The following is a 57671-nucleotide window of genomic DNA, read 5'->3' on the forward strand; positions in this document are numbered from 1 at the left end:
TAATTTTGAACAACTTCGAGTTTAAATGCTTGAGAATATTTAGCCATAAAAAGCACCCTCCAAATTAGACTAAAAGTGTCCAACTTTCGGGGTGCAGTTCACGAATGCAGGTTTTTTTATTCGATATGATTATTTAATCTTTGCATGTGCTTTTAAGTATTGCACATAATCTTCTGACTCTTGCTGACCGCGAAGCTGTTGATATAGCTTAGAAAGCTCCGCCAACTGTTCATCCGTCAACGCATTAGACGTCGTCTTGTTTACATTTGATACTGCGACTACGACCATTTCAGTCGGCAATAATGCTGTTGTTACAGACCATTGCCCAGCTTTTGGCGTCGCCTGGCTAAATGCTGCACGCTCAACTACACGAGGAAGACCTTGCGAACGAATAAACACTTGCGGCGCAGTAAACGTTAAACCACTCTTCGCAACAACTGATGCCGCTGGTTGAGTTTTAAAGTCTTTTAAACTTTGCGCAATCTTCGCTTTCGCCGCTTCATATGCTTTTTGTTGAACTAATTTTGCTTTCACGCGTGGAGTTGCTTCTTGAAGCGTTTGCACACCTGCCGCATGGTAATCACGTACTTTGACCCAGACAACATCACCATTTGTAAGTTGAATACTACTGGTCGCGTTACGGTCACCGTTTTTAACGTCATCGTTAAACAGTTTCACTTTTACTGCTGCATTGCTTAATACAGGATGCTGTGTAGAAAGCGTCATACCTTTGACAGTTTGAACTTGCACGCCTTTCACTTCTTGTGAAACCACATCCAAAGCATCAGAATCTACAACTTGCTCATTTAAACTATTTACAGTGTCTGAAAACGCATTGGCTGTTTTACTTTTTTGAACTTCAGCAGTAAGTCGTGCTTTTTCAGTTTCAAAAGATGGCAACTTCACAGCAGGTGTGTCAGTTTCAATGACATGATAACCAAATTCAGTTTTAACAGGTGCAGACACTTGACCGGATTTAAGTGATGTTACAGCTTGATCAAAAGCATCACCAAATGTACCTTTGTTATAGACTGCCAGTACACCACCATTAGACTTAGATGCCGTATCTTCAGAGTATTGAGCCGCTGCGGCTGTAAAGCTTGTGCCTGCTTTAATTTTTGCAACAACTTCTTCTGCACGCTTCTTCGCTTCAGCATCTGTACGCGTATCTACAGTAATTAAGATATGTTTCACCAAAGGTGCAACATTTTGCTTCTGTGCTTCAACAAACTGAGTATAAGCTTGTTGTAACTCAGTATCAGTGACTGGTGATGTCGTAGCAGGAACATTTGCAGGTGTTAACAACACATAGTCTACATCTACACTTGCTACTTGTTTAAATGCTGATGGATGTTGCTTGTAGTAGTTAGCAATTTCTTGAGCTGAAACACTGATGTTCTTTTTGTATTCATCAAGATTTACATTAGCAAACTGTACGGTACGCTGTTCTGTTTGCAAATTCGCAATCTGCTGAATATCTAATTTACTCACCAAAGCATAATCAGCAAAAGTAGAACGCATCATTTTTAATGCATGATCTTGGCGCAGATTTGCAACCAAAGCATCACTACTCATTCCAACAGATTGTAAATAGCTAGAATACCGTGTTTCAGAAAATTTTCCATTTTCTTGAAAACTTGGTTGCTGAGCGATCATCTGTTCAATTTGAGTATCACTAAGTGAAATGCCTAGCTTTTCCGCCTGTTGCAACAACAAGGTATTAGAGATCAGTTGATCCATTGCTTTATCTTTGATAAAGCTTTGATTCAATAAAGTTTCATCACCATTGGCATAAGCCAAGAACTGTTCTTTAAAAGACGCTGTTAGTGTTTCTAGTTCCTTTTCAGAAATATCTTGACCATTGACTGATTTTACAGCGTCTTTTGATCCGCTACTAAAATATCCTTCAATACCTACAAGTGCTAAAGGGGTCAAAAACAAAATGAGTAAGGCTTTGCCCAACCAACCCTTAATAACTTTACGAAAAGATTCCATAAGTATTCCAATATTTTATTTGCACGAGATTTTAACTGAAAAGTAGCAATGAATGAATGTGTTATCGTCACATTTTCTAATGTTTAATAAAAAACGCGCCGAAATGGCGCGTTTAGGATTTATTTAAAAGATTATGCAACAGAATCTTTTAAACCTTTTCCTGCTTTAAAGCTTGGTACTTTGCTTGCTTTAATTTCTAAAGTAGCACCAGTTTGTGGGTTACGGCCAGTACGTGCAGCACGTTCTTTCACATTGAAAGTACCAAAACCAACAAGTGTAACTGTATCACCAGACTTAAGCGCTTCAGTGATTGAAGCAATTGTAGCGTCTAAGGCCTTACCAGCATCAGTCTTAGACAAACCCCCTTTTTCTGCAATTGCATCAATTAATTCTGATTTATTCATGTGGATCGCGTCCTCTTAATATCGTTTATTTAAGGTCCAAGAGTTTAGTATAAATTACCGTAACGCCTTTATAGCAATGCTTTAGGTGAAAACGCAATACTCTGTATAGGCTTTTTTGGAAAATAAATCACAAAAAAACCTTGAAATTGCTACAAAAGCACAACCAGATCACTTTTTATTCACTTTTTCGTTTAACTTCTTATTTTCTTCAATCAAAACATCTATTTTTTCGTTAAGCTGAAGAATTAAGTTTTCCAAGTACTGGATATCTTTGACCGTAACTAAACCAATACGGTTCAAAGAATGATTTACACTCCGGTCTACGATCTTCTCAACCTTATCTTTAGTATCCGTAACCGATTCACGTGCCTTTTCAGATACTTTTTCAACTGTTTGATCTGCAATTTCAGTGGTTTTTGATTCTAGCTCCTCGCCTACTTGGACGAGTGAGTCAAACAATTTATTGCCTTCCTCTTCCGCACGTGAGAAAGCACCTAAACCAGCCAACCAAATTTGCTTAGTGTACTTTCTAAAATCTAAACTACTTTTACGGTGAAAATGATGCTTAGTTCTTGTTTTTTTTAATGTTTCATCTTCTTGCAAAATATCATCCAACGCTCTATCTGCTTTTTCCATTAGCACCATCTCCTGCATGATTTATGTGCAAAAACTTCCAAAAAATCTTATAGATTGCACTATACTAGCAAATATTGGACTTGATCGTTTTGCAAAACTGTTCTACAAAGCATCTTTATTACATTTTTTATTTTAAGTCTGAAGTTTTTGCGAGCAGGATGCTCATTTCAGGTCAGGATTTAGGTTACTACTTATGAGTGATTCTCAAAAAGAACACAATCAAACACATATGCTACTCACTATGCTAATGATTGTTCTTGAGACGATCTTTTCTCTTATTTTAAAACATGACCGTGTGGTTGCTCTACATTCAAAAAAGTTTGTTGAGCAAAATATTGCGATTAAAATTAACAGCTATTTACCTTACTTCGACATCTATATTACCTTTAGTGAACAAGGTATTTTATTTGATGCGAAAGCACCTGAAAAACCTGTCGATCTCGATGTGCGCACTACCCTAATGGATTTAATTAAAATTTTCGTTTTTGGAAATCGTCGCAGTATTAAAACCATGCGTATTGATGGCGACATCATACTCAAAGATGAGTTCAGAGATTTAATTTTACACTTTAGTGCCCCTAAAGTTTTAGCCGACTGGAAAAATTGGTTAACTGAACCAACTGATCCACAAAATGTGGTTGCATCAAAAAAACGTATTGCGCCACTTTTAGAAAAAATTGATGAGCAACGCTCTAAAATCAACACCCTACAAGTTGAAGTGAAACAATACAAAAACCGTATTCGTCGCATGGAGCAACGCCAAAAACGTATAAATGTCACATTTTTACTGTTTTCTATACTTTTGATTAGCTTATTGGTATATAATATTTGGCTTGCATAACTACATAATATTTCAAGCAAATTAAATACGCATAATCATTATTAAAAAAACTTGACTATTTTAGTCAGGATTCTTAAAATCGGCACATCTAGTCTAATCATGTGTATCGAATCATGCGCTTAACAACTCGCGGACGCTACGCAGTGACTGCTCTACTTGATTTAGCTTTGCAGCCAACTGAACAAACGATCACGCTTGCTGAAATTGCAGCTCGTCAAACTATCTCTGTTGCTTATCTTGAGCAGTTATTTGCGAAATTAAAGCGCCACGGCTTAGTTTCTAGCATTCGTGGTGCCAATGGTGGCTACCATTTAGCTCGTCGCGCTGATGAAATTACAGTATTAGCAGTTATTGAAGCTGTAAACGAAACAGTTGATGCCACTCGCTGTGACCATAAAGGCAACTGCCAAAATGGTGCAATGTGCTTAACTCACGATTTATGGCAAGAACTCTCCCATCACATTGCCGACTATCTCGCTAAAATCACTCTTGCTGACCTTGTAGCACGTGACAACGTCCAAAAAGTTGCCATTCGCCAAAACACAGCACCTTCAGATTCAGCCCTTTTATCGGTAACAGGTATTTGACATGAAACGTCCAATTTATCTTGATTATGCAGCAACAACTCCTGTAGACCCTCAAGTCGCTGAACGCATGATGGAATGTCTGACATTTGACGGCACATTTGGCAACCCAGCATCTCGCTCGCATGCTTACGGTTGGCAGGCAGAAGAAAAAGTAGAATATGCACGTGAACAAGTTGCGAACTTGATCAAAGCAGATCCACGCGAAATCGTTTGGACTTCTGGTGCTACTGAATCTGATAACCTTGCACTTAAAGGCGTAGCACAATTCTATGCGTCTAAAGGCAAGCACATTATTACCAGTAAAATTGAACACAAAGCTATTTTAGATACTTGCCGTGAGCTTGAGTCTGAAGGTTTTGAAATCACTTACCTTGAGCCACTACCAAACACGGGTTTAATTACCCCTGAAATGGTTGAAGCAGCTATTCGTCCAGATACCATTCTTGTTTCCCTAATGATGGTGAACAACGAAATTGGTACTGTGACTGATGTTGCAGCAATTGGTGAAATCACTCGTGCACACAAGATCTTCTTCCATGTCGATGCAGCTCAAGCCGCAGGTAAAGTTGAAATTGACCTTTCAACTATGAAAGTAGACCTAATGAGCTTCTCGGCTCACAAAATTTATGGCCCTAAAGGTATTGGCGCACTCTATGTACGTCGTACTCCACGCGTTCGCTTAAAAGCACAAATGCATGGTGGCGGTCATGAACGCGGTATGCGTTCTGGTACACTTGCAACACACCAAATCGTTGGTATGGGTGAAGCATTTGAACTTGCAGGTAAGAACTTAGCTTCGGAACAAGCACGCATTCGCGTACTTCGTGACAAGCTTTGGAATGGCTTACAAGACTTAGAACAAATTTTCTTAAACGGCCATCCAACACAAAACGTTGCAAACTACTTAAATGTCAGTTTCAACTTTGTTGAGGGTGAATCGTTAATGATGTCGTTGAAAGACGCTGCTGTATCTTCTGGTTCAGCATGTACTTCAGCAACATTAGAACCTTCTTATGTATTACGTGCATTAGGTTTGTCCGACGAACTTGCGCACAGCTCAATTCGTTTCAGTTTTGGTAAATACACCACTGAAGCAGACATTGACCACGTACTTACAGTAACACGCTCTGCGGTTGAGAAACTCCGTGAACTTTCTCCACTTTGGGACATGTACAAAGAAGGTATCGACCTTTCTACAGTTGAGTGGGCTGAACACTAATTTTATCCTTTGAAGTCATTCACATACTGGATGACTTCATTGAAAAATCAAGTTTTAACCCCATATTAAATATTAACGCTGACCCCGAGGTTTGGAGACGCATCATGGCTTATAGCGAAAAAGTAATTGATCATTACGAAAACCCTCGTAATGTTGGTGTATTAGATAAAAATGCGGAAAACGTTGGTACCGGTATGGTCGGTGCACCTGCATGTGGTGACGTAATGCGCTTACAGATCCAAGTGGATGACAACGGTGTGATTGAAGAAGCACGTTTCAAAACTTATGGATGTGGTTCTGCTATTGCATCAAGCTCTTTAGTGACTGAATGGCTAAAAGGCAAAACCTTAGATGAAGCTCAAGCGATCAAAAATATTGATATCGCAACTGAGCTTGCTCTTCCTCCAGTAAAAGTACACTGCTCTGTGCTGGCTGAAGACGCGATTAAAGCAGCGGTTGAAGACTACCGCAGCAAAAAATCTAAAGCTTAATTGCTTTGCATTTTAAAGAACGATTAACGGAGTTTTCATGATCCATTTAACTGAAAATGCTGCAACTCATATCAGCAATTATTTAAAAAATCGCGGTAAGGGTGAAGGTATTCGCGTTGGCGTGAAAACTTCAGGCTGTTCTGGTTTAGCTTATGTGCTCGAATTTGTTGATTCAATTGATGCACATGACACCACTTTTGAGCAGTTTGGGGTAAAGGTTTTTGTCGATCCAAAAAGCTTGGTTTATCTCGATGGTATGGAGATGGACTATGTGAAAAACGGTTTAAACGAAGGCTTTGAGTTTAATAACCCAAACAAAAAAGGTGAATGTGGTTGTGGTGAATCTTTCACTGTATAAATCAAACCACAGGTTTGCCTTTTAGACATTAAAACAGTGTGTATTACACTGTTTTAATTGCATTTACATAGCGTGTTTTTGCTTTTGCAAGCACTCCAAATTTAGCGCGGAACCCCCTTCCTATGAATCATTTTGAGTTGTTTAACCTCCCAGTAGCACTCGATATTGATTTAGCAGCTTTAAAAGCAGAGTTTTTAAAGTTGCAGCAACAATATCACCCAGATAAAGCCCTCGATAAAGATCAAGCCCTGATTAAATCAAGCGAGATCAATCAAGCATTTAAAGTTTTATCTCAGGTCGATAGCCGCGCAGGATATTTATTAGGTTTAAAAAAACAAGACTACCATCTTGATCAATCCATCAACGACTTTGAATTTCTTCAATCCGCATTAGAAATTCGCGAACAACTCGATGAAGCACGTTCAGCAGATGAATTACAATCACTCAAAATTGACGTTCAACAATGGATTGATGGTTTAGTTCGTGAATTCAAAATTGATTTTGAAGCTGAAGATTGGGCCGAAGCACGTGATGATGTCCGCAAACTTCGTTTCTTTGTCAAAGTCATGCATGATATAGACAAAGCTGAAGATCGTTTTGAAGATGACGATAACTTTGATTTAGATGATGAATTTTAACCTATTTTTAATTTTTGACGCTCAAAGGATGTAACTCATGGCTCTCTTGCAAATTGCAGAACCTGGACAATCAAGTGCGCCACATGAACACCGTATTGCCATTGGTATCGACTTAGGTACAACTCACTCTCTTGTTGCCACTGTCCTTTCAGGCAAAGCCAAAGTTTTACACGACGAACAAGGTCGTGTCTTGCTCCCTTCGATCGCACATTATGGTACAAACCAAATTCAGTATGGCGATGAAGCAAAACCCTTTTTGACTTCCGATCCTAAAAATACCATTGTTTCGGTCAAACGTTTTATGGGCCGTTCTAAAGCCGACATTAAGTTTCAACACCCCTACACTTTAGTGGGTGAAGATAATCAAATGCCCGCTTTTGAAACCTCACAGGGCCGCAAAACCCCTGTCGAAGTGTCCGCTGAAATTTTAAAGCAATTGAAAGATCGTGCTGAAGCAAGCTTAAAAAATGAAGTCAATGGTGCAGTGATTACCGTTCCGGCATACTTCGATGAAGCTCAGCGTCAAGCAACACGTGATGCCGCACAACTTGCAGGTTTAAACGTATTGCGTCTTTTAAATGAGCCTACTGCTGCTGCAGTTGCGTATGGTCTCGACCAAGACACCAATCTTGCACATGATCATAACTATGTAATTTATGACTTAGGTGGCGGTACGTTTGATGTTTCCATTCTACGCTTTTCACAAGGCGTGTTTGAGGTCTTAGCAACAGGTGGCCATACCGCATTAGGTGGTGATGATCTTGATCGTTTAATCGTAAAATGGGCGAAAAAAGAACTCAACATTGAGCAGTTCGATGATACTGAAAATGCACATGTTTTAGTTGCTGCGCGTAAAGCCAAAGAAGCTTTAACAAACGCAGAAAGCGTACATTTGCAGGTGCTAGAGCATAGCCTGACTCTTGATCGTACGACATTTGAAAGCATTATCAAAGTTGCTTTAGATAAGACGATTAGCGTGTGCAAACGCGTGCTCCGCGATGCCAAGCTTGAACTCAGTGACATTCAAAACGTAGTCTTGGTTGGTGGTTCAACACGTTCTTACGCTGTACAAAATGCTGTTCGTGAAGTGTTTGCTCAAGAACCATTGTGTACGATCAATCCAGATGAAGTTGTCGCAATTGGTGCATCAATTACTGCTAACCAGTTGATTGGCAATACAGCAGATGGGGCATTACTACTTGATGTCACCCCACTATCTCTCGGTCTTGAAACCATGGGGGGCTTGGTTGAGCGTCTTATTTCACGTAATACAGCCATTCCCGTTGCACGTCGTCAAGAGTTCACGACTTACCAAGATGGTCAGACTGCGATGCTGATCCACGTGGTTCAAGGCGAACGTGATTTGGTTGAACATTGTCGCAGCTTAGGTCGCTTCGTTCTTCGTGGTATTCCACCTATGACTGCAGGTCAAGCACGTATTGAAGTGACCTTCCAAGTAGATGCCGATGGCTTACTGACGGTTTCAGCTAAAGAAACAACCTCTGGCGTACATGCACAAATTGACATTAAGCCATCATATGGTTTGGCTGATAGCGATATGGAACGCTTACTGCTTGATGGTTACAAGTTTGCTGAAGAAGATAAAAACCTTCGCCACTTACAAGAAACCAAAGTGGAAGCCAAACGTGAACTTGAAGCTTTAGAACAAGCACTAAAAGTAGATGCACACCTACTCTCAAGTGAGCAGCAAGTTGCATTAAATGCAGCCAAAATTTCACTAGAGGCAACGCTTGAAACAACAGAAATCAAGGCCATTGAATCTGCTGTTGAACAGCTTAAAATACACAGTGATGCTTTTGCAGCAGCACGCATGAATCAGCATATCGATGCTGCGCTGAAAGGCACAAAACTCGACGACTGGTCAAACTCAAACTAATTTATAGGTAAAGACTATGCCACGTATTAAAGTTCTTCCACATGCGCAAATCTGCCCAGAAGGTGCTGAGTTTGAAGTCGAGCAAAATGCAAATCTTTGTGAAAGCTTACTCAAAAATGGAATCAAAATTGAACACGCATGTGATATGTCTGCTGCATGTACAACGTGTCATGTGGTGGTGCGAAAAGGTTTTGACAGCTTAGAAGAAATGAATGACATTGAAGCTGATTTACTAGATCGTGCTTGGGGCTTAGAGCCTGATTCTCGCTTATCTTGCCAAGTGAAGTTAGTAGATGAAGACTTAGAAGTTGAAATCCCGAAATACACCATTAACCATGCGTCTGAAAATCACTGATTTTTCAAGCATTAAAAAAGCCACTCATTTGTAGTGGCTTTTTTAATGCCTTTTGTTTTTACAAGCGTATCATCATTAATGGTATTCGTTTCTTTTAACGGTTTCAACGACCTCATCTTCAAGATTTAATTTCACAATACCTTGAGAATTCGTCATTTTTTGCTGCGTTTGAATACGTTGAATCATTTTTTCTAAAACTTGAATCAACTGCGGGTATTCAAAATTCTGCACCTCATCCAAATTCAGCAGTAAATGAAACCCTTTATATTCATAATCAAACCAGCGTTGGTAGTCTGATTTCTGAGATGTATATTTTTCAACTACTTGCCAAGTCTTCACAGCCCCTTTTATCCCTTTAAGGAAAATTGGTGCTTTCGGTGCACAAAGATAGTCATTTTTTACTAAATTATGCGTATCATCTGAAATTAAGATTTCATCCACTTGAGCTGCACTCTGTAAACGCGCTGCAAGGTTTGCATCACGCCCAACAATGGTATAAGCCATCCGATGTGATGCACCATAGTTTCCAACGTGACAATAACCCGTAGAAATACCCATACGAATGTGCAAAGGCGGATAACCCATTTTCACCCAACGCTCACGCAAAATTTTCATTTGCTGGCGCATTGCCATTGCCATTTCTAAGCAATTCTGCGCATCCCGCTCTACACCCTCAGAATTCGGATCACCAAAAAAGACTAAAATGGCATCCCCCATGAATTTATCAACAGTACCCTCGTATTGCTTCGCAATCTCGGTCATGTGTCTTAAATAGTCATTAAGCAGGAATGCCAAATCATCAGGAATTAAGCTTTCAGACAACTCTGTAAAACCTTGAATATCTGAAAAGAAAACCGTAAGTTTTTTACGTTTATATTCAATTTTCGCTTCAGACTCACCTTTCATAATTGACTGCCACAGTTGCACTGGAGCATAGCGGCTCAACTGATTCGCAAATTCCATGTAGCGATTCATTTGATCGTAATAGTGATTCTTGCGACGATATATATCCTGCATTTGGTTGCGCTGATAATAACTACCCACACCAAAATAAGTAATCAGACACAAAAAACCCAATACGGTCAGCTCGGTACTGGTCGCTTCAAAATATTCACCAAAACCAAAGATAAAGATCAGAGATAAATAAAAAACAACAACACCAATCAGACTCGCCAAAGAAATCATGAGAAATGAAACTTTGTTGCTAATGGCGGTATAAAGCAGTGCAAAAATAGACAAAAAAGTGAGTACGATATTCAGATGAATTGCTGCCAAAATAATTGAAGTGACAACAATATCAATCACAAACATCACACTACGTCGTACATCAGTGTCAAAGCGATAGCCTAACCACCGTGAAAATGGTGGTGTAAACAACAATACAACCAATAACAATAATGGGACATAAATTTGATAATGCGTATCCGCCATCGTGTAGTGATAAACGATAGTCAATAGCGACAACATGCTATACCCCATCACTCGATGGAAGTATTCAAATTGTTTGGGTTCTTTAGATATCCAATCGTCTAATGGCACTGATTGTTCCCCATGATGCGCACGATCAAATCATCCCTGATTTGATTTCCACGTGAATTAGTCCATACGCCAATCAAACGGCATATCACCTTGTCCACGTAATGCAAGCATTAAAGTCTGGCGCATATGTGCAAGGACTTCATTGCTATAAGGAACAGCTGGAGTACCCCAAACTGGTTTTGGCCATGCAACATCGTTTTGATAACGAACCACATGGTGGAAATGAAGCTGTGGCACCATGTTACCCAAAGCAGCAACATTCATTTTATCAGCTCGAAATACGCGAGCTAATTGGCTTGACAACCAACTTGACTCACGTAAAAACTGTTCTTGGTCGGCTTGGCTGAGTTCATATAACTCAGTGATACCTGGCACGCGTGGAATTAAAATTAGCCACGGAAATTGCATATCATTCATTAAGCGACATGTTGAAAGTGGAAAGTCGCCTACAAAAAACGTATCTTGAGCAAGTTGTGGATGCAAACTAAACATATCTTTATAAATGATGCAAATTAGAATAATGGCTAATACTATCACATCCAATCGGAGGTGAATATTATAAGCAATGTGTTTCAATACAAATAAAATACGTTTTACTTTGAACTACATCACATTTATCACTTTAATAAATTTCATCAAAAAATCAAGTATTTCTTTTTGTCGTGCAAACACCTACGAAATACCTGATATCTGTATGAAATAACAGCAAATTAGAGCTACTAATTAATGCAATTCTTTAAGTAAATTTGCTAATAAGTCATTGATAAACTGAATTCGCTTTTCATACTCTTCCAACATCACCATAACCTTTAAGCGCTGACCGCCCTCCATTCTAAAAAAGGTCGGGTGTTTTTGCATCATTTGAATAATACTGATGGCCTGTACAGGTGTATCAGGTGAGAATTCAATAGCTCCTCCATTGCCCGAAATATCGACTTTCGTGATCCCTAATGTTTCAGCTTTTAGGCGAATCTGATGAACAGCAAAGAGTTGCTTCACAGGCTGCGGCGGTATACCAAAACGATCAATCAGCTCCATGCGAATATTATCAAGCTTTTCCTGACTATCTGTATTACTAATCCGCTTATAGAACAATAAACGCTGATGCACATCTCCTAAATATTCATCTGGAATCAAGGCTGGCATATGTAAATTGATTTCTGCGGTCAGTGATAGTGGCGCATCGAAATTTGGCGTTTTCCCTTTTTGAATAGCTTTAGTCGCCTTCTCAAGCATTTCCATATACAAGCTATAACCAATGGCTTGCATTGATCCACTTTGTTGCTCACCGAGTAACTCACCAGCCCCACGAATTTCTAAATCTTCCGTCGCCAACATGAAACCTGCTCCAAGGGTTGAGGCCCGCTGAATGGCATCTAAACGCTTTTCAGCATCGCCTTTCAATCCTTTAATGGATGGCACCAGTAAATATGCATAGGCTTGATGGTGCGAACGCCCAACACGTCCACGCAGTTGATGCAACTGTGCAAGCCCCAGTTTATCAGCACGTTCAATCAAGATAGTATTGGCATTTGGGACATCAATCCCTGTTTCAATAATGGTTGAGCAAACCAATACATTATATTCTTTATGATAGAACTGCTGCATGACTTGCTCTAACTCGCGTTCGCGCATTTGCCCATGTGCAACAGCAACACGTGCTTCAGGAACCAACTCTCGGAGACTTTCAGCCGCGCGCTCAATGGTTTCTACTTCATTGTGCAAGAAGTAAACCTGCCCACCACGTAGTAATTCACGCAAGATAGCTTCTTTGACAGCATCACCCGTATGCTCTTGTACAAAGGTTTTGACCGCTAAACGTCGTGCAGGTGGCGTTGCAATAATTGAAAGATCTCGCATACCACTAAACGCCATGTTTAAAGTACGCGGAATTGGTGTTGCGGTAAGGGTTAACATATCCACATCGGCACGCATCGCCTTGATCCGTTCTTTATCACGCACCCCAAACCGATGCTCTTCATCCACAATCATAAGACCTAAATCTTTAAACTGGACGCTTTCTTGCAAGATTTTATGCGTACCAATCACAATATCAACTTTGCCTTCTGCCAGATCTTCGATCGTTTTAGTATGGCTCTTACTACTACCAAAACGAGATAAAACTTCTATACGAATAGGCCAATCCGCAAAACGGTCTTTAAACGACTCATAATGCTGTTGAGCCAACAAAGTTGTTGGAACCAAAACCGCAACTTGCTTATTGTTTTGTACTGCTAAAAAAGCAGCCCGCATTGCCACTTCAGTTTTACCAAAGCCCACATCACCACAGACCAAACGATCCATTGGTTTCGCCTGTTGCATGTCATATAAAGTCGCCTCAATCGCATTAGCCTGATCTAGCGTTTCTTCATAGGCAAAGCCACTGGAAAACTGCATATATTGGCCATGATCAAGCTCAAAGCCAAAACCAGGTTTGGCTTGACGACGTGCTTGAATGTGTAACAATTCTGCCGCCACATCATGAATTTGCTCGAGTGCTTTACGCTTCGCTTTGCTCCAAGCATCTGTACCCAACTTATGTAAGGGTGCCAAGTCTGGGTCACCACCACTATAGCGACTAATCAAATGCAGATTAGTCACAGGAACATAAACTTTGGCAGCATCGGCATAGTCAAGCTGCAAGAACTCATAGTCCTGATCATCAATACTTAAAGTGACTAAACCTGCATAACGTCCTACACCATAGTCAATATGTACAACTGGCGCACCCATACTCAACTCAGTCAAACTGCGAATGAGAAACTCTTCAGAAACCTCTTGTTGACGCTTACGCCGACGTTGCACCACACGGTGTTCATACAACTGGTTTTCTGAGATAACACTCAGCGTATTTTTTAAGACCAAACCACGTTCTAATGGTGCATTGGTAATGGCAATAGCATGTAAAGACTTTTGAAACTCAGCAAAATTTTCGACATTAGGAATTTCTCCCAATGTTGCGCGCAATGCATCTTTTAAAGTTTCACGACGCCCTGCGCTTTCAGCAACCAGTAATACGGGATGATTTGCTGTATCAATATACTGTTTCACCGCATGAAAAGGTTTTTCACTTTTTGGGTCGACGGGTAAACGAGGTGGAAGTTCAGTCTTTAAATTCACCACCCCCGCTTTTAAGTCGAAAATATCGCCTGAGGCAATAATGCGTGGAAAGGTATTGAGCTGTTCTAAAATTTGATTGGTTGAAATAAAAAGTTGTTCAGGTGGCAAAATGGGCTGATCAATATTGTGTCTACGGTCCTGATAGCGACGATCAACCTCTTTCCAAAAACTATCTAAACCATCATCAACCTGTTTATCTGTAATGACAATGGAATGACTAGGTAAGTATGAAAGTAGTGTACTTTGAGCTTGCATCTGCTCCGCACTAAAAAAAAGTGGGAAATAGAACTCAATCCCTGGTGATGCAATCCCTTCTAACACATCTTGATAAATTGGGTTCTTCTTAGGGTTCGCCGTTGGAAACATCTCCGCATAACGATCACGGAATACACTACGCGCTTCTTTCAGCGGAAACTCTTTCGCAGGTAAGACAGAGAATTGTTTTAAGTTTTCCGTGGTGCGCTGTGTTTCCGGATCAAAAAATTTAAGAGTTTCAATTTCATCATCAAATAAATCTATGCGAATTGGTGCCGCTTGACCTGAGGCATAGATATCCATAATGCTACCGCGAACTGCAAATTCACCATGGTCGTATACTGTGTCGACCAAATGATAGCCTGCTTGAATCAAACGTTTCTTTTGCTGTTCCAATTCAAACTTTTGACCGACACGGATATCAAAATGCTCACCTAAAACCCACGAAGTCGGTGCCACACGTTGTGCCAAGGTCGAAGCCGAAATCAATAAGACACCCGTTAGTGGCATATTGGATAAAATCGCGAGACGCTCAGACACGATATCTTGATGAGGAGATAACCGGTCATAAGGCAGAATTTCCCAATCAGGAAAAATCGTCGGTCGGATGCCGTAAAACTCAAACTCACTTTCGAGTTGCGCCAAATGTTGGTTATTTTTTGCAACAACCACAAAAAGTTTTTTATTCTGTGTATTGAGCGTTTGAATAAATAGCGCAACAGATGAGCCGAGCAGATTTCCGAGCCATCTTTTTTCGCCCGCTTTTAGTTGTTGCACATTCAGTTGGGAGATTTCTTCTTGGAACATGGGCATTGCTTAAGCACCTAAAAACATGCGTCATATACTAGCACGATGTCCTAAAGCCGCACGTTATTTTTCGCTACAAAACACCCTCTTACACGTAGCCAAGCCCCTTTCATCACTCAATTTTATGCCATTTAAATGTTCTATTTTTTATCGCGAATAAACTGATAATAATAGTCGCTCAGGAGTTTAATGATGTGCTTTAACTCGGTTAAGTTTTCAAGATTATTACCCAAGCGAGCAACAAAGCGCCCACTGGCTATTTCCAAATCAATTTTTTCATTCATCAACATCGCACTATAAAAAAGTGCATTGAGGTCATCAAACTGACTGATTCGACGATTTGAGAAATACGCTAAGCGTTCAGCATGTATATCATTGATCACAACACCCTCAATAATAAATCCATTCTGTTCATCATATTCAATCTGATGCTGCTGCAAAAACAGTTGTTCTGGTGCATCTTTCTTTCGTTTCAACAAATTGGTTAGTTTAGTGAGCATATCAATCTAATCATCTTTCTCTCTGCATATTGTAGTTCTAACCAGGCTAGATTGTTAGCCAGTCTTAGCTTAAATGTATAAAAGCAACCGATTGGCTGCTTTTATACATTTCTAAGGCTATAAATGTTTAACTGACTTGTGCCAAAGGAACGACTGTAGGCGTCACTTCAGTCACCAAGTTTTCAAATGAGAAGATTTGATCCAACTGATCTTGTGTCAGTAGCTCTTGCTCCAATACCACCTGTTGAATGGTTTTATTTTCAGCAATACACTGTTTCCCAATTTCGTCACATTTCGCATGACCTAAAATTGGATCAAGTAAAGTCACAATGCCAACACTACGCATAACTGCGTCATAGCATACTTGTTCATTGGCTTGAATGCCTTGAATACATTTAGTGTCTAATGCAGCAATACCATTTCTAAGCAATTCAATTGACTCATGAATACTCTGCGAAATAACAGGCTCCATTACATTCAACTGTAACTGACCTGCTTCTGCCGCCATGGTCACAGTTAAATCATTACCAATTACTTTAAACGCGATTTGGTTCACCACTTCAGGAATCACAGGATTGACTTTTGCAGGCATGATAGATGAACCAGCCTGTAGTTCTGGTAAACGAATTTCAGCCAAACCGGTACGTGGACCAGAACTGAGTAAGCGTAAGTCATTACAGATTTTCGAGAGCTTCACCGCCAAACGTTTTAAGGTGCTCGATAAGATAATAAACACACCACAGTCACTGGTTGCTTCAACATAATCTTCCGCACCAATTAAGTTAAGACCCGTCAGCTCTTTCAAGGCCTGAACCACTTCAACTGCATAACCCTGTGGTGTATTCACCCCGGTACCAATTGCAGTTGCACCCAAGTTCACTTCTAATAAAAGCTCACGTGTACGTTCAATTAAACGTAAGTCTTCCTTTAATAAAGTTGCAAAGGCACGAAACTCTTGCCCCAAAGTCATCGGCACAGCATCTTGCAACTGGGTACGCCCCATCTTTAAGACATATTGAAACTCAACTGCTTTGCCTTGCAAAGAATGAATTAAATTTTGGATCTGTATAAATAAGTCATCCAAACTGTAATACGTTGCTAAACGTAGCGCCGTTGGGTACACATCATTGGTCGATTGTGATTTATTTACATGGTCATTTGGATGAATAACGTCGTATTTACCTTTAGGAAGTGATAAGTGCTCCAATGCAAGATTGGCCAACACTTCGTTGGTATTCATATTAATCGACGTGCCTGCTCCACCTTGATAAACATCTAAAGGAAAAGCATGCGTCCAGCTTTCAGGAGTTTGGATTAATTGATCACATGCAATATCAATAGCCTGAGCAATTTCGGGAGAGATTTTGCCAAATTTACAGTTGCTTTGCGCTGAGGCTTTTTTAACTTGCGCCAAAGCACGGATAAAATGAAGTTGAGTTCCTACTTTCTGATTAGAAATTTGAAAGTTTTCTAAAGCACGTAAAGTATGAATGCCATAGTAGCAATCCATTGGAACTTCCTTCGCTCCCAATAAATCACGTTCTATTCTTGTTTGATCGACTTGAACCGTAGTCACTGCCTAGTACTCACTTAGATGCACAGAATTAGTGCAATAATGAAATACTAGTCTTTTCGATATGTTTCATTGCTGTAAATATATTTCATAAATGAAATATTTTATATTTGAATGTTTGCTTTATGTATTAATTGTAACATCTCGTAATTAAAATAAGCTTTAAATGATAATTAAGCCAATGATTTCATAAAATGAAAAATATAATTTTTGTACAACTTGCACAAACTAAAACTAAGCAACAAACAAATAAAATATTTTCAATAAGTTATAAGACAATTTTAAAAAACAATTAATATTTACATAAAATACACAAAAATATCTCACAACTGTTACAGAGTGTAATTTTATTTTCATGATTGAATCGCCCTCTCAAACAAAGCGATTAAAAAATCTCCCATCTCGGATTTTTTGCCAAGGAATGCCTATGAGTCAAATTAACCCCACCCTCGTCACGTTTTTAGTTTATATCTTTGCCATGGTTGCTATTGGCCTCTATGCATACAAATCTACCAGCAACTTTGATGACTACATCTTAGGTGGTCGTAGTTTAGGAAGTGTCGTTACTGCCCTTTCTGCTGGTGCATCAGACATGAGTGGTTGGTTACTCATGGGCTTACCAGGTGCAATTTATCTATCAGGTTTATCTGAGGCATGGATTGCAGTCGGTCTGATTATTGGTGCCTGGCTGAACTGGTTATTGGTTGCAGGACGTTTACGTGTGCACACTGAAATCCAGAATAATGCACTTACACTACCCGATTACTTTACTGGTCGTTTTGCAGACCGTAAACGTATCTTACGTATGATTTCTGCGGTTGTAATTTTAGTTTTCTTCGCCATTTACTGTGCTTCAGGTATGGTTGCTGGCTCTCGCCTGTTTGAAAGTATCTTTGGTTGGGATTACACCACTGCACTTTGGATTAGCGCGATCGCGACTATCAGTTATGTTTGTATTGGTGGCTTCCTCGCAATCAGCTGGACAGACACATTCCAAGCAGGTTTAATGATTTTTGCGTTACTATTGACCCCAATCATGACTTACCTTGCGATTGATGGTAATGCAGCTGAATTCACGATTTTACTCGAAACTGCTCGTCCACAAGCGATGCATATTTTCTCTGAGTTGAGTACGGTTGCCGTTCTATCATCCTTAGCTTGGGGCTTAGGCTATTTCGGTCAGCCACACATTCTTGTCCGCTTCATGGCAGCAGATTCTGTGAAAACAATTCCAGCTGCACGTCGTATTGGTATGACGTGGATGATTTTATGTCTAGGTGGTGCGGTAGGAGCAGGTTTTATTGCCATTGCGTACTTCCAACAGCACCCTGAACTCGCCGCAGTGGTTTCTCAAAACCCTGAAACTGTGTTCATGGAACTAACTAAAATCTTATTCAATCCATGGGTTGCAGGTATTGTTCTGGCCGCAATTTTAGCCGCAGTAATGAGTACGTTAAGCTGTCAGTTACTGGTATGTTCTACCACATTGACTGAAGATTTATACAAAGCATTTATCCGCAAAACAGCATCTCAAAAGGAGCTGGTTTGGGTGGGTCGTTTCATGGTGCTTGCTGTTGCAGTTCTTGCAATTTGTTTAGCAAGCAACCCTGACAGTAAAGTTCTAGGCCTTGTGGCTTATGCATGGGCAGGTTTTGGCGCGGCATTTGGTCCACTCATTATCTTGTCTTTGTTCTGGAAGCGTATGACCTTGAATGGTGCTATTGCAGGTATTCTTGTAGGTGCCGTGACTGTTATTCTGTGGAAAAATACTATGGGGCATCTTGGCCTATATGAAATCATACCAGGCTTCATCTTCTCTTGGATCAGTATTGTGGTTGTAAGCTTGTTGGGCAAAGCGCCTGAAGCTGAAATGGTTCAACGCTTTGAAAAAGCAGATGCACTCTATAAACAAGCAATGGCTGAAATGAAAGAAGAGTCTGCACAACGTTAATGTAACGCTTGGAATGGCAAAAATTAAGGGGCTTTTAAGCCCCTTATTTACATTTCGTACACTCAATCATTTCGACTGCGGTTTATATTTCAGCTGAATACGTGAACTTTCTTTGATGACTTCCATGACTGGATAACTGCGCGTTTCTTTCACACCCGGCAACTGCCATAACACTTGACCTGATATTTTACGAAATTCGTCCATACTGGCACAGCGAATCTTCACCACAAAGTCAAAACCGCCACTGGTCATGTGACATTCCACAATTTCATCGTGTTGTAATACCGCATGGCGAAAATCATCTAAAACATTCGGTGTCGTCTTATCCAAAAGAATTTCAACAAACACCACAAAACTGGCATTCAGCATGTTTGGATTTAAACGCGCTTCATAACTTAAAATAAAACCTTCCTTAGTTAATTTTTGCACCCGAGCCAAAGCCGCCGTGGCAGATAGGTTCACCTCCTCGGCGAGTTTAATGTTCGATATCTTTCCATCTCTCTGAAGAATATCCAATATTTTGATATCTGTTCGGTCCAAACCAATAATTGGGCTCGTCATCTGAATTAATCTCTAAATAGCATACAAATTATAGTGAGTTATTCGGCATTCTTTCTGTAATCATAAATTAATTACTATAGATCTCTCAACACATTATTGTATGCACAGGATGTAGGCATGAATATGATGGAAAGCAACGCGCATTTCAACGAATCTCAAACACCATTTGAATATATTACCGAATTCAAAGAAAAAAATGAGTTTGAGGTTGAAATCAACACCGCTTGGCGACGTGCCGAAACTGAGTGTGTTCAAAACTTATTAGACCACAGCAAAATTTCTGATGAAATGAATCAACGCATTCACGAACTTGCGTTTGATTTGGCTCATACTTTACGTGAACGTAAAAGCGGCAGCGGTAAAGCGGGTATTGTACAAGGACTCTTACAAGAATTTGCACTGTCTTCTCAAGAAGGCATCGCACTGATGTGTTTAGCTGAAGCATTACTTCGTATTCCAGACATGGCAACACGTGACTTGTTGATTAAGGACAAAATCAACCAAGGCAACTGGAAAGAGCACGTTGGTCAAAGTAACTTAATGTTTGTCAATGCAGCAGCATGGGGCTTGATGCTCACTGGCAAGTTGATGGAAACACCAAAGCAAAATAGCCTATCAGGCACTTTAACAGGCTTATTGGCACGTAGTGGTCGTGGCATCATCCGTAAAGCAGTTGATGTGGCAATGCGCATGATGGGCGAACAGTTTGTCACTGGCGAAACCATTGGTGAAGCATTGCAACATGCTGAACGTCTTGAAGAAAAAGGTTTTCGCTATTCATACGACATGCTGGGTGAAGCGGCACTGACCGACCACGATGCTGATCGTTATATGAAAGACTATACCGATGCCATTCATGCCATTGGTCAAGCGTCAAAAGACAAAGATGTCTATGACGGCCCAGGTATTTCAATTAAATTATCTGCTCTACACCCGCGTTACCAACGTGCCCAAATTGCACGTGTGCATGACGAACTTTATGGCAAAGTCTTTACTCTTGCTAAATTGGCACGCGGTTATAACATCGGTTTAAATATTGATGCAGAGGAGTCTGAGCGTTTAGAAATTTCTTTAGAAATGCTCGAACGCCTATGCTTTGAACCAGAACTCAAAGACTGGAAAGGCATTGGTTTCGTTATCCAAGCCTACCAAAAACGTTGTTTCTACGTGGTTGACTACATCGTAGATTTGGCTAAACGTAGCGAAAAACGCTTAATGATCCGTTTAGTGAAAGGCGCGTACTGGGATAGCGAAATTAAGAAAGCGCAAATCGAAGGCATGACCGACTATCCCGTATTTACCCGTAAAGTACATACAGACTTATCTTACATTGCCTGCGCAAAGAAATTATTGGCTGCGCCAGAACAAATCTACCCACAGTTTGCAACGCATAATGCTCAGACTTTAGCAACCATTTATGAAATGGCGAATCCTGAGCAATATTATGTAGGTCAGTATGAGTTCCAATGCTTACATGGCATGGGTGAACCCCTTTATGAACAAGTCGTCGGTGAAAAGCTAGATAAAAAACTGGGTGTCCCATGTCGTATTTATGCACCTGTCGGCAACCATGAAACACTATTGGCTTATCTTGTCCGTCGTTTACTTGAGAATGGTGCAAACACCTCTTTTGTAAATCGTATTGCAGACAAGTCACTCGCGATTGATGATTTGATTGAAAATCCAACGCAAACCATTCTAAGCAGTGCAAAACGTGAAAATGTTGTCGGTCAAAAACACCTTTCCATTCCACTGCCTGCTGAGCTTTATGGTCAACTGCGTGCAAACTCTAAAGGTTTAGACCTTGCAAATGACACGGAGTTAACCCAGCTCAATCAAACAGCTCAACAGTTTTCACAACAGCAATGGTTTGCTGCACCTATGGGTGAGCAAATCCAGACAGATGAAACAGTTGTAAAGCAAAGTATTGTTAACCCAGCACGTCACTCAGATGTTGTCGGTTATGTACAAGAAGCAACAACTGAACAAGTTGAGCAAGCATTAAATAATGCACAGGCTGTTCAAGACATTTGGGCACGTACGGCTAAAGACACCCGTGCAAGTTACCTACTTCGTGCTGCTGACTTAATGGAAGCTCGCCTAGAAGAACTGATGATTTTACTGTGCCGTGAAAGTGGTAAAACCTATGCCAATGCCATTGCAGAAGTTCGTGAAGCTGTAGATTTCTTACGCTACTACGCAACGCAAATGATTGATCTAGATGCGAATGCAGAGGTTGAGCCTTTAGGCACGATGCTGTGTATTAGCCCATGGAACTTCCCATTGGCCATCTTCACAGGTCAAGTCGCTGCCGCATTGGTTACGGGGAATACCGTGATTGCTAAACCAGCTGAACAAACACCATTGATTGCAGCTCAAGCGATTCAAATCTTATGGCAAGCAGGTGTGCCTCAAGCTGCTGTACAACTGATGCCGGGTCGTGGTGAAACTGTAGGTGCACAGCTCAGTGCATCAGAACAGGTTCAAGGCATCATGTTCACAGGCTCGACTGAAGTTGCCAAAATTTTGCAAAAAACTGTGGCGAAGCGTCTGAGCAAAAATGGTGAAAGCATTCCACTGATTGCTGAAACAGGCGGTCAAAATGCTATGATCGTTGACTCATCAGCACTGACTGAGCAAGTTGTACTTGATGTCGTTAGCTCAGCTTATGACAGCGCAGGTCAACGTTGTTCTGCCCTTCGCGTACTGTGTGTACAAGAAGACAATGCCGATACTGTGATTCAAATGCTTAAAGGCGCAATGCAGCAACTTCAAGTAGGCAACCCATATCTACTCAAAACTGATATTGGTCCTGTGATTGATGCTGAAGCGCAAGAAAATATCCAAAAGCACATCGAAAAAATGCGTCAAAAAGGTCATCGCGTACACCAGTTGATGCGTAATGATACTCAAGACTCTGAACTAGATGCAGGCACGTTCATTACACCAACACTCATTGAGCTGCCAAATCTCAATGATTTAGAGCGCGAAGTGTTTGGTCCTGTGCTGCACGTGATTCGCTTTAACCAAGGTTCACTCAAACAGTTACTTGAGCACATCAACAGCAAAGGCTATGGCCTGACGATGGGTCTACATACCCGTATTGATGAAACCATTCAAACTGTGATGACGCATGCTGAAGTAGGTAACCTCTACATCAACCGTAACATCGTAGGAGCAGTTGTTGGTGTACAACCGTTTGGTGGTGAAGGTTTATCGGGTACAGGCCCTAAAGCGGGTGGTCCAATTTATCTATATCGCCTAATGCAAAACTGTTCTGCGAAAAAGTTGAATAAGCCATTTGCAACAGGTGCTGATTTGAACCCTCAGGTCGAGTTCAGCAACTCTGCATTATTCCTTGAGTGGGCAGCTAAAACATTCCCTGCAGTAAAATTGGCAAAAATTGAGAACTTCTGTTCAGGCCATCATTACGAGTTGCAAGGCCCAACAGGTGAAAGTAACCAATACATGGTGATCCCACGTCATGCAGTCTTGTCATTAGCTGAACAAGAAGCGGATCAACTACAACAGTTGAATGCGATTTTTGTAGTTGGTAGCCGTCCTGCAGTACTCGCAGATAACAACTTTGTGTTAAAGCACATGCCAAGCATGCCTAAAGCATTGGCTCAAGCGTTCCATGTCATCAAAGACATCAAAACTGGTGCATTTGATGCGGTATTGCACCATGGTACGACAGCACAACTTTTAGCTCTGCAACAGCAAATAGCTGAACGTCAAGGTGCGATTGTCGGTATTACCCACCTTAGCCCATCACAAACTGCGATTCCTTTGGAACGTTTTGTGATTGAGCGCGCGATCAGTGTCAACACTGCAGCTGCTGGTGGAAATGCAAGTCTGATGACTTTGAACTAAACCCAATTTAAACCTGTAGTCCGCATTCGGGTTACAGGTTTTTACCGTGTTTCCTCTATTGCCAAGTCAACATCTCCTAGTCTGTTTACTTGGCATTTTTTATGCGACTTCGTTTGACTCAATCTGTTCGAAAATTTCCGATATAACAATACATCAATCCACCTGTAGCATGAATAAACTCCACGCTTTTGCTGAATATCTTTAGGCTAATTCGGCAAACTTTGTTACCATCTCTTTTTTCAATATGTTTGCGATTTTTACTGCATATGACTTCTTCTTATCAACAACAACTTGACGCCAAAATTGAACGAATTACAGCTCAATTTGCTGAATTCACCCCACCTTCGCTTGAAGTTTTTCAATCTTCTGAAAAAAACTTTCGCATGCGTGCAGAATTCCGTATTTGGCATACCGAAGATGATATGTTTTATGCCATGTTTGAACGCGATGAAGACAATCAGAAAAAAGTCATTCGTATTGATGACTTCCCAATCGCGGATGCCAGTATTAATCAGCTCATGCCTGTTTTATTGGCAGAATTAAAAAGCAATGATCTCCTCTCAAAACGCTTATTTGAAGTGCATTTTTTAGCGACCTTAAAAGGTGAAATGCTGGTTTCGCTGATTTATCGCTGCCCACTCAATGAACAATGGCAGGTTTTAGCTAAGCAACTCGCAGAAAAATTAAATATTAAGTTGATTGGTCGTAGCCGTGGTCAAAAAGTGGTACTTACTGATGAATTTGTGGTGGAAGAACTGCAAGTTTTTGAGCGTAAATATCAGTACAAACAAATTGAAAGCAGTTTTACTCAGCCCAATGCGCAAGTCTGCCAAAAAATGCTCGAATGGGCCTGTAATGCTGCACAACAGTCGCACAAAGATTTGTTAGAACTTTACTGTGGCAATGGTAACTTCACCCTACCGCTTTCAACCCGTTTCAACCGTGTCTTAGCCACTGAACTGGCTAAGTCCTCAGTGTATGCCGCACAGTGGAATATCGAACAAAATAAAATCGACAATATCCAAGTCGCACGCTTGTCAGCAGAAGACTTCACCCAAGCTTATAACGGTGAACGTGAATTCCGTCGCTTACAAGAAGCAAATATCGACATGAGTAGTTATGAGTTCGATACTGTGTTTGTTGACCCACCGCGTGCGGGTATTGATGATGAAACATTAAAGTTGATTCAACGTTTTGAGCGCATCATTTATATTTCGTGTAACCCTGACACCTTGTATGACAACTTAAAAACACTCAGCCAAACCCATAAAATTTCAAAGTTTGCGATGTTTGACCAGTTCCCGTATACGCATCATGTTGAAGCAGGAATTCTGCTCGAAAAAATCTAAACAATTTGTTGCAAAATATGCAACTTCAAAAATGAAGCTGTCACAGGCTTCATTTTTATTTATTCTTAGAAAATAGTAATTTACATAAAATACAAGAGTTTTCCCTGTCATAATAACGTTAACTTATGAAACTATAATCGGAATTTTTGGATACTGATTGTTGCTTTTATCTCTTTGCCCATCTTGCATTATTCTCTAGATTGGTTATATTTCACCCTATGTTAGGTTGTTAATGAAGTGTCTATGAGTTTTTGGCAAAAGCTGTTTTCAGATGAACAGCAAAACGAGCATAAAAATCAAATTGCTTGTGTTGAAAATGACTGCTCTTGTAAAACCAACGAACAACTTCTCGAAAAGCTGAAAGTAGCAACGGATGAAGATGTGATTGTTGGTATTAAAAAAGTTTTGGCTTCGCGTGGCTATAGCCGTAGGGAGTTAAATGAACTTCAGCATCGACCTCTACAATAGTAGAGTTTCTGAATATTCACCAAGAAGGCATTTAGATTAATCTGAATGCCTTTTTTAATGCCGACACATATAACTCCCCCCCTAAGAAGATTGAACAAGTGCAAAACAATTCACTTTTGCGACTAAAAATCACACAAAGCCTTAAATTTTTGCTACCTTACAGGCTCAATATAAAAATCAATAATGTTTCAAAATTAAAGGTTTAAGCAATGAAAAAATTACTCATGATTAGTGCAAGTATCATCCTTTTGTCTTTGACCGCGTGCAGCAAAATGCCGAAGGCCTGTATTGAGTCATGGGAAAAGATGGAAAAACTTGGAAAACAAATGGGTTTAGCTGAAGAACAACTCAAAGAACAAAAGAAGAAATTTGAAGAGGAAATCAAAACAATGAACGAAGAAGAAGCAACGCGGATGTGTAGTACTCAAAATTCACTTTTAGGCTTGGTTGGTCAGTAATCCGCTCTATTGCTAAAAAGAAAATGACATAGAAAAAAAGCCGTATTATTTGAATACGGCTTTTTGATTCATTATTTAAATACCTTGAAGCGCACCGCATCGTCCACAAAGCCTTTTTCTTTAGCTTCACCCTCAACTGAACCAAAGACTAATTGTGCGCGTAATTTCCAACTGGCAGGCACACTCCATTCAGCATGGACTTCTTCATCCACAATTGGATTATAATGTTGTAAAGATGCACCTAGACCCAAGGTATGTAACGCAGTCCACGTTGAAAACTGAGCCATAGCTGTAGAGTGCTCTGCCCAAATAGGAAAGTTCTCAGCATAAGATGGAAATTGCTCTTGTAAGCTCTGAATGACATCTAGATCTTCAAAAAATAAAACTGTTCCCACACCTGCTGCAAAACTAGCCATTTTAGCGGTTGTTTTAGCTGCACTTTCTTCGTCTTTAGCATAAGACTTCAGTTTTTCAGCCACAAAAGTCCAGAATTTTTCATGCTCCGCATTGAACAAAATCACAGCTCGAGATGACTGCGAGTTAAAAGATGATGGGCTTTGTTTAATAGCTGTTTGGATCAAATCAGTTAAAAATTCAGAACTGTGCTCAACTTTTTTACCAATAGCATAAATAGTACGACGTTTTGTAATTAAGTCGATGAACTGATTTGACATGTATTAAAATCCTTGTGGTTCTATTCAAAAAAAATTCATAGCAAATTTAAACATTAGTCTGCCATGAATGATGACCTAATGTATCAAGCAAAATTAATTCCAATATTTGACCAAATAATAAAATTTAATGCTTTAGATGTAGTTTAAATGCTTTGTGTTTACCACAAATACATAGTTCTGCTATCCATATAAAAAATCCTCCAAATGGAGGATTTTAAATTTGTTTAGAATTTGGCTTCTAAGACTTGAGTGGGAATTTTATTTTTCCATAAGTCCCGTAGCACAGGTAAATAGAATTTTTCACCCAATTCAACTAGTTCTGCATCAATTAACGCATGTATTTCATGCATAAATAAATAATCAAGTTCAACCGTTTTCAACTGTTGCTGTGTTTTGGCAAAGTCTTTGCGCTTTTGTTGTGCACGTTTCACTAGAGCATCTGCAAAATCTTTATCTTTAAACTGCTTAATCGCGTTTAAGCGTAACTCAATCACGCCCCAACCACTCAATAACAGTTTGAAAAGTTCAAAGTCAGCCGTGGTTGATTCCCATGTCATTTCTTCAAGATTTTCATTTTCAGGTAGAACAGGAAGCAATAATTCCATAACACTTGGGAAAATCTTTTTGAAATTTAAAACAAATTTAACAGGATGCTCACCCGGATAATCGTTAAATTGCACGTTTTTCTGAACATCTGTCAAATAAATATCAAGCATGGTAACTCATCAGCAGTTTATCTTTAGTCGACCATTGTACCGACTTCGCCCAAAGATAAAAACTGCTGATGTTCATTTGCTCTTTCATTGAGCAATTGAAGAAAATTTATTTTACATTTGGTGAAATCATTTGTTCTGGACGGACCACTTCATCAAACTGCTCAGCAGTGACTAAGTTCAACTCTACAGCCACTTGTTTTAGTGTTTTGCCTTCTTTATAAGCTGTTTTGGCAACTTTCGCTGCATTTTCATAGCCAATCACTGGATTTAAAGCCGTAACTAACATCAATGAGTCATGTAAGAAGTGGTCAATTTTTTCACGGTTCGGCTCAATGCCCACTGCACAGTGATCATTGAAGCTATTACATGCGTCACCCAAAAGCTGAATCGACTGCAACAAATTAAACGCAATCACAGGCATGAACACATTCAATTCAAAGTTACCCGATGCGCCCGCAACATTAATCGTGGTGTCATTGCCCAAGACTTGAGCCACCACCATAGTCATCGCTTCACTTTGAGTCGGGTTCACTTTCCCCGGCATAATACTTGAACCTGGTTCATTTTCTGGAATACGTAATTCACCAAAACCACAACGCGGGCCACTAGCCAACCAGCGAATGTCATTGGCAATCTTATTCAAGCTTACCGCAAGCGTTTTTAATGCACCTGAGGCAAACACGGCTGCATCGCGCCCAGCCAATGCTTCAAATTTATTTGGCGCAGTCACAAAAGGTAGTCCGGTCAACTGTGCCAGTTGCTCCGCCGATTTTTCCGCATAATCAGGATGTGCATTCAGCCCTGTACCCACAGCCGTTCCACCTAAAGGCAGCTCATACAAACCTGAGAGTGCCTGTTGTAAACGCTTCAAGCCATGATCGAGCTGAGAAACATAACCGCTAAACTCTTGGCCCAACGTTAATGGTGTTGCATCTTGTAAATGAGTTCGCCCAATTTTGACGATGTCAGCAAATGCTTGAGACTTTGCATCTAAAGTATCTCGAAGCTGGGTAACCGCAGGAATCAGTAATTCATTGATCTGAATACTTGCTGCAACATGAATCGCCGTTGGAAATGAGTCATTGGTTGACTGAGCACGGTTCACGTGATCGTTCGGGTGTACAGGTTTTTGTGCGCCTAAAGGATTGCCGAGTTTCTGATTGGCGATATTCGCAATTACTTCATTACAGTTCATGTTACTTTGCGTGCCTGAACCAGTTTGCCATACTACCAAAGGAAACTGACTATCCCACTGCCCTGCAATCACTTCATCCGCAGCGCCAACGATGTATTGCGCCAATTCTTGTGGAATTTGGTTAAGTTCAGCATTGGTCTGCGCTGCTGCTTTTTTCACTAAGCCCATAGCACGAATCATTGGTCGCGGTAGACGTTCACTGCCAATTTTAAAGTTTTGCAAACTACGCTGAGTTTGGGCACCCCAAAGTGCTTCGCTCGGTACTTCAACTTCGCCCATCGTGTCGTGTTCAATACGTGTTTGCATTTTAACCTCTTCCTTTTTAAGTGAATTGCAAAATGATTATTTTGCGCTTGTTTTCCTTATCTTAATGATTAAGTAAAAGCATGTAAATGATAATTGTTATCAGTAAATTAATTAAAGACCCTCTAAACTTTGTCGATAGAAACGCCATCCATCCTCAAGGGTTTGTTGTAAACTGCGCTTCGCTTCCCAATGTAAAACATTTTTTGCTTTACTACATTCGGATGCGACCTGATCTAATTCCACGATGTTCGAATCAACTATATCGACTGTAGCAATATCACTTTGCGTCACACTTTCCACTGTTTCAACCAACTGCTGTATCGACACACTTTGGCCTGCGATATTAAACGCTTCACAAGCAAACTGTTGATTGCTTAACCATTGTAACGAAGCAGCAATCGCATCACACGCATCCAAAATATGTAAAAAACTACGTTCAACCGTATGGTCTGCTGTTTGTGCTTTTTTTCTCAGTTCAATATGATCACGCTGTTTTGCAGCGACTTGCATCAACAGTGGGATAATATTTTTCGGTAAAGGCGGAAACAGCTCTCCGAGCATTGCATTTTCAAATGCGCCTGCGACATTGCCCATTCTTAAAATGGCAATTTTCCATTCATTATCTGTTTTTGCTGTATCTCGAATAATTTCTTCGACCATTTGTTGCGACTTGATATACGGGTTTGGGTAGCCGAAATTCAGTTCCAAGTCTTCTTCTAGATGTAGACTCGACTCACCATAAACTGCAAGACTGGAAAGATGCACCAAAGTTCGAACACCTGTGCGTTGCATAGCACGCAGTAAACTCATAATACAACTAACATTGTCATTATAATATTCCAAAGGCTTCAACACAGACTCTTCAAGCGATTTAAAGCTTGCGGCATGTACCACTGCATCAATGGAATACTGCTCAAAAACTTTGTTCAAAGCAGGCGTATTTCGGATATCAATTTTGACAAAAGGCACGTACATGCCACTAATAAATTCTAATCGTTCAAGAGTTTGTAAATTCGCATTGGATAAATTGTCTACAATAATGACCTCTTGCCCATGCGCCATAAAGCTCAAAGCAATATGTGAGCCTATAAAGCCTAAACCACCAGTCACTAAAATCATTGTATAGATACTCCCTTTAATAATCAGAAGCTTGCACTTTATTGGTGTATTTTTGGTGTTTCTAATGACTTATCCACAGATACTAAAAATCAAAAAACCGACTCAAAAAGTCTCCTGAGTCGGCTAATCTTCAAGAGCACTATACCACCATATTATAGGTTCGGAATATTGCGTGTGTTACAGTTGTGGCTATGAACTGTATATTGTTTATGAAAAAGAAAATGCTGATTGAAGGAATTGTGTAGCTCCAAATATTACTACATGATTTTTTCAAAGACTCTGCAATTGAATTGACAATATTTTTCTCTTTTTATATAGTTAGTTAACTTACTATATTGCAACTAATCAAATGAACCTTGATCAAAAATACAAAGCACTTTTGGGTGAAGCAAAAAAGCGAAAATTACCTGATATCGACGGAATACAACTTTGTTTTATGACTCTTTCACTTGCATCCAGTATAGATCGTGATTGCGCAAATCAACTATCTATTCATGGTCTATCCGAAGGAAGGTTTATTCTTCTATTTTTACTTGAAGCAGCTGGTGAAGGAATAGCCCCTAAAATTCTTGCAGAACAAGCTGGAATCACCCGCGCAACAGTAACAGGCTTGCTTGATGGCCTAGAACGTGAAGGGTTAATAGAGCGACAAGCGGACACAGAGGATCGTCGGGCTTTAAAAATACAACTCACATCAAAAGGAAAGATAGTAGCTAAAGCGGTTTTTGATCAACATAGTCGCTGGATCTCTGGCTTATTCGGCAATCTTTCTTTTGAAGAACGCGAACAATTTACCCAGTTATTAAAAAAAGTCTCAAACAACCTCACCAATAAGGAATAACCATGAATTACTACCTTGTCGAGCTTTATACCCCAAATTCAGCTTGGAAAGCCTTATCATTTGATGAGCGCAAAAATTATTTAAATAATGTTGGGGCTGCAATGGCTGGACTGTCTGATGCTGGAGTTAAAGCGCTAACACTCACTCAAATTGACTCTAAAATTGATCAAAGCAGCGACCATCAATTTTTAGCTGTTTGGCACTTTCCAAATCAAGAAGTTTGTACTGCCCTACTTGAAGGTATCAAAGCGAGTGGTTGGTATAAGTACTTTGACCATGTAAATGCTGTTGGAGTGGAATCTAGCTTTAATGAACATCTTGAAGCACTAGCCAACATTTGATTTTTTATTCAGGGTATTCAACCTACAGAAAGAATTCAAAGTAAACATTAGTAAAATATTTCTTGAAAAAATCCAACTTTTACTATGAATTATAAGAAGCCTCTACTGTTTAAATGATTGTAGAGGCTAAGTTTTTCTTGAATACGTCATACAGACATCCAAAAACTTATCATTAATATTTACTTCATTATCATCTTTATAATCAAATTTGTAATTAACCCCCACAAGCTAGGGAGCTAATAATGACAAATTTATTTCTAGATGTGAGTGGTTTTGAATAGGTTCTATTTCAACCTCATACTCTTTAAAACATCATCTTTCAATATCAAGTGATGAATTAGTGCGGCCAAAGCATGCAACCCAATCAATGTAATAAAAATATTTGCAATAATAGGATGAATATCACCAAGATCAGCATTACTAGAAAAAAGCACTTGTGGCAGATCCATACCCAATAAACTGAAAGATGCCTGTGTTGAAGCCAATGTAAACCACCCCAAAAAAGGGACAGTAAATAAACAGATATATAGGCATAATTTCATCAACTGAAAAGCCTTTTTCTGTATTTCAGACTTAAATGAAACTTCAGGAAACTGGGCCTTAAACCTCATGTATAAAAAAATGCGGATGAAGAAAAAGATAAAAACCAAACTACCCGCAATAACATGGGTCTGCCCAAGCCATCGATCCTCTATTGGACTTTGGCTTGTGAAATATGCAACAAGGACAAAGAGTAATGTTATCCAGTGGGTCAATATTACCAAATGAGGAAATTTTTTAGTTGATACAATCATAGAGCTTTCCTTATTCTGATATTTTAATCAAATTAAGAGCAAAACACCCATATTCATCATAAAGTAGAATTGGGTTTAGCATGATTTAACTGAGCGAAATTTTGTATTTTTTCAATATCTTTCTCAATTGAATTTGAAACAATATTTGGTAAAATCTGATTCACTTTCACAAATATTTTTTCAGGATACCCGACTTGATAGTAGAGTTTGTCAGTTTGTAAGAACCTGTAAAGCTCTTCTGCAACAAACTCAGGACTATCCATTTTCACACCCAGTTTGGCATTCATTTCTACGACAACGGGACTATTCATTGCTGTATCCGTTGCCCGCGGAGAAAAATATTTAAACCGAATAGGTGAGTTTGAATATTCTCTGGATAGGGCTTCTGTTGCGCCACGCAAAGCAAACTTGCTTGCACAATAACTCACATAACCAGGATAGCCTATACTGCCAAAAGTCGAACCCATATTAATAATTTGGCTTGGTGCATCTTTTGACATAAAAGGAATAATTTTCTGAATCAGCTCTAATGGATAAACTACATTAATTAGCATCATTTGCTCTATTGCTTCGGCTGACTGATGACTAAATAATGAGAAATCATTAATCCCTGCATTGTTAATATAATAGTTAATGGTCACATTTTGCTGTGCTAATGCCTGAATAAATTCCTCCCGACTTATAGCATCACTCAGATCACAACAAAGATTACTTAATTTCAATAGAGGAAACTGTCCACTTAATTGCTTCTGCATTTGCTGTAAAGATTCAACATTACGCGCAACCAAAATTACATTCACGTTATGGGTGCACAAATTCTCAACAATCGCTTTTCCAATCCCGCCCGTGGCTCCGACAATTACCGCTGTTAAATTTGACATAGATATATACTCACTATAATTGTTGAATCAAGAAAGATTAAAAAGTATCACTCAGGCCTAAACCCATACTGATATAAAGCTTGCGAAGCTCCAAAGGTACTAAAATTTCACGGCGACCATGCATAAATCTCTTATTGTCGATAATTGCAACATCACCATCTTGCCAATCAATTTCATACGTATGTTTTTCACAAAGGATTGAAAGCTCCCCAAGCAAATTTTCGCTGATCAGACTTCCGTCAGCAAAACTAAATTTCGGTTTTTCATAATTATAGGAAGGTCCCAATAAAGTATTGGCAAATGCAGGGACACCTTTTAAGTTATCTTGACGAATCATAGGCATTACTAAGTGATATTCCACTCCATCTTCTTTCGCTGGGCTAATTGATTGCCCAGGTATTGCTTTAATAAACTTGTTCAAATCCTCCCATGTGACTATTTCCGCATTCTCAATATTGAAAGCACTCGCCACATATTTCTGCCAAATCTGTTTCGGTAGATATCGGCTAATCGTCATCGGAGCAGTAAACTTTTGTTTCAATTGTTCTGGTAAGCTTTTCCATACGGCATGCCCATCACAAACCGTTGTTTGTGACCCCAAAGTTGCACTGGTTTGGCTAAAAAAAGCAATGATATCTGGTGGTAATGGTGTCGTTCCATTTTCAATATGCAAGCCAACCGCTTGTGTTCCCGCGTCTACTTTCTGCGATTGTTGAGTGATATTTTCACGTGCAGGATCATAAGTCAGATTTTTGCACAATTTGGACATCAACTGGCTGAAACGCTGAACATCATAAGACTCACCTCTTAAAAGTATCCAACCTTGTTCACGTAAAGTATTTTTGATCACTGCATGGTTTGTATGATGATGTCTATGGTTATGATCTAGCTCAAAGATTATTTGTTTAATACTCATATTCTTTACTCCCTATATTTTGAAGTGGTCTTTCATGTTCATCAGAATCGTTCTTCTTCGATTCAAAAAGCTCTATGTGTAGATTAAGCACAGCCATCATAAATAGAGTTCAAACTGTTTTTGGATTTCAATTCGTCGAAGTTTGCCATTGTCTGTAAGCATCTGATTACTTAAAGAGAAAGGCTCTTTCGATCTACACCATTGCTTAATCTGTGCATAATCAGGCATACGGCTGTTCGCTTTATGAATAGCATGTTCCAACATACTGTCACTGACGTCTTCTTTAGCGTAAATAACTGCAGACAAATAAGGTTGTGCTTCACCAAAAATAGCGATTTGGTTGATTTCGGGTTCTGTTGAGCCATTTGACTCCACCCACTCTGGTGAAATATTTCGGCCAAGACTACTGACAATAATTTGTTTGATTCGACCAGTTATAAATAGAAAGCCCTCATCATCAAAAAAGCCTGCATCTCCCGTATGAATTAATGGATCTATAGAGGCATCGTTTAAATAACCCTGCATAGCATTGCCTCGAACCACGACCTCACCCTGATCAGAAATTTTGACTTTTACATGAGGCAATGGCTTTCCTACGCTACCAATTTTTCTAGCATTCGGCAGGTTGAGACTAACGACGGAAGCACATTCTGAAAGTCCATATCCCTCATATACAGGTAAGTGTAATTGTTCTGACTGCATCAGTAAGTCCGATGAAACCTTGCCACCACCTACAGCAATAAACTTAAGACTTTTAAAAGCCGTAGCTCCAAATTCATGAATGTACTCCACCATTGCCTTTAACATCTGCGGCAGTAAAATCACACTTTCAATTTGGTAGCTCTGCACCGCATGAGCAAACCTATCCACCTTAAACTCATGATTTGAGACTAAGCCAAACGTGCTAACATTACCAACCACAACTGAACGCCCCATATTGAATGCCACGTAAATTCCTGCAATATTTTCCAATAATGTTGCAAATGGAATTAGGCACAGATGGCGTCCTAAGTTGCTCGAAACTAAAGCATGACTCAATGACTCAGTTATTGATTGAATGGTATCTTCGCCCAAGCAAACACCTTTTGGCGTGCCTGTACTGCCTGAGGTATACGTGATTTTAGATGGTCCTGCATGATCAAATTGCGCAGAAAGTTCCACTTTCAAACTGACAAACCGGCCTGAAGCATTTTTCGCCTGTAAATCGTGATGAATCCGTTTTTGAGCATACAATGTCTCAAGCCATTCAAACTCCATCATTTCAACTTCAAGTGCTTCAATCTTGTTAGATCCAATAAAAATGGTATCAACAGCGCTGTCCTGAATGAGATGCAAAATTTGATTGGGACTGAAGAATAATGGTATTGGAATAATCGTAATTTGTGCCTTTTTAGCAGCCAAATCGATATAAATCCAATCAATACTATTCATCCCCCAAATGGCAAGTTTTTGAGTATTGAGTGTAAAAAGTTCTTTGTACAGTTGATCTACAACATCATTTAGCTCTTTATACGTAACTATAGTTGAATCTGTGATGATGGCTTCCAAATCTGGATTGCACACTGCATGGTGACGGATTGTGTCAAAAAGAGTTTTCATAGCAAGAACCCACCTGTTTTTGTTATTTTTCCGACATTAAAGTCATAATTTTTTTGCGTCACAGATAGGGATTCAGCTACATTGATCGCAAGTACCAATGGCTTTTGTTCATAATAGTTACCCCACTGTTTTTTCGCCTCTCCAAGTACATCTGGATTGGCTTTTTCCAAAACATGGAAATGTAAGCCCATTTGCTGTAATACATACCTCACAGCAATGGTACCCGTACAAACAGCCCACTCAACGCCTTCCAAGCTTAAATAGAACACGAGGAAAGCTACGATCATTTTTGCGTATTCCATATTTTCTGATGCCAGATTTCCGATCTCAACAATCTTTGATCTCGATACATCTCGTTGAGTCATATTTTGCAGACTTTGTTCAATTGGCTGTTCTAAATATTGTTCTAAAAATGCTTTATGTGTCTTGAGTTGTTCTATACCAATAGCAACCTGTGTCTGATCTTCATACATACCTACGAACAAGGTTGAAGAAAAATGCGTTAATGTTGCATTGTGTTTTTCTTGATATTTCAAGCTAATGTATTCTTCGATCTCTTTTCGCTCAAAGTGATCTACTACCCCAGCCTCATGTACACTTAGTTGTATTTTCTTTTGAAGTGCCGAAATCTTATATAAATCTGGTAAATTTTCAGCCTTCACATTTTTTAAGTGTTTCGTATTTTTTTGATACAATGAATGATAGTCATAATCATTTAATTTAGTTGAAGGCTGTTGCTCAAAGATGAATATAGTCATAATCATCCCCCTTAAATAGATTAAATAAAAATAAGTTTTAAACCTTAAAAAATCCTTAATCCATTTAATTTTATTTGTAAATAATAAAATTTTAATTTTAAAAACAAATATTTAAAATTATACATTTTATTAATATGACCACTGTATAGAAATTCAAAAATAAAATCCAAATAATAAATATAATTGAAAATTATTATCTTTTAGATTCTGTAGTTATACTCAGTAAAAATTAATAGTTAAAATAGTGATTTTGAAAGTTAAGGAAAAAAATCATACTTTCTAATCCTTCAGGTCAAATAACTTTAAAGACAAAAATTAGTTTATTTCTTTGACAGTGAGGATAAGTTTGAGCTGACTTATGATGAGCTGGTGGAAATTATTGGTAAGGCTAGACAGGCTGGACCGAGAATGATTCCAGTGTTGGGGACGGTAAACTAAAAAATCAGCAGAAATACGGGTTTTAAAGAAATTGAATAATTAAGATAGGTCAAAAAATGAGAGATGAACTAAAAGAAATTCTTATTCGTGGATGCAATGAGAAAATTGAGAAAAAAGTAGATAACGCAGGTCTATCCTTTTATGCCTTTTTTAAGAATAAAAATGATAACCCAGAACTATTGATGGAGGCTGCTCAGTGGTGGATTCTACAGCACAAGCTAGATCACTTTGAGAAAGCTGTTAAGGTTAGGCAACTTGTTTTAAGTGAGCAGTAATCATAGATATTACATTCCACCAGCCAAACCGTGGCTGGTCGATGAGTCGTGAGTTTAACGCGGGATTACTTTAGTTGGGAAGGGATGTTGACTGTGGGTAGTGATATTTTATAGTTAACGAATGCTAAAAGAATTTAAAATGGCTTAGAATGCCAAGGGTAAAAAAGCTAATCTTTTTCAATTTTCTTTCTATATATGATCAAATTCAATAGAGCTTCGTCGAATTTGAATTTGCTGTGCACCCTGAAAGCAGGATGCGCAGCTTAATATTCTATTCTGGCCACGCCCCACTCAGTCGTTCAACATCAATTGCGTGGCCATCTGCTTTTTCTGCCACAGTTCGATATTCTGCTGTGCAAGCTTCGAGTAACTCACTGTTGGTAATGGTGTACTCAATGATGGTTTCTCGGGGAGCTGTGGACAGACGTTTGTTTGCTTCACTGAGTTGCTTTGACAACCCACTAGCAGCCAAGTCAGCACTACGAGCGGCAGCATTCGCATCTTGTATTTTTTTAATCGCATTTTGTTCTACCTTAATATATTTATCTGACCAAGCCTTTTCAGTAATGGCTTTCTGTTCTTTTGCTTTTGTGATTGCTGTTTCATAAGGCGCAATTGCTTCCGAGACACGCACATCACAACTCGCTTTTGCTTTATTCAAATCGCCTGCAAGTAAATTGGATTGCCATGTTTGAAAGAGCCCATAGATCAAAAGCACAATGATTAATGTCCAGCGCTTGTTATTCCAGATCAGTAAAAGTAATGGCATCAGAATTCCTCCACGTCGGGAAGGTCAACAGTTTGCCCAGCCAGTCCATGATGGCAGTCGGATAAGAATTGAATTTTCCCATCCGTGACAAATGAATGACATTGACTGGGGTGACCTTGATTCACCATTAAGCTTGGGCTAAATGTTGGTTTCTCTAAATCTCCATTGAAATCCCAACGAATTTTATGTTTCGGATCAACATAGAATGGATGCATGGTTTTACATCCAGGGCATTCAATAAAATAAATACCGTTAATTAATATCCCAATCGTTTTATGCCCAGTGATCTTTGCTAAAACCTCAACAGGTAATTTCCGAACCTTAACCATTCTAGTAATGGCTTCATGTCGTGAATCATGGAAATTGATGTGAGCAAGATTCGCTCTTTTTTTAGCTCTTACCCACGTTGCACAACATCTATCTTTATCAATGGGGACCAAAACGTCGGTACTGGTAGGTAACAATGAAAGTAAACGCTTGGCTTCTTTCGATAACGGTACGTTTCTAGACTCACCATTCTTGGTCATCGGCAAATGTATGAAACCCTCTCTCAGGTCTGATCCACGCATTGCCAATATTTCACCTTGTCGCATTGCTGTTTCAAGCGCAAATAGAAATGCCCATGCTACATAGTGTTTAGACTTTTCAGGTGTAGAGAGTCCATCCCAATCTAGTGCTTTGAGAAACATTTCTTGCTGTTCAGGTGTGATTCGCTGATTTCTTGATTTCTCCTTACTTGGCATTGGTACCGTTTGCCAAACGTTAGACTCAATTAAAAAAAGCTCTTTCAAGGCATAAGTGAAAACTGCCGAATAAATAGCGTGCTCATTTCTCAAAGTTGAAACTTTGACTTCTTTTTTCCGTTTATTTCGCCATTCAACAATGTCGCTGGGCTTAAAATCATAGATAGACTTATCAGCAACATTGGGTGCAATACGATCAAGGTTTTTTATCTTGAGCATAATTGTTCTAGCAGATCGCATATGTCTGCCATGCTCTTGATAATACTTATCGCATAGTTGACGAAATGGATATGCTGGCTTTATTCCTTGTTCTAGATTAGCCTTACCTGTTTTAAGCTCCAGTAGCTTGATTGATGCCCAGTGCTCGCACTCTTTTGCTGTATCTCTCGTTGCTGAGTATCGCTGCTTGTCAAAAGTTACAGTGATACGCCAAGTTGACCCACGTTGTATTGGTTTCGGAAGCTTCATTTTTCTTGGTGCAGATTGCCTTTTATTCTATCGAGAATGTAATAAAAAGAAAGAAAATACAGGGAATTTCGTGCAGATTAAAAATGACTTTTTGTACTTTTATGTTTTCATTTTAATAATAACCTATTGTTTTTAAATATTTATTTTTAGAATAATTTTTATATTCGGTCCTAAATTCTTTAGATACCACCTAAAATCATTGTATACTACCTTTTTATTATGAAGTCCGAATGTACCAAGCAAGCTTTGGACATTTCTCTAGTGAAGTTTGATGAGTACTTTATTACTAATTACCTCCGCACCGAGTTCGATTCATGCATGGCATGCGCTGGGCTTAGCACAAGCACTGCATGCGAAAAATGAACTCTTTCGAGTGTTTTTCTACCAAGATGCTGTTCAAGTTGCCAATGCCCTACAATGGGTACCTGACGACCAACGGAATCTATGTTCTGAGTGGCAAAAACTCACCATTCGCCTGCCAGTTTGTGTTAGTGCAGCCTTGGCTCGAGGAATTACCGATGCCGAAAATGCACAGCGTCATCAGTTAGCACAGCATAATCTTGCTACAGGTTTTGACTTGGTCGGCTTAGGGGAACTAGCCGATGCCGTTCAGTCTGCAGAGCGCTTAATTCAATTCTAAGTGCTAAGTTTTCAAGAATTTGTTGCTTTTAAAAGGTATATTGTGTGAAATCTGTACTGGTTATTTTAACCCAAGCCAATTTGAACTCTTTGCAGGTGCATGAAAGCCTCTCTGCAACGATGGTTCTTGCAACTTTTGGCTGTGAAGTCAAAGTTTTATTACAAGATGCTGCGCTCAGCTTATTAAACGATGCTCAGTCATTTGAACCCTTAAAGCATGCTTTTAAACTGGCGTCAAACATGGTTGATAGCTTTGAGTTTTATGACTTAAGCCCGATTTGGATTGAAACCAAAAATCAAGCTTCTGCCTTTGTTCAACAAACCGAGCAAGAAATAGAATGTGTTGAACTCAATGCCAATTTAATACAACAGTTTGACCATGTGCTGTATTGGTAAGGAGACAGTTATGAGCAAAACACTTTATCTCGTGCAGTCTCCATTTGCCGCGACAGAGCTAGCGCTGAGTAAATTACAAAACTTGTATCAATCAGGGGATGATGTGGTTTTAATGGGAGATGCGGTCCTTTATATACAGCATCCTTTTATTCAGCAGTTGCCTTGTATCTTTGTGCTTGAGCAGGATGCTGAAAATATAGCTGCTGCCCATCCGAGCAACCTAGAAACCATCAGCTATGTTAGGTTTGCTGAGCTATGCTTAAGCCATAGTCGTTGTATCAGTTTAAAATAATTTTGAGTGTTTAGATGAATTTAGAATTAGACCAAGATGGTCATTTAGTCGATTACACCATTTGGAATCAAGAGGTTGCAAAAGAGTTAGCAAAATCTTTAGAGCTTGAATTGACCGATTGGCACTTTGAAATCCTTATAGCAGTGCGTCAGTTTTACCAACAGTTTGGACACTCACCTGCAACACGTCCACTGATTAAGTTTTTAATGAAAACAGTCAACGCAGACATCAATAATGCCATACTGCAAGAAAAGTTTAATACTGGGCTTGTAGCGCGCCATCTGAGCCGTTTGGCTGGTGTACCAAAACCTGCAAACTGTTTATAAGCCTAAGCTTCTTTAATGTCTGATTGAGCTGCTAAAGCATCAACATAAACCTGTGTCGGTATCGCTTTGATGTCTTTGGCATGTATGGCATCACCACATTCGTTACAAACCAAATGTGGCTGAATGCTATGCCCACAGGTTTTATGGATAAATTGCACGGGACGACCTTGCCCCTCGTCCATCCATTGATCGGCCCATGTTGCCATCGACATCAGCACTGGATATAAAGCCAAGCCTTTTTCAGTTAGACAGTACTCAAATCTTGCTTGACGATCCGTGTAGGGTCTTTTCTCCAAAATATCATGTTCAACCAAGCGCTTTAATCGCGCAGACAACAGGTGCCGAGTCATACCTAAATTTTCTTGAAAACTTTCAAATCGGCGCATTCCTAAAAATGCATTTCGTAAAATCAGCACAGTCCAGCGGTCACCAATTACCGACAGTGTTCGTGCAATTGAACAAGGCTGCTCCCCGATCTCATCCCATTTCATTACAAAAGAACCATGTTGATTGTTCCCGTAACGTTAAAAGATTTAAAGACAGAAGAAAAGCCCTTTTACCTGGACTTCTCTTTAAACATCTAATTGTAGCTATGCACTACTCCATTACACATAACTGGCTTTTAAAGCCTTTTGCTGCGTCTGGAACATAAAGTCTACTATTTCAATTTCACCGTTTTGTAGCTCATTGAGACGTTTTTCCATGACATAATACAAAGCTTTTTTATGTTCTTTAGACAGCGACATCTGTTGAAGCTGTTGTTTCAAATGAACCAAAAGGCTTTCTATTGGCTGATCATCTTCTATCATCAGGTATGCATAGCCAAAAATTGCACCACTTAATAAGGCTTCAAAAGAAAATCCATGCGAGACATTGTAAGCAACCGATGAAAAAACACGTTCAAATGCGCTCAACTTACGCAGTGGGTCACGCGCAACACGGCTGCATGGGTCTTTATAAGCATACTGGCATGACTGATCAAAACTTTTTGCCAATCGTATTAAATCATTTTTGCGTTTTGGCAGGTAATGCGTCAGACCTTGCGTCACTTCTGCAAGCAGTTTTTCAACATAATACTGCACTCGCGGATCGCCCATCGCTACTCCAATGGTCTGATGCCCGAGTAAGCTGGCATACCATGCAGTCATGGCATGTACGCCATTCCATAAGCGGTTTTTAATGAGCTGAATATCTGAAATTTGATCGACCAAGATCATTTGACGCATTTTACTGAGTAAGGGACTTTTGTTTTCTACATAGATTGGCATATCCATTTCAGCATTGAATAGAATTAAATCCATATGCTGTAAAATATGGCTCGGTTGAAAGTTTTGTCTCAAATCCTCAACATATTCACTGGCACGGCGTTCTTGATCTGCACTGAGTTTACTGACATCTTCAACTTCAATTTGATTACTCTCATCATCAAGTTGATATTGCTTAAAAATATTGTATTTAATGCACAGTTGACGATATAGATTTTTATCGCTTAGCTTAGACACCATACGGTTGACTACCGTATCGCAGAAATAGTGCTGCTCTAAAATAAAATCGGCAACAGCATGGTCTGTTAATTCCACCAAGGCTTTACGTACCTGCTCAAGAACCAACTGCTTGGCGCCTATTTTATTTAAGATAATTAACAGCGTCAGTGGAGTTTGAACTTGCTCATCTTGTGCTAGATAGCGTGCATAGAGGCCCTGTGCAATGGTTGCTGCTTCACTGACTAGAGCATTTTCAGCTAAACAAATCGCAATTAAACTCGACTCGACGTACATGGCATGCATCTGCTGTAAGTCTTCAGCATCAATAATATGCATATTTTCAATACGTTCATCATAAGACACTTGCCCATAGCGAATACAATATGCCCCAAATGCGTTAACGGCTGAGCGATATAAGCTATTCCGTGTAGACGCATAGATTTTTTTAGGACGCGTATAACCATCCCAATGCGATAAAATTTGTGCGATATAACCGCCACCAATCGCACCAAAGCCGTGAATTCCAACAGTGAGTTGATTTAAAGTTTGAGGAAAGCTTTCTTGTAAATTGGGCATTTCCAGATGCGAGCTGTAGATATCTAATTCCATTAGATAGTCATACATATTTTCAAAATAATAATTGGCATGAGCCAACATACTTGCATTCGGTTCTTTAATATCTTTGAACAGTACACAGATGCCCCCAGCATCATGTGCTGAACGGATGCCATTTTCAGAGTCTTCAAACATGAAACACTGTGCAGGTGCGAGGTTCAGCTTTTGAGCTGCACTAAGGAAAATTTCAGGATGTGGCTTCCCCTGTTCAACTTCATCACCACAGACCAAGACATCAAAAAACTTATAAACATTGGCATTGATTAAATACTCTTCAGCAATTGCTCTTCGACTAGAGGTCGCCACGGCCATACGTAACCCCGCTTTACGCAACCGCTCTAAAACTTGCACCAATCCTTTTTTAATCGGAACACCATATTGGCGCACTGTTTCTAATTCTAATTCATCAGCTCGCTTACGAATGTCCCCGTAAGGAACTTCTTGACCATATTGCTTTTGAGCTAGCGCTTCAGAACTACGTGCACTTAAACCTAAACAAGCCATGAGGTAGGCATCTGAAAACTCGACCCCAATCTGCTCTTTGGATGCCTGTTTCAAGGTTTGAAACCGTAAACGTTCGGTATCAAACATTGTTCCATCCATGTCAAAAAGCGCACCATGCACAATATCATTTTTAAATTTAAACATTTAGCCTCCGTTTTTATGTTTGCACTTAGACTATACAAAAATCGAGCACAGAGACTTTGATCTGATTTTATGAAACATTTTTGTTTATTTATTGATCAATAGGATGGGGTTTAAGCATTTTTTTGTAAACATAAAGTAGTCTTAGGTAATCGAACCGTAACCATAGCGATCATTTTTTTAACAAATTCTATCTGGAGATGAGCCATCTAAAAATGAATTTGATCTTTATATTCATCAATGATCGACAACCATGCGCGAGTAGCAGGATTCATGAGTACGGTGGAATTCCATGCCATATTTAAGTTCCAGCGCAAACTTGGTTGTTCCACTAAACTGACACTGAATTTTGCGCGATCTAATTGCTCACAATAAATTTGTGGTAATAAAGCAATACCGACACCAGACTCGACCATTTTGGCAATAAAGTCCCACTGACTACTTTTACATAATACTTTGGGTTCAAAGCCTGCTGCCATAGCTGCTTCCAATATCACATGGTTCAATGTAAAGGTATCTGCATACAGCAGAAACGATTCTTCTTTGAGCTCGGCAAATTGCACCACGTCACGCTTTCTCCATTGTGAGTCATGGTTGGAAAGCAAACACAGCGGCGAATCAATAATTTGTATCCCCTGAATACTAGGCTTTAATTCTCCCAGTAAGATACCCACATCAATATTTTTCGCTAAAATTGCTTCTTCAATTCCTGTTGCACCGACTTCTAAAAAATTCAACTCAATATTGGGATAAAGTTTATGAAATTTAGCAATCAATGAGCTTAAAAGGACTGAACCTAAAGGTGGCAGACCGAGTCTTAGCACACCTTGCTTTACCCCTCGAATCTGATCAGCAGTTTCAAAAATTTGCTGTTGCTGTTGTAAAATCTGCAATGCATGCTGATACAGCTGTTCCCCCATATAGGTCAATTTAACTTCTCGCTTTCGTCCTGCTTGCCCTTTATGAAAGAGGGGTAAGCCAATTTCATCTTCTAGTTGCCTTAATACTTTGCTAATAGTGGGTTGAGTTAAATACAGTTCCTCAGCAGCTACACTAAAACTTTGGCTTTTCACTAGCTGCACAAATATTTTAAGGGTCTTAAAATCCAAAATTATTCCAAATAAGCATAATTATTATTTTATTATTCATAATTACCACCCTAGGTCAAACTTAAAATAACACTAACAATCCAAACATGGTGGACATCAGATGCGTCCGTTCAAACTGGTTTATCGTTCAATTCTTCAAGTCGGCCTGCTAATGGCCATTTGGTATATCGGTACGTTTGTACAAGCTACGCTGTCCTTGCCTGTATCTGGTGGAGTCGTCGGCTTAACACTTTTGCTTATTGCACTGTTAACAGGATTATTCAAACTAGAATGGATTAAGTCAGGCTCTGATCTACTCCTCACTGAGCTATTATTATTTTTTATCCCCTGTGTCATCGGGTTAATTAAATATAAACATCTCTTTCTTACTCAAGGCTGGCAACTGGTTTTATCTATTGTTGTTGGTACCATTTGCGTAATGACCTGCACGGCCTACTGTGTCTCCTTAGGCTTTAAGCTTGAAGAAAAGTTTCAAAAAAAGACCAAACGACCCCATCAGCTCAATACACAAGTTTAAGGAACCACCATGCATATTCATTTTGTAGCCTTAATCTGTTTTATCGGGACCATACTGGCATATATTTGGGGTAAAAATTTTTATCAGAAATATCCCTATCTGTTATTCTCACCAACCATTCTAATCCCTTGTCTCATCATCCTATGTATGATGATGTTCCATATTCAGTATGACAACTATATGTATTACAGTAAGTGGCTCGTATGGATGTTAGGCCCTACGACAGTTGCTTTCGCCATTCCAATCTTTGAGTATCGCAAAGTCATTCAACAACATGCTTTCTCTATAGCATTAGGTATTATCATCGGCATGATGGTTGGAGTACTTAGCTCGTTTTACTTGGCACGTTTGTTTCATTTTGATGCTGTAACCAGTTACAGTTTGATGAGTCGTTCTATCTCTACCCCTTTTGCCATGGAGCTCAGCAAAGCCGTTGGTGGTTCTGTAGATCTGGTGATTTTATTCACTGTGATCACTGGTATAGTCGGTGGACTTTTGGCCAATTCTGTATTGTTAGTCCTAAAACTAGATTCCAAATTCGCTCAAGGAGCATCTTTGGGCAATGCAGCACATGGTTTTGGTACCAGCACTGCGTTCAAACGCCATAAAGAAGAAGGCGTAGCAGCCTGTCTCAGTATGGTTTTAGCAGGTATCTTTATGGTTCTTTTTGGTCCAAGTTTAATTAAAACAGTAGTTTATCTACTCAGCTAAGGCACAATAATAGCTTCAGCTAATACGACTAAAATTCTGCTCTTTAATGCCTTTAAAAGCAAAATACAGCATTAAGCCCATCATTAGTGCCAATAAAAAATAATAGGGCAAATGTTGGTTCACCTGATAGAGTCCAGTACTCAGCAACGGCGCGAAAACAAAACTTAAAGCCTGTGTTGCCGTACATAAACTGGCTATTTTAGTTTGTAGCGTGGTTGACGCTGTTTGGGCTGCCCCTGTGGTAAAAGCGGGCATTAAACAAGCTACAGCAATACCATAAAAAAGATAAGCGGCTTGAAAAACCCAAATCTGGCTAGCGCTGACTGAAAGTATTAACCCCAAGACCATTGTCGCTAGACCGAACCATAATAATTGTTTAATTGACCAATTGAGTCGTTTTGAAATCGCCAATTGCATTAAAACCAGTGCGATCCCCACAATCAATGAACACTGAGAAAAATAAATTGCACTTTGATAGGTATCGAAATGGAAGCGATCTTGAATATAAAAACCAGCAGTTAAATTTAAGGTAACAATCGCAACATATAAACTAAAACCTAACAATAACCAAATCCCTAATTTTGACCATTGCAATTTTTCTGTCGGCAGAGTGTCTAATTTCGCCGCAGTATCCGCTTGTTCCTGTACCTGTGGCGCTTGCTTTGCTTGAAAACTAAGTACAATCCAAACCGCCATACCCGTTAAAATAGCCACGGCACCCCAAAGTGGTGTCAACATGCTCCATGTCAATAACATGGTCGTCACCAAAGGCCCAATGACAACCCCTATACTGTTTAGTGCGCCAAACTTTGCCATGTTCTGACTACGATCCTGCTCACTTTGAAAAGCCGTCATGACATAACTTTGCAGCGCAATTTGTGGCATTGCCATAAAAAAGCCCGTACTGGCACGGGTCAATATGAGTAAGCTAAACAAAACAATAAACGACATGGAATAACTCAGCCCGTAACTAAGAACACCTGCAAATAAGCCCCATGTCAGCGCCATACCAGTGAAACCAATACTTAATAGTTGATAAATGCTGAATTTTTGGGTTTGCTTCGCGATATAAATAGCAGAAACTGCCATGACTAATGCCCCAGCCGACACCAATGCACCACCTTGCAGCTCAGTCAGCCCTAGTTGCCGAATAAAGGGCGCAAGCAAAGGTAAAATCATTGAGAAACAGGCGCCATTGGCAAGACTACCTGCAATAAAAATATTGTTATTGCTATTCATTTTATTATTTGAACCATATTTTAAGGCGAGATTACAAAGTAAAGAGGTAGCTGAACGCTACCTCTAGACATACAGTTAGTATTTCAATGTATAGCTCAGACCATAGGTTCGACCTTGAGCAGCTAAGCTTGAAATAGCCCCATAAACCGACTCAACCGATTGACTATAGACCGATTTGTAGTCTGTATTCCACACGTTATACACCCCAAAGCCGATCGTACCTGGACCTGCTTTTGCATTGGCAATCACATCCATCGTTGCAAAGCCTTTGATTTCAGCAGGAACAGTCGAACCGTACTTTTCAGCGTCTTTTTTTGCTTTATCCGTACCACCAATAGCTAAGGCTTGAACACGTAGACTCATGTCATTGTTAAACTGCCACTCAGAAAATGCTGTGCCTTTCAGTGGCGCAACTCTGATTGCATCTAGTTCTTGCCATTTCCCAGCAGTATTTTTGAACTGTCCACGGGTATACGCCATGGTTCCACCCACTGTCCAATTTGGCTGTAGTCGATATGACGCATTTCCTTCTACACCATAAACGCGCTCATCTGTATCTAAGACTTCAATGGTATAGTTTGGACGGCCAAACTTTAAACTTTTATCTGAGTCATTATAGAAAGTGGTCACGCCCGCATTTAGACCATTTGTAGCTTGCACACGCCAACCCAACTCGTAGTTATTCACTTTAATTGGGTCAATGGTTTGGCTGTTGACTGTAAAACTTGCAGGCACATCACGAAGCATACGTTGAATATCAGGTAAATTTGAGCCTTGGGAAAAGTTTGCAAAAATTTGTTGAGCATCGCTTAAGTGATAAACTGCACCCACATTAAACAATGTCGCGTCATGCTTTACTTTACCGCCATTTAAAGTCTTGGCTTGGTAGCCTGGTCGCAAGTCAGCGGTAATTGCCTCTAAATAAGGCGTTGATCCATCCACTTGGCTTTCTACACGTTCATAACGCACCCCTGCTTTTAAGCCTAAGCGATCTGTCACATCAAAGTCTGTTTGAATGAAGGTACCCAACTTTTCCGTTTCGACATCTGGCCCAAAAGCATAATAATTAAAAGGCTTATAATTTAGACCGTTACTAGCCACAAATGCAGCACTATCGTACATTTGAATATTTTGTTCATCTTGTTCATTTTCATAGTCAATACCATAGCTGAGTCCCAACTTCCGACCATTTAAGTCAAATTGTTTCTGCAAGGCAACTCGCGCACCATAAACATCAATATCTGTTTCCGACTGATAAACAAGATATAAACCGCCTCCCATAGCCTGAGCAGAAGGGAACCAGCGTGCTTGCTCATTCCGATAGTACGCTTCAGCATTTAAGTTATGCCCCAATACATTTTGATTTTCATATTGCGTATTAAATGCGTAGCGTTCAGTTTGCGGTTGGGTCTCTAACTGCATGCCTTTGACCGCAGCAAGACTGGCAGTATAGGTTGGGTCACGTCTTAAATAGGCTAAACTCGGACCATAGTCAGGACCATATTCACTATCTTGTTCGTCATTAAAATATTGAGCACCAAAACTCAAACTTTGACTATCTGAAATATTCCAAGTCAAACGACCATTGATATCTAATGTATCCGTATCTTGACGGTCTGTTTGCGCAACTTCAGGCCCAATACGGTGACCATGGCTGTCCTGAATTTCACCACGAGTGGTATAACTGGCACCGAAAGCCCCTTGTAGTGCACCTTGGTTAAACAAAATATTTTGTGATGCTTCATAGGCCATAGCATCTGATTTAAAGTTATTTCCCGCAGTCATCCCAACTTTAGTTTCAAAGCTAATCGGGTCTTGGCCACCACGTTTGGTAATAATATTAATAATCCCGCCTGTTGCTCCCGAGCCATAAATACTGGTTGCCCCTGAAACCACTTCAATACGCTCAATCATAGACGGTTGAATGCTATTTAACTGACGTGAACCATCGCGATAACCTGTTTGCGGTACACCATCAATCATGTATTGCACTACACGACCACGCATGGTCATACCATAGTTTGAGGTCGTTCCACTACTCGGTGTCAGAGATGGAACTAACATTCCCAAGATATCTGCAATACTCTTTCCTGCATTGGCCTGTTTTTCAATTTCAGCTTGATCAATGCTATAAACTGTCCCCGCAATATCCGCAATGCTCTTTGCAGAACGAGTTGCTGTCACCACAATCGGTGCCAGTTGTGTAGCCTCTTTTTGTTTAGCTTCAACACGGCTTGTTTGGCTATCTAATGTTGTAGTGACATCATCTTGTGCATACAATTGTGTACATACAGCAAGTGTTAAACAAGTCAACTGCATAGGTAACATAAAACGGCTCATATCTTTTTCCTTTTATTAAATTTCTTGATTCAAAAGTTTTGTTGAGTTTTTTGATGACGTGAAATGATGTATTGGCTCAGTAGTACACTGACCACAGACGCAACCGCCAATACCATATAAAAATTGCCATATCCGAGTGATTTGGCTAAAAATCCCGATGTAGCTCCCCCAATGAAATAAACCAGTAGCTCAAAACACACCAAAATGGTGAAGTCCGTGCCTGCCTGTTCTTTAGAACTGCTCTGCATGAAATAGGCATAGAGTGAAGTCATTGCTACATAACGAATCGCAAGCATGACAATCACAAATCCCCCCAAGAGTAAATGCCACTGGTTTAACCAGCCCAAAACAATGGCTGCGCCAATCACTCCATACAACACCGTTCGACACCACCCCGCCCAAATAAGCAACTGAGTAGCTTGCAACTTTTTCAGAAGAAATGCTGCCGTAACGGCAGCGAGCAAACCCACGCCTGCGCCAATCACAGACATCAGCACCCCAATTTGAGCAAGCGTCCATTTTTGGTCAATGAGCATCGGATTGAGCATCGCCATTGCAGGTGCTTCAACCACGCGATAGCACAAAATCAGTGCTAAGGCCGATAAAATCTCTGGCCGTTTAAAAGCACGGATTAAGCTTGGAGCTTGTTTAGCGATATTCGTCTGTTCACTTGCATTCTCTTGAATGTAAAAAACAGCAAACATGGTCAATGCTGTCATGACTGCTAAGCACACCAATGCACTTTCCCAGCCGTAATATTGGTACAACCATAATGTTGCCGCACCACCTAACATACTCCCCAAAGCGACCCCAATACTTTGTGCCATACTGCCTAGACGGTATTCGGACTCTGAAAAAGCTTCAACGGTATAGCCATCAATAGCAATATCTTGAGTCGCAGCAAAGCTTGAGATCCATAAACCAATCACAACAAATACGATCAATCCGTAAGAGAACTGGGTAAAAGCCAAGGCCAGAACGCCAAGAACCAATGCTATTTGAGTAAAAAGCAACCATGTTTTTCGTTTCCCTAACTTCTTGATATAGAGTCGGTCAATCAGTGGTGCCCATAAAAATTTAAAAGCCCATGGAATATAAAGCAGTGACAACATTCCAATCCAACGTAAATCCACCCCCTGATGTCGCAAAATAGCGGGTAATGCCACATTGTAAAAATACAAAGGCAAGGCATGCGCCAGATATAAAACAATAACAACGGCTAGGCTCAAAGCAGAGATTTGGCGTGTTGCTCTTTGTGAATTTAGGTTTTGCATATCCACCTCTGCACTGCCCATTGCAGTGCATCAGAATGATCAAGCGTGACGTAATAAGGCACCCGCCACGCAGCATGCAGTGCGGGTGTATTCAGTCGTTGTTGATCTGCCGGGTCTTGTGCGATTCGGACTAAACCCAAGCAATATTGAAAAAAAAGCTGTTTGTATGTTTTGTACCAAGCCGCTTGCAATTGACGGTATTCTTCTGGAAACTCCGTACCAACGTCGGTTTGCATGACCAAAGCAAAGTTTTGTTTCTTTAAGAAAAAACGTTCAATTTGGCTGAGCCATTGTTCAAATTCGGCGACTGTAACATCCTCCGAAAATCGCATATTCATGATGTGTATATGTTCTGAGCTATAGCTCATGTAAATTCCTCAGTCCTATTGAGTGGGTTGTGGTTTTGCATAAATGCAGTTGAATGAGTTAAATACCCTCCAAATTTTTCATAGAATTTATGTTTAAAGCAGTAATACAACATGGCTGTTTTTTCAGGCATCGGAATTAGGCGCTGTGCCTCATAGCACATTTCTTCCACTACTGCTGCATAAGGTTTAACAGTATGGTCAGGCTCACCAACAATTTTTTCGGATGGCGCATTCTCAAAAATGTAAAAACCCAACAAGCGCATTACTGGGCGCAAGTAGCCCTTGCCGAAAGCTGACTTTTCACCAAACAGTAAGTGCCAACCAAGGTCTAAAGCATCGCCATCGTAATAACGCCCAAGGCGGTCACGCTTGCCTTCATAGATTTCGGTATAACCCACATCCTGACCATCTACCCCTACGATCAACAACCGATGGTGATCATCAGCCAGCATTTTTTCAAAATAAACAGCAAGGTCGATTTCAGACTTATTCAGCTGCCACTGCGGTATAACGTGGGGCTCATGCATCCATTTATGTAACAATGCTAAATCCTCTGGATACTGCACTTGACGTAGGTAAAATTGCGTCTCATTCTCATAGTATTCATAAAAATCGGGAAGTTGCTGTGACAGTGTTTTCATGGGGAAGCCTTCTAATTTTTTAGTATTTTACGATGCGATACGCTTTGTAGTTGTATCATCAGTTGATTTCGCTACCTGTTCTGACCAGCGTTTTAAGGTTTCAGGGCTGACAGGATTAGCAATTGGATCTAAAAATACAGGGACAGGACGTTCTGCCTCATCGTTATAACTGGTGGTAAATAAGCGCACACGGTTTAAACAAATCTTTTCAAACTCTGCTCTAAACATGGCAAATTTTTCAATACGTTCTGCCAACTCTGGATGCGACTGATGAAACGCATCAATCACTGATGAAATAGTCTGCCAAAACTCAACTTCACTATGCTCAGGATAGTCTTGTAGGAATACATTACAGATATAGCGGTAATGCACCATAAACAGCCCAGTGAAAATAAAATGACTGAGTTCCTGCGCAGGATGTCGCAGTAAAATTTGTCCCTCAATAGGTAAACCAGCCAACTCTGGGAACTCTTCATCGACCAAGTTGACATCATCAATAAAGTCTTTCAGCACCATTTTCTGCGGTACGCCATTGGTGTGAATCAACATGGTATTTTCCCCATGTGGAGAAAAAGCCAAGCCATATTTGTACAAACAAATTAAGAGTGGAGTAATAGATACTTCAGCAAAGCGTTTTAACCACTGTAATGGGCTCAAACCTGAGGCCTTAATCAACACAGCTAATATTGACTGTCCGTTGATGTCTCGATGTAACAAAGCTGCTTGCGAAAGTGCCTGTTCACCAGTTCCAATCACTGGGTCTATACTTTCACGCCATAAGCATCCAAACAGTTCTTTAAACTGATACGGCGCGCCTTCAATCTCATCAAAGCATGGCTGATGGATGGTCAATGTTGCGACTTCACCTAAGAATGCAACACCTGACTGTTTTAAGTCTGGATCTTGAGATTGAATCTGCTTTAGCCAAGCTGTGACGGCTGGGGCTGCGATGTTCCGTTTAGATGGCAATCCTCGATACACTGCGGTATTGAAAATACTGACTGGTAATTTGACATAATGCCGCTCAGGCTGACTAATGTTGCAAAGCGTGCGAATCGACTGCATCGGCACGTAGTCATCGTCTCCAATACCTAACTCGATAATACGCTGATCTACAATTTCATTAGCATACGTTGGCATTAACCATTGGTGCCACTGCCATGCATGTACGGGAATGAGGAAATAGTCACGACAAGAGCAGCCTCTGTCATGTAATTGTTGTTCAAAATTTGTGAGTTGTTCTGCACTTAACTCATGTTGATAGAGTGTCCCCGCTTGCCACTCTTTGGTAGAGCGAAATTCCGCTAGATCACGATGGACTGCTAGCCACAGTACTTTTACAGTTGGAGAAAGTTCTGGCGCAGCACTTAAATAATCATCATAACCAAAACCCATCCGACCTTTACTCATAATCAACCACGGATGACCACGCAACATGCCTTCAATTTCATGATGAGATGCGGTCAATACCGCTGTACTGCTTAAACGACTTTCATCAAATAAATGCGCTTCAGCTAACCATGTATTGTTCATTTCTTTGATCAAATACGCCTTAGTAAAAGGCTTAACTTCAGTTTGATTTGAAAAGGCGCGAATAAAAGTATGTAAGTTCCATGCAGGAATATCCTCAACCGCACCCAACTCGCGTACCGAACCCTCCTCAATTTGCCAATGTCCCAATAAATAGTTCTGAGCTTTAAAGGTATAGCTTTGATCATCCAAAAGAAGTTGATAGCTGTGGTCTCTTAAATGAGTCACTTGAATAATTTCTTCATATAAAAATTCAGCAATCGCCATTTCGATTAAACGCTGTCCTGCTGAACGCCACTGTTTCTGATTCACTTGAAGTTGTGCAAAGTTCATATTATTTTCTCGAATGTATAGGCCTTCATAGATGGATGTAGACCTGTTTGTATTTTTTGCTGTTCAGTATTTTTGGACTTGGATAAAGAATGAACTGAAACTGATACCCTCTGAGTGGATATGCCATGCTGCACATACACTTCGGGGTTTAACTCAGGTTTAAAGTGCTGGAAAGTCTGCTCATTACTTCCTATTTCATAGAGCTGATAACCGAGCAATTGATTGGCAATCGTCGCTGCTCGAAATGCACCAAGTCCTAAGTCTGGTGTACCAACACCATGACTATGCATCTCTTGGTTTTGCACAAAAATTTCGCCCATCGCACTATGCTGTAAACGATAATCTTGACTGACTTTCCAGCGCCCCATTTGATCGGTTGCAATCAAAGGTTTTAAATATTTCAAAAATGGAAACTCAGGGCTGTAATAACCTGTGGATGCAACCACAAAGTCAACATCCATATAGAAGCGCTGTTGAGTTACCGTATGTTCAAGACTTAATCTGATATGCTGACTTTCCATCAACTCAGCATCAAGCAACTGAATTTGAGCATGCAAATGTGTTTTTTGCGGGGTAGATGCAATACTACGGTGATAGAGCCTTTGGTAAATATCTCGTATGGTTTTGGCACTAATACCTTTGTACAACAACGCTTGATCTTTTAGCTGCGCAGCTTTTTGTGACTCCGAAAGCGTGTAAAAATGCTGGGTATAGTTCGGGCTAAAATGTTCCAACCCTAAAGGGGCATATTCCATCGGGAAAAAGCCATTGGAACGCGTCAGCCAGTGCAACTTGAAGTCTGCTATTTTTGTACGATCATGTTGATACTGCTGATCGAACAAATCCAAGAAGACCTCAGCAGAAGACTGGCCAGAACCTAAGACCACGACATTACCTTTTAGTTTTTCTTTTTGATGTGTCAAATAGTCTGATGAATGAATACATTTCTCAGGAACTTGCTGCTGTAACTTATGTAAACAATCAGGTAAATAAGGCAAGTTACCTGAACCAATTACTAGGTTGCGGCACAAGTAACGGATAAAACGGCCACCTTGTTCAACCACGACCTCATAACCTTCACTTTTAGCATAAATGGCCTTAACTGTTGATTGGTATTGAATATGACTGAGTTGATCTGCCACCCATTGGCAATAATGGTTGTATTCACTACGTGGAATGTGTTGCTGTTCAAGAAAGTAGAATTTATATAAGCGCTGTTGTGTTTTTAAATAATTCAAAAAACTCAACGGGCTAGTCGGATCGACCATCGACACCAGGTCTGCCATAAATGGAACTTGCAAAACTGTATTGGGGAGTTGCATACCTGCATGCCAGTCGAACTGCGGTTTTTTCTCAAAGAACAGATAGCTTAATTCCGTCTTTTCATGCAACAGACTGGCAAGGCTTAAGTTAAATGGTCCAAGGCCAATCGCAATAAAATCAAGCATAGAGAGCATCCTCTTGTTTGATACATAACGGATTGGCTAACTGAATATAGACCGACTGATTTTCAACAGCTGCTATTAATTCATCTAGTTCATATAATCGGGTCAACAAGTTGCCCTTATAGGGTAAAGTCTGCTGATACAACAAACTCTGAATTAAACTACTCTCTGGATATTGTTTTAAAAGCCCCAATAGATATTGCTGAAGTACTGTAAGTAAATCATGTTCACTTACATAGCCTGTTGCACCAATGGCATTAATGATGCCGAATAAGGTATTACCAAAAAAATAATAACTAAAACGCTCATCGACAAATGCCTTTGGTCCAACCGCATGAGCTTTGTCATTCAGCTCTGGGAACTGTTGTAAAATTTCAGTTGCAAACTCTTCGATATAATAAAAGCCTTGATTGTCACGTAGCCACAGCAACTCTGGCCAACCATCTTTTAACTCAACCAAGACATTTTGTTGATGCGACTCAAAGGCCATTCCGTAACGATGATAAACATACATGAGTGGGCTCAGACTGATATTTAAGAAAGCCTTAAACCAGTCGTGGGCAATTTGTATTTTATCATCTCGCCTGTGTTGAACTGCGATTTGCTCAAATAATGCGTTAAAACGATTGCGTTCTTTTATAGGATGGTCCTGACATAATGAAGCAATACATGTCACTTGCTGTTTTAGATCAAATGGCTGATCACGCACGATACAGATTGTTTCATCAATAATTTCACCATCCAGCTGTAGAGCAATCCATGCAGGATCATTGACCGCTTTTAGGCTTGGGCATTGTTTTAAAATATCTCGGCCCAATTCACTATGCCAAAGCCGATGCGTCATTTCACCGCGATGGCATTCTTTGGCTAAGTTGACACGTATAGAGTTAGTAATCATCACTGAAAGCGAAGGTTTCAGCATCCACGGCGCACTAAAACTAGCTAGAGTGCGAACAGATGTTGTTGGTGAGAAGAGCCATGCTTTTTCACCCAAGTCGATAATTTTCAATTTCGTTTTTAAATGTTTAAACCATGCTTTACTTTGTAAATAGCGGGCTTGCCACGGATGTAAGGGTAATAATTTATAATGTGCATAGGTAGACAGCGTGACACTTTCGGCTTCTGAGAGATGCCATTGAATTTCTTGCTTCAATTGCTCTGAAAAAGGGTTCTCAAGTGCTGTTCCTTCAGCAATATATTCGGGTGCCACTAGCCAATAGTGAAGTTGAGTTTGTCCTCTGGCTTCAGGTGAATATTTCTGCCAGTCTTCATGTACAAAACCTGTTCTGCTTTTTGGCGCAGGATGCATGCTATGCCCTAAAATCAAAGCTTGTTCAGATGCGATAAAACTTTGCTCAGCCTGAACAAGCTCATCAAAATCATCTGCTCGGATATTTAAAAACTGTTGTAAAGCATCGCGGCTTTGGATCCAACGCTCTAATAATGAGGCCGCGTCTACTTGACCTTGGGTTTGCTGAACCAACTCTTCTAGTAGCAGACTGACCATTGCAACTGAGCTAAAGTTAAGCTTCTGACCTTTTTGAAAAATTTGAGGCAAAGCAGCAATACGATGTCGCCCAACACGGCTGACATAGCTTAACGGAACAAAAAGCTGCGCTTGGATTAAATTGAGTGGTAAAGATAACAGCGTCAAACCTTGGCTAAACGCGAGTTGAGTTGAGTTTTGTTGATACTTCTCAAGCAAATTAGAATTGCCTGTTTCTTGTGAGTATGCATTGACTAGATGTTGCATCGCCAAGCGATTGGCTTGCTCTTTCATCTGACCATATCCTCTTATAAAAGCTTATTTCAAGCTCATTTCATGTAATTATGTTTCTTAAAGGTGTTCACGTTGGCCAACGCTGTAAAGCATGTTAATGGTAATTATTATCATTTATCTTTGCAATTTTGTTTACTTTTGAAAAAACCACCCAAAAAACAACATAAAGTATTGTTTTATATTTATTTTAAATTGTTAATCAGTTTTTCAAATATAGAGTATACGAAATTACACCATAGCTTTAAATGATAGTTTATGAATTTATAATTGATCTGAACTATAAATTTTCTCTATTTTAGATTGAAAAAAGCCCACTCAGATGACCTGAATGGGCTCTAAAATAAACTAAAAGTAAACGCAAGATTCGCTGTTTATTCATCCAACAAATCAGCAAAACTAGCAGAAAGTACTTTGGCCAAATCCTGAGGCTTTAAACCGATATCCAATCCACGTTTACCGCCACTGACATATAGTTTTTCCAACTGTTCTGCGCTTTGGTCAATTACAGTTTTTAACCTTTTTTTCTGCCCTACAGGACTAATGCCTCCGACCAAATAACCTGTCAGTCGTTCTGCATCTTTAGGATCGGACATTTTTAGTTTCTTGGCACCTACAGCCTGCGCCACTTTTTTCAAGTTCAACTGATGATGTACAGGAAGAATTGCAACAAAATAGTTTTTTTCATCGGTCACTAACAGTGTTTTAAACACTTCTTCGACACGTAAGTTTAATTTTTCCGCAGCTTCGAGCCCGAAGCTTTTTGCATTGGCATCATGCTCATATTCATGAATAGAAAATTCGATTTTATTGCCTTTCAAAAGTTTGGTTGCTGGTGTCATTACTGTTCAATATTTTCATTACATACATGGCAGTATAAGCCTTTTAAAAAGGAATGTTTAGCGGTAGACCTTTACATGAGCATCGAACTTACAAGCACTCAGTAAAGCAATGACTGTAAATTCAATGTCAACCATGTATTCAGCTTGTTATCGCTGAAATATCGTCGCTTAGTCAGCACTTAATCCGAATTTCTTAAAGATTTGAGCACGGCGCTTAGGCAAGATATTGGCTTTGGTCAAATCACCTTGGTAGTGATCAAACACTCGTTGATCCATCATTTTAAACCACAGCTTTGGAATTAACGCTGGAATCAACATGGTGGCATAACCACTCGGTAGCTCTGGGGCTTCATCAAAATGTCTTAAGGCCTGAAATGGGCGGGTTGGATAGGCATGATGATCTGAATGGCGTTGTAGCTGATATAAGAATAAATTCGTCA

The 57671-nt window shown here is 39.9% G+C and carries 55 protein-coding genes and 1 pseudogene (1 of these 56 running past the window's edge); 22 read left to right on the forward strand and 34 right to left on the reverse strand.

Translation table 11 applies throughout. The features are described 5' to 3' along the window. Positions 1 to 129: 129 nt before the first annotated feature. From ACE01U_RS08560 to ACE01U_RS08570, 3 genes are all read right to left on the reverse strand, one after another. The gene (locus ACE01U_RS08560; RefSeq protein WP_395579206.1) at positions 130 to 1995 is read right to left on the reverse strand and encodes a SurA N-terminal domain-containing protein; all 1866 of its coding nucleotides are present in this window, start codon (positions 1993 to 1995) and stop codon (positions 130 to 132) included. A gap of 131 nt (positions 1996 to 2126) precedes the next feature. Further along, on the reverse strand, positions 2127 to 2399 hold the full coding sequence (locus tag ACE01U_RS08565) for an HU family DNA-binding protein (protein WP_004697018.1): 273 nt from the start codon (positions 2397 to 2399) through the stop codon (positions 2127 to 2129). A 168-nt stretch (positions 2400 to 2567) separates the two neighbouring features. Beyond that, positions 2568 to 3035, reverse strand: coding sequence for a phasin family protein (locus tag ACE01U_RS08570; RefSeq protein ID WP_086209204.1), 468 nt, complete (start codon positions 3033 to 3035; stop codon positions 2568 to 2570). 193 nt (positions 3036 to 3228) lie between these two features. Here ACE01U_RS08570 and ACE01U_RS08575 point away from each other — a divergent pair, with 193 nt between their 5' ends. The 8 genes from ACE01U_RS08575 (at position 3229) to fdx (ending at position 9421) form a co-directional block, all read left to right on the forward strand. Continuing rightward, a complete protein-coding gene (locus ACE01U_RS08575; RefSeq protein WP_151706632.1) occupies positions 3229 to 3876 on the forward strand; it encodes a hypothetical protein in 648 nt (215 codons plus the stop codon). 113 nt (positions 3877 to 3989) lie between these two features. After that, the gene (locus ACE01U_RS08580; protein ID WP_004697011.1) at positions 3990 to 4463 is read left to right on the forward strand and encodes an Rrf2 family transcriptional regulator; all 474 of its coding nucleotides are present in this window, start codon (positions 3990 to 3992) and stop codon (positions 4461 to 4463) included. Between the two features lies 1 nt (position 4464). Further along, positions 4465 to 5682 (forward strand): IscS subfamily cysteine desulfurase, encoded by a 1218-nt coding sequence (locus ACE01U_RS08585; protein ID WP_086209206.1) that lies wholly within the window; start codon positions 4465 to 4467, stop codon positions 5680 to 5682. A 104-nt stretch (positions 5683 to 5786) separates the two neighbouring features. Beyond that, positions 5787 to 6173, forward strand: coding sequence for a Fe-S cluster assembly scaffold IscU (iscU, locus tag ACE01U_RS08590; RefSeq protein WP_086209207.1), 387 nt, complete (start codon positions 5787 to 5789; stop codon positions 6171 to 6173). A 37-nt stretch (positions 6174 to 6210) separates the two neighbouring features. Beyond that, positions 6211 to 6531: an iron-sulfur cluster assembly protein IscA gene (gene iscA / locus ACE01U_RS08595; protein WP_086209208.1), complete on the forward strand. Its 321-nt coding sequence runs from the start codon at positions 6211 to 6213 to the stop codon at positions 6529 to 6531. Between the two features lie 122 nt (positions 6532 to 6653). Then, positions 6654 to 7169 carry a Fe-S protein assembly co-chaperone HscB gene (gene hscB, locus ACE01U_RS08600; RefSeq protein WP_086209209.1) on the forward strand — a complete coding sequence of 172 codons (516 nt, stop codon included), beginning with the start codon at positions 6654 to 6656 and terminating at the stop codon, positions 7167 to 7169. Between the two features lie 37 nt (positions 7170 to 7206). Next, a complete protein-coding gene (gene hscA / locus ACE01U_RS08605) occupies positions 7207 to 9066 on the forward strand; it encodes a Fe-S protein assembly chaperone HscA (RefSeq protein ID WP_395579207.1) in 1860 nt (619 codons plus the stop codon). A 16-nt stretch (positions 9067 to 9082) separates the two neighbouring features. Then, complete coding sequence (fdx, locus tag ACE01U_RS08610) at positions 9083 to 9421, forward strand: ISC system 2Fe-2S type ferredoxin (protein ID WP_086209211.1); 339 nt, start codon at positions 9083 to 9085, stop codon at positions 9419 to 9421. A gap of 75 nt (positions 9422 to 9496) precedes the next feature. On the opposite strand, the gene ACE01U_RS08615 is transcribed toward fdx, so the two are convergent. The 5 genes from ACE01U_RS08615 to aspA form a co-directional block, all read right to left on the reverse strand. Next, positions 9497 to 10960, reverse strand: a complete 1464-nt coding sequence (locus ACE01U_RS08615) for an adenylate/guanylate cyclase domain-containing protein (protein ID WP_291375310.1) — start codon at positions 10958 to 10960, stop codon at positions 9497 to 9499. Positions 10961 to 11017: 57 nt separating this feature from the next. After that, entirely contained in the window at positions 11018 to 11452 is a 435-nt protein-coding gene (locus tag ACE01U_RS08620) for an HIT domain-containing protein (RefSeq protein WP_004696995.1), read from the reverse strand. A 231-nt stretch (positions 11453 to 11683) separates the two neighbouring features. After that, a complete protein-coding gene (gene mfd / locus ACE01U_RS08625) occupies positions 11684 to 15142 on the reverse strand; it encodes a transcription-repair coupling factor (protein WP_395579208.1) in 3459 nt (1152 codons plus the stop codon). A 140-nt stretch (positions 15143 to 15282) separates the two neighbouring features. After that, positions 15283 to 15642, reverse strand: a complete 360-nt coding sequence (locus tag ACE01U_RS08630) for a hypothetical protein (RefSeq protein ID WP_171494530.1) — start codon at positions 15640 to 15642, stop codon at positions 15283 to 15285. Positions 15643 to 15769: 127 nt separating this feature from the next. Next, positions 15770 to 17218: an aspartate ammonia-lyase gene (gene aspA, locus ACE01U_RS08635; RefSeq protein ID WP_086209214.1), complete on the reverse strand. Its 1449-nt coding sequence runs from the start codon at positions 17216 to 17218 to the stop codon at positions 15770 to 15772. A 424-nt stretch (positions 17219 to 17642) separates the two neighbouring features. Between aspA and putP the strand changes: the two genes are divergently transcribed. Then, complete coding sequence (gene putP / locus ACE01U_RS08640) at positions 17643 to 19166, forward strand: sodium/proline symporter PutP (protein WP_086209215.1); 1524 nt, start codon at positions 17643 to 17645, stop codon at positions 19164 to 19166. Positions 19167 to 19232: 66 nt separating this feature from the next. On the opposite strand, the gene ACE01U_RS08645 is transcribed toward putP, so the two are convergent. Beyond that, positions 19233 to 19727, reverse strand: coding sequence for an Lrp/AsnC ligand binding domain-containing protein (locus ACE01U_RS08645; protein ID WP_151706626.1), 495 nt, complete (start codon positions 19725 to 19727; stop codon positions 19233 to 19235). A gap of 117 nt (positions 19728 to 19844) precedes the next feature. On the opposite strand from ACE01U_RS08645, the gene putA reads away from it, so the two are divergent. The 4 genes from putA to ACE01U_RS08665 all read left to right on the forward strand — a co-directional run bounded on the left by putA (position 19845) and on the right by ACE01U_RS08665 (position 25875). After that, positions 19845 to 23600, forward strand: a complete 3756-nt coding sequence (gene putA, locus ACE01U_RS08650; protein ID WP_395579209.1) for a trifunctional transcriptional regulator/proline dehydrogenase/L-glutamate gamma-semialdehyde dehydrogenase — start codon at positions 19845 to 19847, stop codon at positions 23598 to 23600. A gap of 266 nt (positions 23601 to 23866) precedes the next feature. Beyond that, on the forward strand, positions 23867 to 24949 hold the full coding sequence (gene trmA, locus ACE01U_RS08655; protein ID WP_395579210.1) for a tRNA (uridine(54)-C5)-methyltransferase TrmA: 1083 nt from the start codon (positions 23867 to 23869) through the stop codon (positions 24947 to 24949). A gap of 243 nt (positions 24950 to 25192) precedes the next feature. Then, a complete protein-coding gene (locus tag ACE01U_RS08660) occupies positions 25193 to 25417 on the forward strand; it encodes a hypothetical protein (protein ID WP_151706623.1) in 225 nt (74 codons plus the stop codon). A gap of 209 nt (positions 25418 to 25626) precedes the next feature. Then, on the forward strand, positions 25627 to 25875 hold the full coding sequence (locus ACE01U_RS08665) for a hypothetical protein (RefSeq protein ID WP_151706622.1): 249 nt from the start codon (positions 25627 to 25629) through the stop codon (positions 25873 to 25875). Between the two features lie 71 nt (positions 25876 to 25946). Here ACE01U_RS08665 and ACE01U_RS08670 read toward each other — a convergent pair whose 3' ends face one another. The 4 genes from ACE01U_RS08670 to ACE01U_RS08685 all read right to left on the reverse strand — a co-directional run bounded on the left by ACE01U_RS08670 (position 25947) and on the right by ACE01U_RS08685 (position 29885). After that, positions 25947 to 26549 (reverse strand): nitroreductase family protein, encoded by a 603-nt coding sequence (locus tag ACE01U_RS08670; RefSeq protein ID WP_395579211.1) that lies wholly within the window; start codon positions 26547 to 26549, stop codon positions 25947 to 25949. A gap of 224 nt (positions 26550 to 26773) precedes the next feature. Beyond that, positions 26774 to 27265: a hypothetical protein gene (locus ACE01U_RS08675; RefSeq protein WP_119063919.1), complete on the reverse strand. Its 492-nt coding sequence runs from the start codon at positions 27263 to 27265 to the stop codon at positions 26774 to 26776. A 106-nt stretch (positions 27266 to 27371) separates the two neighbouring features. Next, a complete protein-coding gene (gene fumC / locus ACE01U_RS08680) occupies positions 27372 to 28766 on the reverse strand; it encodes a class II fumarate hydratase (protein WP_395579212.1) in 1395 nt (464 codons plus the stop codon). A 111-nt stretch (positions 28767 to 28877) separates the two neighbouring features. Further along, a complete protein-coding gene (locus tag ACE01U_RS08685) occupies positions 28878 to 29885 on the reverse strand; it encodes an NAD-dependent epimerase/dehydratase family protein (protein ID WP_395579213.1) in 1008 nt (335 codons plus the stop codon). Positions 29886 to 30234: 349 nt separating this feature from the next. On the opposite strand from ACE01U_RS08685, the gene ACE01U_RS08690 reads away from it, so the two are divergent. Both ACE01U_RS08690 and ACE01U_RS08695 read left to right on the forward strand, forming a co-directional pair. After that, entirely contained in the window at positions 30235 to 30726 is a 492-nt protein-coding gene (locus ACE01U_RS08690) for a MarR family winged helix-turn-helix transcriptional regulator (RefSeq protein ID WP_395579214.1), read from the forward strand. A 2-nt stretch (positions 30727 to 30728) separates the two neighbouring features. Continuing rightward, positions 30729 to 31067 (forward strand): DUF6616 family protein, encoded by a 339-nt coding sequence (locus ACE01U_RS08695; protein WP_395579215.1) that lies wholly within the window; start codon positions 30729 to 30731, stop codon positions 31065 to 31067. Positions 31068 to 31351: 284 nt separating this feature from the next. On the opposite strand, the gene ACE01U_RS08700 is transcribed toward ACE01U_RS08695, so the two are convergent. From ACE01U_RS08700 to ACE01U_RS08720, 5 genes are all read right to left on the reverse strand, one after another. After that, a complete protein-coding gene (locus ACE01U_RS08700; protein WP_395579216.1) occupies positions 31352 to 31861 on the reverse strand; it encodes a cytochrome b in 510 nt (169 codons plus the stop codon). 56 nt (positions 31862 to 31917) lie between these two features. Next, positions 31918 to 32742 (reverse strand): SDR family oxidoreductase, encoded by an 825-nt coding sequence (locus ACE01U_RS08705; RefSeq protein ID WP_395579217.1) that lies wholly within the window; start codon positions 32740 to 32742, stop codon positions 31918 to 31920. Positions 32743 to 32779: 37 nt separating this feature from the next. After that, positions 32780 to 33658: a TauD/TfdA family dioxygenase gene (locus tag ACE01U_RS08710; protein ID WP_395579218.1), complete on the reverse strand. Its 879-nt coding sequence runs from the start codon at positions 33656 to 33658 to the stop codon at positions 32780 to 32782. Between the two features lie 96 nt (positions 33659 to 33754). Next, complete coding sequence (locus ACE01U_RS08715) at positions 33755 to 35257, reverse strand: AMP-binding protein (protein WP_395579219.1); 1503 nt, start codon at positions 35255 to 35257, stop codon at positions 33755 to 33757. After that, positions 35254 to 36015 (reverse strand): thermostable hemolysin, encoded by a 762-nt coding sequence (locus ACE01U_RS08720; RefSeq protein ID WP_395579220.1) that lies wholly within the window; start codon positions 36013 to 36015, stop codon positions 35254 to 35256. Before ACE01U_RS08720 ends, ACE01U_RS08715 begins: the two co-directional genes overlap by 4 nt. Positions 36016 to 36509: 494 nt before the next feature. On the opposite strand from ACE01U_RS08720, the gene ACE01U_RS08725 reads away from it, so the two are divergent. Then, a complete protein-coding gene (locus ACE01U_RS08725; RefSeq protein WP_395579221.1) occupies positions 36510 to 36728 on the forward strand; it encodes a DUF6500 family protein in 219 nt (72 codons plus the stop codon). Positions 36729 to 36999: 271 nt separating this feature from the next. Here the strand turns inward: ACE01U_RS08725 and ACE01U_RS08730 are convergent, their stop codons facing one another. From ACE01U_RS08730 to ACE01U_RS17060, 3 genes and pseudogenes are all read right to left on the reverse strand, one after another. Beyond that, positions 37000 to 37497: a hypothetical protein gene (locus ACE01U_RS08730; RefSeq protein ID WP_395579222.1), complete on the reverse strand. Its 498-nt coding sequence runs from the start codon at positions 37495 to 37497 to the stop codon at positions 37000 to 37002. After that, positions 37497 to 38240, reverse strand: a complete 744-nt coding sequence (locus ACE01U_RS17055; protein ID WP_489752746.1) for a ubiquitination-like system serine protease family protein — start codon at positions 38238 to 38240, stop codon at positions 37497 to 37499. The genes ACE01U_RS08730 and ACE01U_RS17055 overlap by 1 nt, the downstream gene beginning before the upstream one ends. Before the next feature lie 63 nt (positions 38241 to 38303). Next, positions 38304 to 38708 (reverse strand): annotated as a pseudogene (locus ACE01U_RS17060) (site-specific integrase); the annotation flags it as partial. Positions 38709 to 38979: 271 nt separating this feature from the next. Here ACE01U_RS17060 and tusD point away from each other — a divergent pair. The 4 genes from tusD to ACE01U_RS08755 are packed head-to-tail and all read left to right on the forward strand — an operon-like array spanning position 38980 to position 40361. Then, positions 38980 to 39348: a sulfurtransferase complex subunit TusD gene (gene tusD / locus ACE01U_RS08740; RefSeq protein ID WP_395579224.1), complete on the forward strand. Its 369-nt coding sequence runs from the start codon at positions 38980 to 38982 to the stop codon at positions 39346 to 39348. Between the two features lie 44 nt (positions 39349 to 39392). Continuing rightward, positions 39393 to 39743, forward strand: coding sequence for a hypothetical protein (locus ACE01U_RS08745; RefSeq protein WP_086209226.1), 351 nt, complete (start codon positions 39393 to 39395; stop codon positions 39741 to 39743). A gap of 10 nt (positions 39744 to 39753) precedes the next feature. Then, positions 39754 to 40035 carry a DsrH/TusB family sulfur metabolism protein gene (locus ACE01U_RS08750; protein WP_151706597.1) on the forward strand — a complete coding sequence of 94 codons (282 nt, stop codon included), beginning with the start codon at positions 39754 to 39756 and terminating at the stop codon, positions 40033 to 40035. A gap of 14 nt (positions 40036 to 40049) precedes the next feature. Then, entirely contained in the window at positions 40050 to 40361 is a 312-nt protein-coding gene (locus ACE01U_RS08755) for a TusE/DsrC/DsvC family sulfur relay protein (protein ID WP_395579225.1), read from the forward strand. A gap of 2 nt (positions 40362 to 40363) precedes the next feature. Here the strand turns inward: ACE01U_RS08755 and ACE01U_RS08760 are convergent, their stop codons facing one another. The 3 genes from ACE01U_RS08760 to ACE01U_RS08770 all read right to left on the reverse strand — a co-directional run bounded on the left by ACE01U_RS08760 (position 40364) and on the right by ACE01U_RS08770 (position 44214). Further along, positions 40364 to 40852, reverse strand: coding sequence for a winged helix-turn-helix transcriptional regulator (locus tag ACE01U_RS08760; RefSeq protein WP_395579226.1), 489 nt, complete (start codon positions 40850 to 40852; stop codon positions 40364 to 40366). Between the two features lie 114 nt (positions 40853 to 40966). Further along, a complete protein-coding gene (mtlD, locus tag ACE01U_RS08765; RefSeq protein WP_395579227.1) occupies positions 40967 to 43108 on the reverse strand; it encodes a bifunctional mannitol-1-phosphate dehydrogenase/phosphatase in 2142 nt (713 codons plus the stop codon). A 206-nt stretch (positions 43109 to 43314) separates the two neighbouring features. Next, positions 43315 to 44214, reverse strand: coding sequence for a LysR family transcriptional regulator (locus ACE01U_RS08770; protein WP_395579228.1), 900 nt, complete (start codon positions 44212 to 44214; stop codon positions 43315 to 43317). 100 nt (positions 44215 to 44314) lie between these two features. Here ACE01U_RS08770 and ACE01U_RS08775 point away from each other — a divergent pair, with 100 nt between their 5' ends. After that, a complete protein-coding gene (locus ACE01U_RS08775) occupies positions 44315 to 44731 on the forward strand; it encodes a CidA/LrgA family protein (RefSeq protein WP_086209232.1) in 417 nt (138 codons plus the stop codon). Between the two features lie 9 nt (positions 44732 to 44740). Then, the gene (locus tag ACE01U_RS08780; RefSeq protein ID WP_086209233.1) at positions 44741 to 45442 is read left to right on the forward strand and encodes an LrgB family protein; all 702 of its coding nucleotides are present in this window, start codon (positions 44741 to 44743) and stop codon (positions 45440 to 45442) included. Positions 45443 to 45457: 15 nt separating this feature from the next. Here the strand turns inward: ACE01U_RS08780 and ACE01U_RS08785 are convergent, their stop codons facing one another. The 10 genes from ACE01U_RS08785 to ACE01U_RS08830 form a co-directional block, all read right to left on the reverse strand. After that, entirely contained in the window at positions 45458 to 46681 is a 1224-nt protein-coding gene (locus ACE01U_RS08785) for an MFS transporter (protein ID WP_086209234.1), read from the reverse strand. A 75-nt stretch (positions 46682 to 46756) separates the two neighbouring features. After that, on the reverse strand, positions 46757 to 49021 hold the full coding sequence (locus ACE01U_RS08790) for a TonB-dependent receptor (RefSeq protein ID WP_395579229.1): 2265 nt from the start codon (positions 49019 to 49021) through the stop codon (positions 46757 to 46759). 29 nt (positions 49022 to 49050) lie between these two features. Continuing rightward, positions 49051 to 50295: an MFS transporter gene (locus ACE01U_RS08795; protein ID WP_322873880.1), complete on the reverse strand. Its 1245-nt coding sequence runs from the start codon at positions 50293 to 50295 to the stop codon at positions 49051 to 49053. Beyond that, positions 50283 to 50663 carry a hypothetical protein gene (locus tag ACE01U_RS08800; protein WP_086209236.1) on the reverse strand — a complete coding sequence of 127 codons (381 nt, stop codon included), beginning with the start codon at positions 50661 to 50663 and terminating at the stop codon, positions 50283 to 50285. Before ACE01U_RS08800 ends, ACE01U_RS08795 begins: the two co-directional genes overlap by 13 nt. Next, complete coding sequence (locus tag ACE01U_RS08805) at positions 50660 to 51304, reverse strand: GNAT family N-acetyltransferase (protein ID WP_086209237.1); 645 nt, start codon at positions 51302 to 51304, stop codon at positions 50660 to 50662. Before ACE01U_RS08805 ends, ACE01U_RS08800 begins: the two co-directional genes overlap by 4 nt. A gap of 27 nt (positions 51305 to 51331) precedes the next feature. Then, positions 51332 to 53167, reverse strand: coding sequence for an IucA/IucC family protein (locus tag ACE01U_RS08810; RefSeq protein ID WP_395579230.1), 1836 nt, complete (start codon positions 53165 to 53167; stop codon positions 51332 to 51334). Then, positions 53164 to 54615: a lysine N(6)-hydroxylase/L-ornithine N(5)-oxygenase family protein gene (locus tag ACE01U_RS08815; RefSeq protein WP_395579231.1), complete on the reverse strand. Its 1452-nt coding sequence runs from the start codon at positions 54613 to 54615 to the stop codon at positions 53164 to 53166. The genes ACE01U_RS08810 and ACE01U_RS08815 overlap by 4 nt, the downstream gene beginning before the upstream one ends. After that, a complete protein-coding gene (locus tag ACE01U_RS08820) occupies positions 54608 to 56392 on the reverse strand; it encodes an IucA/IucC family protein (RefSeq protein WP_395579232.1) in 1785 nt (594 codons plus the stop codon). Before ACE01U_RS08820 ends, ACE01U_RS08815 begins: the two co-directional genes overlap by 8 nt. Positions 56393 to 56763: 371 nt before the next feature. Continuing rightward, complete coding sequence (gene ybaK, locus ACE01U_RS08825; protein WP_395579233.1) at positions 56764 to 57231, reverse strand: Cys-tRNA(Pro) deacylase; 468 nt, start codon at positions 57229 to 57231, stop codon at positions 56764 to 56766. Between the two features lie 168 nt (positions 57232 to 57399). Then, a protein-coding gene (locus tag ACE01U_RS08830; RefSeq protein WP_395579234.1) for an alkane 1-monooxygenase crosses the window boundary here: on the reverse strand, positions 57400 to 57671 show its 3' portion. 925 nt of this gene lie beyond the right edge of the window; only the last 272 of its 1197 coding nucleotides appear in the window; its start codon lies off the right edge, out of view; the stop codon is at positions 57400 to 57402.

Origin of the sequence: Acinetobacter halobius, from assembly GCF_044130335.1 — a bacterium.
Classification (GTDB): Bacteria; Pseudomonadota; Gammaproteobacteria; order Pseudomonadales; family Moraxellaceae; genus Acinetobacter.

What these genes read in the sequence shown, in the direction of transcription:
- ACE01U_RS08560 (WP_395579206.1), bottom strand. Translation starts at nt 1,995, where the DNA reads ATGGAATCTTTTCGTAAAGTTATTAAGGGTTGGTTGGGCAAAGCCTTA.
- ACE01U_RS08565 (WP_004697018.1), bottom strand. Translation starts at nt 2,399, where the DNA reads ATGAATAAATCAGAATTAATTGATGCAATTGCAGAAAAAGGGGGTTTG.
- ACE01U_RS08570 (WP_086209204.1), bottom strand. Translation starts at nt 3,035, where the DNA reads ATGGAAAAAGCAGATAGAGCGTTGGATGATATTTTGCAAGAAGATGAA.
- ACE01U_RS08575 (WP_151706632.1), top strand. Translation starts at nt 3,229, where the DNA reads ATGAGTGATTCTCAAAAAGAACACAATCAAACACATATGCTACTCACT.
- ACE01U_RS08580 (WP_004697011.1), top strand. Translation starts at nt 3,990, where the DNA reads ATGCGCTTAACAACTCGCGGACGCTACGCAGTGACTGCTCTACTTGAT.
- ACE01U_RS08585 (WP_086209206.1), top strand. Translation starts at nt 4,465, where the DNA reads ATGAAACGTCCAATTTATCTTGATTATGCAGCAACAACTCCTGTAGAC.
- iscU (WP_086209207.1), top strand. Translation starts at nt 5,787, where the DNA reads ATGGCTTATAGCGAAAAAGTAATTGATCATTACGAAAACCCTCGTAAT.
- iscA (WP_086209208.1), top strand. Translation starts at nt 6,211, where the DNA reads ATGATCCATTTAACTGAAAATGCTGCAACTCATATCAGCAATTATTTA.
- hscB (WP_086209209.1), top strand. Translation starts at nt 6,654, where the DNA reads ATGAATCATTTTGAGTTGTTTAACCTCCCAGTAGCACTCGATATTGAT.
- hscA (WP_395579207.1), top strand. Translation starts at nt 7,207, where the DNA reads ATGGCTCTCTTGCAAATTGCAGAACCTGGACAATCAAGTGCGCCACAT.
- fdx (WP_086209211.1), top strand. Translation starts at nt 9,083, where the DNA reads ATGCCACGTATTAAAGTTCTTCCACATGCGCAAATCTGCCCAGAAGGT.
- ACE01U_RS08620 (WP_004696995.1), bottom strand. Translation starts at nt 11,452, where the DNA reads ATGTTTAGTTTGCATCCACAACTTGCTCAAGATACGTTTTTTGTAGGC.
- mfd (WP_395579208.1), bottom strand. Translation starts at nt 15,142, where the DNA reads ATGTTCCAAGAAGAAATCTCCCAACTGAATGTGCAACAACTAAAAGCG.
- ACE01U_RS08630 (WP_171494530.1), bottom strand. Translation starts at nt 15,642, where the DNA reads ATGCTCACTAAACTAACCAATTTGTTGAAACGAAAGAAAGATGCACCA.
- putP (WP_086209215.1), top strand. Translation starts at nt 17,643, where the DNA reads ATGAGTCAAATTAACCCCACCCTCGTCACGTTTTTAGTTTATATCTTT.
- ACE01U_RS08645 (WP_151706626.1), bottom strand. Translation starts at nt 19,727, where the DNA reads ATGACGAGCCCAATTATTGGTTTGGACCGAACAGATATCAAAATATTG.
- putA (WP_395579209.1), top strand. Translation starts at nt 19,845, where the DNA reads ATGAATATGATGGAAAGCAACGCGCATTTCAACGAATCTCAAACACCA.
- trmA (WP_395579210.1), top strand. Translation starts at nt 23,867, where the DNA reads ATGACTTCTTCTTATCAACAACAACTTGACGCCAAAATTGAACGAATT.
- ACE01U_RS08660 (WP_151706623.1), top strand. Translation starts at nt 25,193, where the DNA reads ATGAGTTTTTGGCAAAAGCTGTTTTCAGATGAACAGCAAAACGAGCAT.
- ACE01U_RS08665 (WP_151706622.1), top strand. Translation starts at nt 25,627, where the DNA reads ATGAAAAAATTACTCATGATTAGTGCAAGTATCATCCTTTTGTCTTTG.
- ACE01U_RS08670 (WP_395579211.1), bottom strand. Translation starts at nt 26,549, where the DNA reads ATGTCAAATCAGTTCATCGACTTAATTACAAAACGTCGTACTATTTAT.
- ACE01U_RS08675 (WP_119063919.1), bottom strand. Translation starts at nt 27,265, where the DNA reads ATGCTTGATATTTATTTGACAGATGTTCAGAAAAACGTGCAATTTAAC.
- fumC (WP_395579212.1), bottom strand. Translation starts at nt 28,766, where the DNA reads ATGCAAACACGTATTGAACACGACACGATGGGCGAAGTTGAAGTACCG.
- ACE01U_RS08685 (WP_395579213.1), bottom strand. Translation starts at nt 29,885, where the DNA reads ATGATTTTAGTGACTGGTGGTTTAGGCTTTATAGGCTCACATATTGCT.
- ACE01U_RS08690 (WP_395579214.1), top strand. Translation starts at nt 30,235, where the DNA reads ATGAACCTTGATCAAAAATACAAAGCACTTTTGGGTGAAGCAAAAAAG.
- ACE01U_RS08695 (WP_395579215.1), top strand. Translation starts at nt 30,729, where the DNA reads ATGAATTACTACCTTGTCGAGCTTTATACCCCAAATTCAGCTTGGAAA.
- ACE01U_RS08700 (WP_395579216.1), bottom strand. Translation starts at nt 31,861, where the DNA reads ATGATTGTATCAACTAAAAAATTTCCTCATTTGGTAATATTGACCCAC.
- ACE01U_RS08705 (WP_395579217.1), bottom strand. Translation starts at nt 32,742, where the DNA reads ATGTCAAATTTAACAGCGGTAATTGTCGGAGCCACGGGCGGGATTGGA.
- ACE01U_RS08710 (WP_395579218.1), bottom strand. Translation starts at nt 33,658, where the DNA reads ATGAGTATTAAACAAATAATCTTTGAGCTAGATCATAACCATAGACAT.
- ACE01U_RS08715 (WP_395579219.1), bottom strand. Translation starts at nt 35,257, where the DNA reads ATGAAAACTCTTTTTGACACAATCCGTCACCATGCAGTGTGCAATCCA.
- ACE01U_RS08720 (WP_395579220.1), bottom strand. Translation starts at nt 36,015, where the DNA reads ATGACTATATTCATCTTTGAGCAACAGCCTTCAACTAAATTAAATGAT.
- ACE01U_RS08725 (WP_395579221.1), top strand. Translation starts at nt 36,510, where the DNA reads ATGAGAGATGAACTAAAAGAAATTCTTATTCGTGGATGCAATGAGAAA.
- ACE01U_RS08730 (WP_395579222.1), bottom strand. Translation starts at nt 37,497, where the DNA reads ATGCCATTACTTTTACTGATCTGGAATAACAAGCGCTGGACATTAATC.
- ACE01U_RS17055 (WP_489752746.1), bottom strand. Translation starts at nt 38,240, where the DNA reads ATGCCAAGTAAGGAGAAATCAAGAAATCAGCGAATCACACCTGAACAG.
- tusD (WP_395579224.1), top strand. Translation starts at nt 38,980, where the DNA reads ATGAGTACTTTATTACTAATTACCTCCGCACCGAGTTCGATTCATGCA.
- ACE01U_RS08750 (WP_151706597.1), top strand. Translation starts at nt 39,754, where the DNA reads ATGAGCAAAACACTTTATCTCGTGCAGTCTCCATTTGCCGCGACAGAG.
- ACE01U_RS08755 (WP_395579225.1), top strand. Translation starts at nt 40,050, where the DNA reads ATGAATTTAGAATTAGACCAAGATGGTCATTTAGTCGATTACACCATT.
- ACE01U_RS08760 (WP_395579226.1), bottom strand. Translation starts at nt 40,852, where the DNA reads ATGAAATGGGATGAGATCGGGGAGCAGCCTTGTTCAATTGCACGAACA.
- mtlD (WP_395579227.1), bottom strand. Translation starts at nt 43,108, where the DNA reads ATGTTTAAATTTAAAAATGATATTGTGCATGGTGCGCTTTTTGACATG.
- ACE01U_RS08775 (WP_086209232.1), top strand. Translation starts at nt 44,315, where the DNA reads ATGCGTCCGTTCAAACTGGTTTATCGTTCAATTCTTCAAGTCGGCCTG.
- ACE01U_RS08780 (WP_086209233.1), top strand. Translation starts at nt 44,741, where the DNA reads ATGCATATTCATTTTGTAGCCTTAATCTGTTTTATCGGGACCATACTG.
- ACE01U_RS08785 (WP_086209234.1), bottom strand. Translation starts at nt 46,681, where the DNA reads ATGAATAGCAATAACAATATTTTTATTGCAGGTAGTCTTGCCAATGGC.
- ACE01U_RS08790 (WP_395579229.1), bottom strand. Translation starts at nt 49,021, where the DNA reads ATGAGCCGTTTTATGTTACCTATGCAGTTGACTTGTTTAACACTTGCT.
- ACE01U_RS08795 (WP_322873880.1), bottom strand. Translation starts at nt 50,295, where the DNA reads ATGCAAAACCTAAATTCACAAAGAGCAACACGCCAAATCTCTGCTTTG.
- ACE01U_RS08800 (WP_086209236.1), bottom strand. Translation starts at nt 50,663, where the DNA reads ATGAGCTATAGCTCAGAACATATACACATCATGAATATGCGATTTTCG.
- ACE01U_RS08805 (WP_086209237.1), bottom strand. Translation starts at nt 51,304, where the DNA reads ATGAAAACACTGTCACAGCAACTTCCCGATTTTTATGAATACTATGAG.
- ACE01U_RS08810 (WP_395579230.1), bottom strand. Translation starts at nt 53,167, where the DNA reads ATGAACTTTGCACAACTTCAAGTGAATCAGAAACAGTGGCGTTCAGCA.
- ACE01U_RS08815 (WP_395579231.1), bottom strand. Translation starts at nt 54,615, where the DNA reads ATGCTTGATTTTATTGCGATTGGCCTTGGACCATTTAACTTAAGCCTT.
- ACE01U_RS08820 (WP_395579232.1), bottom strand. Translation starts at nt 56,392, where the DNA reads ATGAAAGAGCAAGCCAATCGCTTGGCGATGCAACATCTAGTCAATGCA.
- ybaK (WP_395579233.1), bottom strand. Translation starts at nt 57,231, where the DNA reads ATGACACCAGCAACCAAACTTTTGAAAGGCAATAAAATCGAATTTTCT.